Origin of the sequence: Komagataeibacter europaeus LMG 18890 (genome assembly GCF_000285295.1) — a bacterium.
Taxonomy (GTDB): Bacteria; Pseudomonadota; Alphaproteobacteria; order Acetobacterales; family Acetobacteraceae; genus Komagataeibacter; species Komagataeibacter europaeus.
In genome coordinates this window covers 263,398-311,632 of record NZ_CADP01000001.1, presented here as the reverse complement: position 1 = coordinate 311,632, position 48,235 = coordinate 263,398, and the positions used below count along the sequence as shown (strand labels likewise).

The following is a 48,235-nucleotide window of genomic DNA, read 5'->3' as shown; positions in this document are numbered from 1 at the left end:
TCTGCAACCTGCACGGCATGCAGCTCCATCTCGCGGAGATTTCACGCACGGTCGCGCAGGGCGCTCACGCCGTCCTCATTGTGGATCAGGCCGCATGGCATACCAGTCAGAAGCTGGATGTTCCCTACAATATCACCATTCTCCCGCTGCCTCCCCGGGCTCCTGAACTGAACCCGGTGGAAAATCTCTGGCAGTTCCTGCGCAATACATGGCTCTCAAACAGGATCTTCAGAACCTATGACGATATCGTTGATATCGCCTGCCATGCCTGGAACCAGCTCGTCAATCAACCATGGCGCATCATGTCAATCGGACTGCGCAATTGGGCTCATGGGTTATAGCAATCAACGGTTGGTATAAGCCGCGAGAAGACAGCCGAAAGCGCGAGAGGCTGTTCCGGCGCCACCATGGGATAATCCGCGCATTGCGTCAGCCGGACAGCGGCATGCCGCGCCAGCGCATGGTCGGGACGGCAGATGAAACCAAGCGGAAAGGACATGCGCCGCAGGATCGTGAGGTCGCGCATCTCTTCAGGGTCCAGCACAAGGGCAAGATCGCCCTCGCCAGATAGCAGGGCATGATGGATCCGCCGGTTATCGCGGATGTTCAGGTTCAGCACCACGCCGGGATGGCTGTGTTTCATGCGTGTGACCAGTTCGGGCAGGAAGGCGCGCGACAGCGCCTCGGGCGCCAGCAGGTCAACCTGACCGCGACGTATGCCCTTCAGGTCATCAATCTGGCGGCTCAGGTCATCAAGCTCCCTGACCCAGCGCCGCGCACAGCCATACAGCAGTTCGCCCGCCGCCGTCAGGCGCATGCCCGTGGGCAGGCGTTCGAACAGCGGGGTCTGCAGCTGTTTTTCACCCAGCAGGATGTGCCGGTTGATGGCGGACCCCGCAATGTGCAGTTCCTCGGCCGCCCTGCGGATGGACCGGTGGCGCGCGACAGCCAGGAAATAGACCAGAAAGCGGGAAAAAGGCTGCATGCGTTCTCATTTCGAGAATGGAAAATGATCAATTATGATATATCTGAGAGCGCATCACGTGTGAAATGATCTTTCTGAAAGCCGCCGGGCAGCCCCGGCCCGTTCAGGAGAACCGATCGTGACCACCGCCGCCAGCACCCGTCCCGCCACAACCCACAGCCTGCCCCGCACCATGACGTTTGACGTGGATGACTGGAACATCCTCGCCCGGTGCTGGTATCCCGTAGCGCTTGTGCGTGAACTGGGCGAACAGCCGCTGGGCGTGACCCTGCTGGATGCGCCGCTGGTGGTCTATCGGGCGGGTGCGGATATTGTCATTGCCGATGACCTGTGTCCCCATCGTGGTGTCCCGCTCAGCATGGGAAAGGGCGACGGGCAGACCGTGGCCTGCGCCTATCACGGGTTCCGTTTTGGCGGGCAGGGGAAGTGTGTCAGGGTGCCCGCCCATCCCGACAGCGGCATTCCGTCAAAGCTCAACCTGCGCACCTATCCGGCGGTGGAACGCTATGGCCTGATCTGGACCTGCCTGCGGCCGGAGGGAGATGCGGTCGCCATTCCCCCCATGCCACACTGGAATGACCCGGCCTTCCAGCAGATCAACTGCCCGTGGATCGATATCGCCGGTTTTGCAGGCAGGCAGGTCGAAGGGTTCATTGACGTGGCGCATTTCGCCTTCGTCCATACCGATACCTTTGCCGATCCTGAAAACCCTGTCGTGCCACCATACAAGACCCGCATCACGCCGGATGGGTTCGAAGCCGAATACCGCAGCAGCGTCGGCAACTACCCCATCGGCAAATCCGATCGCGGGCGGCCGGGTTTTGAATGGCTGCGGCATTTCCGGGTGCATGTACCCTTTACCGCGACGCTGGAAATCCATTTTCCCGATAACGGCCGTCTTGTCATCATGAATGCGGCGTCACCCGTATCGGCCCGCCAGACACGCATGTTCGCACCGATGTGCCGTAACTTCGACAGGGACCTGCCGCTGCAGGATGTGTACGATTTCAACCTGAAAGTGTTCGAGGAAGATCGCGCGCTGGTCGAAGCCCAGAAGCCGGAGAACCTGCCACTGGACCCGACGCTGGAGGCGCACGTGATGGCCGACCGCAGTTCGATCGCCTATCGCCGTGCCCTGCGCACGATGGGGCTGAGCCAGTTCTTTACGGCCTGAAGGAAACATGGCCCATGTCTTCCCTGTTTCCCGTTCTTGTTGATGATGTCGCGCCGGAAGGGGCCGGGTGCGTCCGCCTGCGTCTGGTTGCGCGCGCCGGTGATGACGCCCTGCCTGATTTTGAACCCGGCGCACATGTTGATGTCATGACGCCTTCGGGCCTGATCCGGCAGTATTCCCTGTGCGGATCGGCTGATGATCCCTCCGCCTATGAATTGTGCATCAAGCGCGAAGCGGATTCCCGTGGCGGGTCGGAATCACTGTGCACGCAGGTCCGGCAGGGTATGGAACTGCAGATATCCAGTCCCCGCAATGCCTTTCCCCTGCCACGGGCACGACGTTACATTCTTGTCGCAGGCGGAATTGGCGTGACCCCGCTGCTGTCCATGATGGCGCGGTTGCAGCGTAACGGCGCGGACTGGCAGCTTTATTATTACGCCCGCGCGCCCGAACACGCGCCGTTTGGGGACATGCTGCGCGCGCCCCCTTATGCAGCGCAGGTCCGCTTCAGTACCAGCCTGAAAGACGGGTATCCCGATGCGCTGGGTACGCCATGTGCCGATACGGCCATCATGCTGTGCGGGCCAGATGGATTCATGAATGCCGTTTATGCCCATGCCGTCGCGGCAGGATGGCGGACGGATCAGATCCATACCGAATATTTCCGGCCCACGGAAACGTCCGATGCCCGGTCGGATCAGCCGTTTGAGGTGGTTCTGGCGCAATCGGGACAGACCGTGGCCGTCCCGGCGGGGCAGAGCATCGCCTCCGCCCTGCTTGCGGCGGGGGTGGACGTGCCGCTGTCATGCGAACAGGGCATGTGCGGGGCCTGTGTCGTGCCGCTGTTGTCCGGTGAAGTGGACCACCGGGACATGGTCCTGACGGAAGACGAACAGGGTGGTCATATTGCCCTGTGCTGTTCACGCAGCCGCAGTCCGTCCCTGACGCTGGATATGTAAGGAATTGTAAAAAATAAAAGTTCCCGGGTGCCGCCTTTTTTCAAAAAAGCTTCACCAGAAACGCCTTCATGATTTGCTGGATGCTTTACGGGCGGGCTTTTCATTCAGCACGATCAGGGACGTTGCCTTGCCTGCCCCGCATGGCTGGCTGCATGATCGGTTTTTGACGTTACAGGATCCTTTCGTGCAGCCTTCTCCCACGGTGGCAACCGTTTCCGCCTATACGCCCGCGACCCGTATCCTTGTTTTCAGCGGCCTGATCCTGACCATGGTCATGGCGGCACTTGACCAGAGCATCGTCTCGACCGCGCTGCCCACCATTGTCACCGACCTTGGGGGGCTGGCGCATATGTCGTGGGTGGTTACGGCCTTTATGCTGACTTCCACCATCGCCACGCCCATGTATGGCAAGCTGTCCGACATGTTTGGCAGAAGGCCGCTGCTGGCGTTCAGCATCGGGGCCTTTCTTGCCGCGTCCCTGCTGTGCGGCATGGCGCAGGACATGTGGCAGCTGATCGTGTTCCGCGGGCTGCAGGGTATCGGGGCAGGCGGACTTATGACACTGTCACAGACGGTGATCGGCGACATGGTCACGCCACAGCAGCGCGGGCGTTATCAGGGCCTGTTTACCGGTGCGTTCGCGGTCAGCAGCGTGACCGGCCCCTTTCTGGGGGGCGTGCTGACCAGTGCGCTGTCGTGGCGGTGGGTGTTTCTTGTCAACCTGCCGGTCGGTGGCCTGGCCATGGCGCTGGTCATGCTGGGCCTGCCTGCGGCCCGGGCCGAGGCAAGGCCCCGGATTGATTATGCCGGGGCTGCCCTGCTGGGTGTGGCAACGGCGGGTTTCCTGCTGCTGTTCAATTCGGTCGGCACGACGCTTGCGTGGACATCTCCGCTGACATTCGCGCTGCTTGGCGCCAGCGTGGCGTTTTTCGTGCTGTTCATCCGTCAGGAACGGCGCGCGCCTGAACCCCTGGTCAGTCTGGGCCTGCTGCGCATTGCCAGTTTTTCCGTCTGTGTCGCGGCCACCGGCATTATGTCTTTCGCGATGATGGGGTCGCTGGTTTTCCTGCCGCTCTATTACCAGCTTGTCCTTGGGCAGACCCCGGAAATATCGGGATTGATGATGCTGCCGCAGGTCGGCACGATGATGGTCAGTTCGGTGGTGGGGGGATACGTCTCATCGCGGACGCAGCGTTACGCGCCGCTGCTTGCGCTGGGTGTCGGTATCGAATTTACGGCGCTGACCCTGATCGCGCTGTGCGCCCATCATGGCGCGCCCGCGCTGTTCTTCCTGCTCAGCCTTGGCGGGCTGGGCGTGGGCATGGGGATCAGCATGCCCAATGCAACGGTCATCATCCAGAATTCCGTGCCACCCGGCATGCTGGGAATCGCCACCGCCATGATGTCCTTCATCCGGTCACTTGGTGGATCCCTTGGCGTGGCGCTGTCGGGTGGCGTCATGGCGCTGACATTGCAGAACCGGCTGCATGCGTTGCCGGAAAAGATTGATGTGACCGCATTTCTGGAAAAGGGCATGGCGGCCGTCCATGGGCTGTCGCCTGAAATGCGCCTGCAGGTAAGGGAGGCCTACAAGACTGCGATCAGCGCCAGCCTGAGTGTCAGCAGCAGCTTCATGTTTCTGGCGTTCCTCATGATTGTCGGGCTTATGGTGCGGAACCGGCGGCCATCCGCCTGACAGAGGGGGGTGCTGATTCCGGCTTGCAGGATGATTGTGCGTGTTTTATTTCCATACGACTGGATTGAAACGGCAGAGGCACCGCATGGCGCGTCCCAGAACCATCGACCGCGAAAACGTCCTGGACTGTGTCGAACAGCTTGTCCACCGCGAGGGCGTGGCCGCCCTGACGCTGGACGCCGTGGCAAGGGAGGCAGGCATTACCAAGGGCGGCCTGCAGTACTGTTTCGGCAGCAAGGACGACCTGATGACCGCGCTGATCGACCGCTGGCTTTCGGCATTCGATGCCAGTGTCGCCCGGCATATCGGACCTGATGCCGGTATCATTGACCGCGCCCGCGCCTATGTCCTGACCATCAGCCAGATCGATGATACAACCCAGGCCAGAATGGCCGGCATGCTTGTCACCTTGCTTCAGTCGCCAAAATATTTACAGAAGATACGCGCATGGTACGCAGGATGGTTCAACGGGAGCGACCCTGACTGTCGGGAAGCGCGTCAGGCCCGCACCGCGATATTTGCTGCTGAAGGAGCGTTTTTTCTAAGAAGCCTAGGTTTTCTGGAAATGGATCAGGAATGGTGGAAAACCACCTTTGCCGATTTTCAGCGGCTGATCCTGTCCGACCCCTGCACGCCATAATTCAGGCCCGCAGGATTATTCAAATCCTCCATGACATTTCACACAGGTATGGAAAACATGACCAGGGAAAGTCGCCCGTTAACAAAGACAGCCACATCTTCTGACAACACCGTTTCCGGCACCACTTTTCCCGCTGCTGGCATTCAGTCCGTGAACGGGGGCGGAAAAGGCATGGCTGCGGCCGCAGGGCTGCGGGCGATGGATAACAGCCTGTCCCATGCCATCTCTTCTGCCTGTGACTGGCTGATCGGGCAGCAGAAGCCCGATGGCCACTGGGTTGGCCCGGTCGCGTCCAATGCCTCCATGGAGGCGGAATGGTGCCTGGCCCTGTGGTTCCTCGGCCTTGAAGATCACCCGCTGCGCCTCCGTCTGGGCAAGGCCCTGCTGGAAATGCAGCGCGAGGACGGGTCATGGGGCACCTATTATGGCGCCGGGAACGGTGACATCAACGCTACCGTCGAATCCTACGCCGCCCTGCGCTCCCTTGGTTATCCCGCCGATGATCCGGCGATAAGCCGGGCCGCCACATGGATTGCCAGCAAGGGCGGGCTGAAGAACATCCGTGTCTTCACGCGGTACTGGCTGGCCCTGATCGGGGAATGGCCGTGGGAAAAGACGCCAAACCTGCCGCCTGAAGTCATCTGGTTTCCCAACAACTTCGTCTTCTCCATCTACAACTTCGCGCAGTGGGCGCGTGCGACACTGGTGCCGCTGGCCATCCTGTCCGCCCGCAGGCCTGCCCGCCCGCTGCGCCCGCAGGACCGTCTGGATGCCCTGTTTCCGGGGGGGCGTGCAAATTTTGACTATGAACTGCCCGCCAGGGGTGAACGCGATCTGTGGGGCCGGTTCTTCCGCACCACGGACCGGGGCCTGCACTGGCTGCAGTCCAGATTCCTCAAGCGCAATACCCTGCGTGAAGCCGCGATCCGGCACATGCTGGAATGGATCATCCGCCATCAGGATGCCGATGGTGGATGGGGTGGCATCCAGCCGCCATGGGTGTATGGCCTGATGGCGCTGCATGGGGAGGATTACCAGTTCCACCACCCCGTGATGGCCAAGGCGCTGTCCGCCCTGAATGATCCCGGCTGGCGGCATGACCGGGGCGATGCAAGCTGGATCCAGGCCACGAACAGCCCGGTATGGGATACCATGCTGGCGATCATGGCCCTGCATGATGCCGATGGCGAAACCCGGTTCACGCCGGAAATGGAAAAGGCGCTGGGCTGGCTGCTGGACCGTCAGGTGCGTGTAAAGGGTGACTGGTCCATCAAGCTGCCGGACGTGGAACCCGGTGGCTGGGCGTTTGAATATGCCAATGACCGCTATCCCGATACGGATGACACCGCCGTTGCCCTGATCGCCCTTTCGTCGTGCCGCAACCGCGAGGAATGGAAGAAACGGGGAGTGGAGGAAGCCATCAGCCGTGGGGTGAACTGGCTGATCGGCATGCAGAGCGAATGCGGCGGATGGGGCGCGTTCGACAAGGACAATAATCGCAGTATCCTGTCAAAAATTCCGTTCTGTGATTTTGGCGAAGCCCTTGATCCCCCATCCGTAGATGTGACGGCGCATGTTCTGGAAGCCTTTGGTATTCTGGGCCTGCCGCGTCACATGCCCACCATCCAGCGCGCACTGGCCTATATCCGTGCTGAACAGGAACCCGATGGCCCGTGGTTTGGCCGCTGGGGCGTCAATTACCTGTACGGGACAGGCGCGGTCCTGCCCGCCCTGGCCGCCATTGGCGAGGACATGACCCAGCCCTATATCACCAAGGCCTGTGACTGGCTGGTGGCCCACCAGCAGGAAAATGGCGGGTGGGGTGAAAGCTGCGCATCCTATATGGAACTGTCCATGGTCGGGCGGGGGGTGACGACGCCATCGCAGACCGCATGGGCGCTGATGGGCCTGATCGCGGCCAATCGCCCGCAGGATTACGGGGCCATTGCCCGTGGCTGCCGGTACCTGATCGATCTGCAGCAGCCTGATGGAAGCTGGGATGAAAAGGAATTCACCGGCACCGGATTCCCCGGTTACGGGGTCGGGCAGACCATCAAACTGGATGATCCCGCATTGTCAAAGCGGTTGCAGCAGGGGGCGGAACTCTCACGTGCGTTCATGTTGCGTTATGACCTGTACCGGCAGTTTTTCCCGATCATGGCGCTCAGCCGTGCGTCACGCCTGATGAAACTGGAAAAATAGGTCTTCCGGCGGGTCGGGGCGTGTTCTCGACCTGTGGCCGGATCAGGGAACTGCGTTTTTTCTGGTTAACGGTCCGGGATGCGACCTGCTGCACTTTTCAGGCTGTCTTTGCGACAGCCTGATCCCTGTCGCGTCCCATAGCCATCATCCCGTCAGTCACGACACGAATACTGCAAACGCGACGATGTGTGCGCGTAATTGACTCGTTTACGCTATTGTGACACACATGTGCCATAACTGCATGCGTGTGTCATATGTTACGTGAAGAATATGTTGCCCTGACCCGACAGCGCATTATCGACAGCTTCATTGCCCTGCTTGAAGAACTGGATGATGTGACAGTCCCGACGTCCGCCATTGCAAAGAAGGCGGATGTGTCATTGCGGACTGTCTATCGGTATTTTCCCTCACGCGATGATCTGCTGCGCGCAACCGGTGACTGGCTGAATTCGGAAGTCTTCGGTCTGGTATCTGGCACGAATGAAAAGGAACTGGTGCAGGGCTTCCGTACGGCTGCGGAAAAATTCGACAGCCGTCCCAATCTTGCCCGCATCCTTGCCCTGACCCGTATCGGGCGTTCAATGCGTATCCGGTTCCGTAATGAACTGGCGCTTCGCCGGCGCAAGGCATTGTGGCGTGACACGCCCGATGTGCCGCCAGCGGCCCGGAGGCGGGCGGAAGCTGTCGTGGCCTGCCTGGATAACGTGCTGTCGTGGCTTACGCTCAAGGAAGAATTCGGCATGAACGGCAAGGATGCGGGCGCAGTCATTAGCTGGGCGATCGAACTTGTCCTGCGTGAAACCCGTGCTGAAGCCAGCCGGCATGATGATACGGGACAGCCATGAACGGGGATCGTCAGTCAGGTCGACCGGACTGGCGGCGTGTCGCGCTGGGGCTGGGTGTCCCGTTCGTGGCCATTGTTCCTGTCGCCGCGTTTCTGGGGTTCCTGTCATGGACGATTATGGGGATTCCGGTCATCCTGATCTGGATGTTCGCCTGGTTCCCGCTGACATCCCTATGCCTGTGGCTGTGTGAGCAACGATCATGATGGCAGGGATTGTGGCGTGCGTTGTTCTTCTGTCGCTTGGCGCGGCCTGCCTTGCCCGGTCGCGTTCGCAACACCTGTCGGTGGAAACGCTGCTGGTGGCGGACAGGGCGTTGCCCGCGCCCATGCTGTTCATCCTGACAGTGGGGGAAATCTACAGTATCGGGTCGATTGTCGCCTTTCCCGCCGGGCTTTACACCCATGGGATCAGTTATGGATACTGGTTCCTGGGTTATCTTCTGCTGGCATTTCCGGTCGGGTATTTTGTCGGTCCCGCCATATGGGAACGGGCCCGGCGATATGATGCCTGTACGGTGCCCGAAGTCTTTGGCAGGTATTTCGGAAGTGTCGTTTTCGAACGTCTGACGGCATGGGGCTGTATCGCCGCACTGGTGCCGTGGGGACAGTTCCAGTTTATCGGGTTGCGGGCGACACTGGGCATGATGGGCCTGCCTGGCGCGCCGGCGGCAGGGCTGGCGGCATGTGCCGTCATTGCCTTTGCATACGTGGCGCTGGGCGGCATGCGCGCATCGACCTATGTCGCGTTTCTCAAGGACAGCCTGATGCTGTTCGGGATTGCGGCTGTCGGTGTGGCGGCGATCTGCGCACAATATGGTGGGACAGGGACCTATGTCGCCCATCCTGTCGTGTTCCGGCAGCCTGCCGTGACGGATATGGTCTTTGCCGTCAGCACGATTGTCTATCAGGGTGTCGGGTTCTATTTCCAGCCATCCGTGACACCGTACCTGTTTACGGCGCGTTCGGCGCAGGCGGTGCGCAGGGCCATGGTGTTCATGCCGCTTTACATGCTGATGTATCCCTTTGCGGTGTTTGCAACGTATTTTGCCATCCGTTCATTGCCCCCGCTGCGTGATGTAAACGGGGTGTTTTTCCATGTGGCGGGCATGCTGCTGCCCCCATGGGTGGTGGCATTGGTCATGGCGGGCGCGGTACTGGCGGGGTTGCTGGTTCTGGCCGCGACATCACTGAACATTGCGGCGATGATGACACGCAGCATCATGCCCCGTCTGGCGCACGGGCATCCACGCCGGGCGATCAATCTGGGTGTTATCCTGTTTCTGGTCCTGGCGCTGGTGGCAACGACGCACGCCCCTGGCATCATGCTGACAGCGCTGAACGTCAGTGGTTATGTCGGCATCCAGTTTGCATCGTTATGGTTTGTTGTCCTGCTGGACCGGCCTGTTCCAGCGCGTGTCGCGGGGGGCGGGGTCGTGTGTGGGGCTGTCACTGCGATTGCCCTGTTCGCTAGTGGCCTGTCCGTTGGGGGCATCAATCCGGGTTTTATGGGGCTTCTTGTCAATTGTGCGGTTGTGTTCTGTCCGCTGTGGCGCAGGAAGCGCGTTACATGACGGTGCCCGGAAAGGATGATCGAGTGTGAATATGGATGCGATTATACGGAAGATTCCGAAAATTGATCTTCATTGCCATCTGGCGGGCGCGGTGCGGGCCACGACGGTCATGTCTCTGGCGGCAAGGAACGGTGTCACACTGCCCACCACCGATCCGGATGCGTTTTACCGTTTCGTGGATTTCTATGATTTCCTGTCCCGGCTTGAGATCATTGGAAAATGCATTGTCACGCGTGATGATTTCGCGCGCGTAGCCTATGAAGCGATGGAGGACGGATACCGTCAGGGCAACCTGCGTTATGCTGAGTTTTTTTTCAGCCCCGATTATCATTATCCCCATGGGGTCAGGTACACGACAATGGTGGATGGGCTGATTGATGGCCTGCGGGCGGCGCAAACGGAACTGGGTGTGGTTGGGCGACTGATCCCGGCCATCAACCGCGAACTGGGGCCAGATGCTGCGATGGCCATGGTCCGGGAAGTCGTGGCCAATCCACGCGCGGAGGTCATCGGCATCGGAATGGACTGCGCGGAATGCAAGGGACCGCCAGAACTGTTCCGTGATGCCTATGCGCTGGCGCGCGCGTCCGGACTGCGCTGCACGGCCCATGCGTGCGAAGATAACCAGACACTGCAACAGGCTCCTCCCCGGAACGTCATGACGTGCCTTGACGTGCTGGGCTGTGACCGGATCGACCATGGCTATAACCTGCTGGCCGATCCCGAACTGGTCTGTCGCTGCCGTGAACGTGGCGTGGCCTTTACGGTCTGTCCGCAGACCTGTGTGCCTGAACGTCTGGAACAGCGCTGGATGTCCCTGAAGGCCATGGCCCGGGCGGGCCTGTCCATGGTTCCCTGCACCGATGATCCTGCCATGTTCGCGACGGATATCGGGACGGCGTACGTTACGATGGCCCGTGTCCTGTCACTGGACGTGCATGCGGTGGCGGACCTGTCGTTGCAAACGATTGATGCGACATGGCTGTCGGATATGGAAAAAGACGCCATGCGGGACGATTTCAGGCGGCAGATCAGATCACTGACCGGATCACGCGATGACTGAGAGGCTGTTTTCAAACAGCTTCCAAGTGAACGTTGCGCTGCATTGATGGGGCCCTAAAAGGCCGCGGTAAAGCGCACCCCATAGGTTGCGGGCGCAGTCAGGATGTCCATTCCATCGGTCAGTGCATAATCCACGACGCGGTTGTTGAAGGCATTGTTGGCAAAGACCACAAGCTGGTTCTTTTTCCATGCCATGCCCAGTGTCAGGTCCAGGCGGTCAAGCGAATGCCACGGGACATTGGTGATATCCAGCACGCCGCCTGCCTCATGATGCCAGTTGGCATTGAATAGCAGGTTATAGGTGGGCGTGATGGGATACGCCATTTCGGATCGTATGTTTGTTGTCCATGTCCGTGTATCGGGCAGGGACTGCCCGGCAACGTAACTGCCATATGACTGTCCGCCAGCCATGCGGGCATGCAGCCAGCCAACATTGCCCGACAGTGACCACCATCGGGTCAGCATAAGCTGTGCCGACAGTTCCGCGCCGTATGTCCGCGCACTGCCGACATTGGCAAGGTAATAGAAACTGAATGCGGCCGGGGCGCGTGGATCGGCTTCATCCAGCAACAGGTGTTTCTGTGTCATGTAAAACAGGCTGGCATTGACGCCCAGACGGCCGCCAAGCCATTGCGTACGTCCGCCCAGTTCGTAATTGGTTGCCGTTTCTTCCCCATACGGTATCAGGGAAGGTGTCGTCGTAGTCGTGCTGAAACCGCCCGCGCGGAAGCCGTTGCTGTACAGGGCATAAAGGTTGACGTTGTGGAACGGGTGGTAATTCAGTTCGGCGCTGGGGCTCCAGTTGCCATAGGCTGCCGTGTCATTTAGCGACATGTCCGGGTAGACATCCCCGAACAGGGCGGCAATGGCCCGACCGCTGGCATTCACGGGATTATTGTACTGGTTGTAGGACAGCGTTTTCCGGTCATGTGTATAGCGTGCCGTCGCCGTCAGGCTGAGGGACGGGGTAATATGGAATGTGGAAGAAACAAACCCGGACCATGACTGTGTCCCAATACCCGATCCGGGCCCCGGGGCATATTCGCTTATCGCCTGCAGGCCGGTATTGGGAAAGCCGCCACCGGGAATGGCGGAACATGTCGGGTCACCCTGTAATGCATCACAGGCAATGTTGCCCCACATGCCCTGCAGCAGGCTCAGGTCGATTTTTGTATTGTATATCTGTTGAAATGAGAAATATTCGTGAAAATAGGATGCCCCCGCCATAAAGGTCAGGCGGCGGTTCCGGGGCGATGACCACAGCAGTTCGGTATAGTAATTGCGTGTATTTTCGTGGCGGACAAACTGGTTCTGTAACGTAAGGGGATAGGATGATGCCGACAGGTCCGTCCGGTCCCCGTCCTCCACGGAATCAAGATGATAATCCCGATAGGCGGATAGCCACTGGAACGTGCCCCAGCGTGACCTGTATGTCAGATCCTGTGACAGGTAGAGCTGGTGATTGTGGGAACGGTCGGGGGTGTCACGGTACACCACGCCAGGTGTCTCTGCCGCGCCGCCCTGGATCAGGTTGGCGACACCATTGGGTGCGTAACCGGCCAGGGACGGCCCGTGAACATCACCATATTCCGCCATCCATGTCAGGGACAGGTTGTCATTGGGTGTCCATTTCGCCCCCAGCCGCAGGCCCTGCTGGCGATAGCGGTCTTCATATTCATGTAATGTGGCGTTGTAGAGCGCACCCCGTGGCTGGTCGATGTACCACCCTGTCAGGCGCAGTGCAAAATGACGCGACAGCGGCACATTGATTGCACCCTGCAATTCACCCCGGCCATAATTGCCGTAGGATCCGGTCAGGTATCCCCCGGTTTTCTGTTCCGGCGTCGCGTATACCATGTTGACAGCCCCGCCCACGGCGTCACGTCCGTACAGGCCCGTTTGCGGGCCGGGATTGACCTCGACCCGTGCGACATCCACCTGCGGGCCGAGATTGGTGCGCAGGCCGCCATCGTAAATGCCATTGCGGTACATGCCGAAATTGGGATCAGCATTGTTATCCACCTGCCGGATGCCACGGATATTGATGTATGTATTGATATTCTGCGGATCAGTCGGCACCACGGCGTTCGGCACCATGTTCATGATGCTTTTCATATCAAGAATATCAAAATTATGCAGCGTCTGGCCGCTTATGGCAGTCGCGGGGGCCGGTACGTCAGACAGGCGCTGCGTGGTGCGCCGGGCCGTGACTTCCATCTGTTCGGCCTGTGGCGTGTCGTGTTCCAGATGGGCGACGGGAAGTTTCCGGTTCTTTTTGTGGGGCGACTGGGCTGTGGCTCTGGCAGGACATAATACGGAATGTAACGTAATAAAAAAAAGCAAATATGCAGGCCATGGGATCCTGCGGGCCAGTCGTTCCCTGTAATCAGGAAAGGAATATGCAGGTATCATTCTTTGACAGGCATCCGGATGATGTCAGCGTCCATGCAGGCGATGGCGGATCAGGGTATGCGCGCGCCGTCCAATAGGGAAACGGAAAATGATAGCCGTCGCGATCAGTTGGGGAATGCTGCACAGAACAGTGTAGCATGACAGCAGGCCGGTCAGTGGCAGGCCATGGTTCACCCGTCCGGCATGATAATGGACCCAGCCAAGGATGATGAACCCCGCGCCACCGCCTATGGCAAGGGTGGTCTTGGTGATGAGTGTATTGAGGGCATAAATGATACCGGACTTGTTGGTCCATGTTTTCCAGATATCATAGTCCACGACATCCCCCAGTATGGCGGCGGGCGCGAAATTCGTGGGGGCGGACAAGGCCCCGCCCAGGGCCGTCAGCAGCAGGATGACGGGCAGGTTCTGCATGCCTGGCGTCAGCAGTAACGCAAGGGGACGGGTTGCCGCGGTCAGAACGATGCTGATGGCCCATATGCCATGGCGTTCCAGCCTGCGTTCCGATCGTGCCCATAACGGGATGGCGACAATGGTGGACAGGAAAAACACGATCATTATGAACGGAAACGCGCTGCCGACCCGCAGGTAGTCATTCAGGAACAGGTATGTCGTGGACAGCCATATGCCCTGTCCCGTGGTCCATAGGCCGACGGCGAGGAAATAAAGGGCGAGGGGACGGTTCCGTTTCAGGGATTGCACCAGGTCGCGCCATGTTGGCGCGGTGGCGCGTCCGGGTGGTCCACCGGGAATGAAATGCATGATGCACAGCGCGGCAGGCACCATAAGCGCCATATATAACCAGACAATGATGGACAGTGTCTTCTGCGTGAAACCCGTCGTGCCATAGACCCGGAACAGGATGACGGGAACCAGCCAGAAAATCAGGCTGCCCGCAACGGTAGACAGGCCAACTGCCGCGTTGATGCGTGTGCGCATGGATGGACGGGAACCAAGTTCCGCACTCCATGCGTTACGGGGAATTTCAAACAGGGAATATCCCAGATACAGCACGAAGGCCCATGTTCCGTAATACAGGACCGTCGTGTGCGCGGATGGCTGGAACAGGAAATACAGGGCGATGCAGCAGATGATGGCGCTGGCCACGCCCCATATGCCCCGACCACCCCGCCGGTTATCAAGGCTGTCGGACATGAAGCCGATGGCCGGGTCCATCAGCGCATCAATGACCCTGCATAAGGATGTAACCGTACCGATCTGCACAAGGGTGACAGCCGTATGGCTGGCATAGAAGGCCGGTATGAAAATGTTCATCGGCAAAATGATGAAGGCCCCCGGCAGCGCCGGAAAGGCGAAAAGCCAGATCTGTAACCGGGTCAGTTCCGGTCGCGCGGCAGGGGCCTTGGGAGGAGCTGAAACCATGGCAGCCAGATCCTTCCCCTTCAATCGGTCCAACTTTCACAGGAATGATATGCGTGTGGGACGCGAAAAGTATCATCTATCCCGGATACAGGAAAGAGACGGACTGTTTCAGGGTTCCGCCCCAAGGATCTTGGGCAGGTCACCTTTGATAAAGGCATCCAGAATGCCGTTCAGGAACGCGACGATGCTTTCACGTGGATCGCTGGCGTTCGCGAACGGTCCCTCGCTGTCATTGGCGACAAACAGGTTCGACAGGCCGCATAGCATGGCGTACATCCCATAGCCGATCTGTACCTTGCTTCCCAGTACCGCCATGTCGTTGGGGCCGAAATCATCGCTGATGGTAAAGACCTTGTAGCCGTATATAAGTTCCATGAGGTCCTCGAACGCAGCGCCCGCTGTCAGACGGTACCGGGGATAGGTATAGGCATCGGGTATATAGCCAAACATCAGACGGTAGAGCTGCGGATGGCTGCGCGCGAAGTCAACGAAATAGAAAACAGTCCGCTTCAGCGCTTCCGTCCTGTTTGCGGACGTGCGACCGATATGGGCTGCCTGATCCCGGAAAACCTCGAAATAATCCGCGGCAATTTCCAGCAGGAGATTGTTCAGGCTGCCGTAATGGTTATAGAAATTCGCTGGCGCCACCTTGACTTCCCGCGCAAGACGACGCACCGACAGATCTTCCAGCCGTTCGGTTTTCAGTATCCTGACGGTGGCGATCCGCAAATCTTCGGCGACGTTTCCTTTATGGTAGGCTCTCGAAATGGGAAGTCATCCTTGTGGGCGTGAGCGGATCTGGCGAATCAATCCATATGAACGGGGCAGGCGGTCACCGGTCGACATGGCCGGGACAGGACCAGGGGGCTTATGACTGCAGAAATATGGCAGTAAAAAGGTATATCTGGGATACAAAATTTCATCTGATTGAATTCCCCGGTTGATTCATTCCTTAATTTATTACAGCCATGGCCCGTAATGCCAATTTTTTAGGTCAGCCCTGCTGGAAACCGGGGAATGGCTTCTGCCCGGGCCTTATGCTTCCTGCCCTGCCGGTCGGGTCAGGGCTTCATGCAATTCGTTGTGAATGAAGGCATCGACAATATCCTCGATCATTTGCTGCTGTTCCAGACCCTGTTCCCTGCCAAACGGCAACCGGCCATCCGACAGCATCATCGCCAGTCCATGACCCATTGCACACAGGCCATATCCGATCCGCGCACGCTTCCGGGTGCCTTCAATGTCATGAAGGTGGAGCATCTCCCGGCCATAGATAATCTCCAGCAATACCGCGAATGCCTGTATCGCGGCGTGATGGTAGATCTTGTGGGAAATGGCGTTGGGCACGAAGCCGAACATGATCCGGAATATCTGCGGATGGCGCTGGGCAAAGCTGGCATATTCCACCAGCGCAGCCTTCAGCGCATCCGCACGCGTTACGGTATTGCGCTGGAAATAGCGTAGCTGTCGGGTGCATTGCACGAATGAATCAGCGGCGATCCGCAACAGCAGGTCGTGAATACTGCTGAAGTGGTTGTAGAAATTGGCGGGTGTCACGCCAATTTCGCGCGTCAGGCGCCGCACCGAAACGCTTTCTGCCGTTTCCTGATCCAGCAGGTTCCGGGCCGTGCGCAGCAGGTCTTCCGCGACATGTCCCTTGTGATAGTTGCCGTTGCGCATGACGGGCCGGGTGGTTTTCATGACCATTCTTTTTGCATGCCGCTCCATGCGGGAAAATGGACAGGCCGCATCAGGCCTGTCCGGTCGGCATTCATGCTGGCATTCGTGGATATCTGGTGTTGATGACAATGAACAGTGTTCATATAAATTCCTGTCTTCGGGGCATCTGGCGGCCCCGGGCGCGTCCTGACGGGCGCGATGGGAACGGGTGCCTTGCCTATAGCACTGATAATGAAACAAAAATATCGATAAGTGTTACCTATGAAACAAAAATATAAATGCATCTTTCCATGTCCCGCACAATGATCCGGGCGCGTCCTGCTGATAGGTAAGGTGAAAAGCTGACTTTCGATCTCTGGTTTTTCTCTTGACAGAAGGTTAATGCAAAATTAACACCGTTCGCATTGTTCGGGTGCAAGGCCAGCGCAGCGCGTTGGCGGCATTGCAAATGCATTGTTTCAGTATTGCATGATAGGGGATTCGGGTCACCAGGATTCTCTCCTGGATCATAAATGAAGAGTATTTGTCCTTCAGGAAACGGCTGGTCGTATTCTGGGAAAAAGTATGCAGGTACCAGTCCCGTTGATACAACAACATGGCTGCGGGCGGCGAATTACCAGATATTCTCATGTATTAAGGCAGTGACATAGCAGGCGATGCATACAGGACAGGATTCATGACTGGCAGGATTGCCGGGCTGCTGGCACGTACGGGGCTGGACCGTGTTCCGGTCTGGGTGCCGGTCGTGCTGGGTGTGGCCATCATGGCTTTTGTTGGCTCGGTGGCGGTTGACCCTGCGATGCAGGGCTTTATCTCCATCGGTACGGTTACGGTCCTGCTGGTACTCAACCGTCGACCGGGGCGGGGAATCACCATTTTCCTCATGATGCTGTCCCTGCTGGTATCGCTGCGCTACATCGTGTGGCGGCTGACCACGACGGTGCAGTTCGGCAACTGGCTGTAGACGGGGCTGGCCATCCTGCTGCTGGCGGCGGAAACCTATGCCCTGGTGACGCTGTGCCTGAGTTATTTCCAGATGGCGTGGCTCTTGCGGCGCAAGGAACACCCATTGCCCGACGATCCGGCGCTATGGCCGAGCGTGGACGTGTTTGTCCCGTCCTATAACGAGGAACTCTCCCTTGTCCGCTCGACGGTGCTTGGCGCGCTTGACCTCGACTGGCCCGAGGACAAGCTCAATGTCTACATCCTTGATGACGGGCGGCGTAAGGCGTTCCGTGATTTCGCGATGGCGGCGGGGGCGGGCTATATCATCCGTTCCGAAAACAACCATGCCAAGGCCGGCAACCTCAACCACGCGCTGAAAGTGACGCACAGCCCCTACGCCGTCATTTTCGACTGCGATCACGTGCCGACGCGCGGGTTCCTCAAGCGCACCATCGGCTGGATGATCGCCGATCCCAACCTCGCCCTGCTGCAGACACCGCACCATTTCTACGCTCCCGACCCGTTTCAGCGTAACCTTGAAAGCGGGATGCATGTGCCACCCGAGGGCAACATGTTCTATGGGCTGGTGCAGGATGGCAATGATTTCTGGGACGCAACGTTCTTCTGCGGTTCCTGCGCCGTCATCCGGCGCGAGGCCGTGACGGGCATTGGCGGTTTCGCCACGGAAACCGTGACGGAGGATGCGCACACCGCGCTGAAGATGCAGCGTAAGGGATGGGGGACGGCCTATCTGCGCGAACCGCTGGCGGCCGGACTGTCCACCGAACGGCTGATCCTGCATATCGGTCAGCGCGTGCGCTGGGCACGTGGCATGATCCAGATCATGCGGGTGGACAATCCCATGCTGGGCGGCGGCCTGCGGTGGGAACAGCGGCTTTGCTACCTGTCGGCCATGTCGCATTTCCTGTTTGCCATACCACGGGTGACGTTCCTGGTGTCGCCGCTGGCGTTCCTGTTTCTTGGGCAGAACATCATTGCGGCGTCACCACTGGCCATCAGTGTCTATGCGCTGCCGCACATCTTCCATTCGGTCGTGACCCTGTCGCGGATCGAGGGGCGGTGGCGCTATTCCTTCTGGAGCGAGATCTACGAGACATCGCTCGCACTGTTCCTCATCCGCATCACCATCGTCACCCTGCTGCAGCCGTACAAGGGCAAGTTCAACGTGACGGACAAGGGCGGCCTGCTTGAACGCAGCTATTTCGACTGGGACGCGGTCTATCCCAACGTCATTCTTGCCCTGCTGCTGTCCGTCGCCTTCGTGCGCGGGATATTCGGCATCTTCTGGCAATTTCATGACCGGCTGGCATTGCAGTCCTTCGTGCTGAACACGGTATGGGTGGTCATAAGCATGATCATCGTGCTGGCGTCGATCGCGGTGGGGCGGGAAACGCGGCAGACACGCCACGCGCCACGCGTCACGGTCAGGCTGCCCGTTGCGGTGACCGATGCCCGGGGCCGCAGGTTTGACGCGCATACACGCGACATCTCCCTCGGTGGACTGGCCGTAGAGGGGGCATGGACCACGGCGGAAATGGAAGGGACCGAAGTTACGGTCCATTATGACAATGCGCGCGATGGTATCCATGTCAACGTTCCCGCGCGGGCGGTAGGGGCGGGGCGGGACATGCTGCGCCTGCAGTGGATCCGGCGCGACCTGCATGATGAGCGACAGATCGTCAACATGGTCTTTGGTCGCAATGACGCCTGGGCGAACTGGGCGGATTTTGCGCCCGACCGCCCGCTGCGCAGCCTTGCGATGGTGTTCCGCAGCATTGGCGGCCTGCTGAAGCGGCGCGGGCCCGAGGCGCCGCGCCCCATGCCAGACGGGGGGGAGGAAGACCTTCCCGCCACGGAAGAAAAACTGGAGAAACAAAGCCTCGTGCTGAAACCTGTTCCCCGTAGCGTTCGTGATGGCGCTACCGCATCTGCCGCGCTGTTTGTCGCCTTTACGGCCCTGGTGCCCGCCGCCATGGCGCAGGAGGGTGCGCCCCCGGCCATGACGCCCGTCGCGGACCAGACCGGTGTCACGGCGGAGGCCCCGTTCGGGGACAGCAATACCGGCAATGTCCCGGACGAGGCGCCGACGATCGATCCCCTCGCCGCCGACCGCATCAGTGATACGGAGGTGACACGCACCATCTCGTTCCGCAACCTGGGCGCCACGACCGGGCCACTGACACTGCGCGGGTATTCCCCGCTGCAGGGCCTGGACGTGGTCGTGCCGGCCAACCGGGTGGTGACGCATGCCCAGCTGACGCTGTCGGGCGCGCTGTCGCCCTCGCTGCTGCCCGAGGCGAGTGCGGTGACGGTCACGCTGAACGAACAGTACGTGGGCACCATCAAGGTTGATCCGCAGCATCCGCAGTTCGGGCCACTGACCTTTGATATCGACCCGCTGTATTTCACGGGCGACAACAAGCTCAATTTCCGTTTTGCCGGCGAATACCGGCGTGACTGCAACGATCTGTTCAACGAGATCCTGTGGGCGCGTATCTCCGACATGTCACGCATTACGCTGACAACGGTGCGCATCACGCCGGAACGCAAGCTTTCGCGGCTGCCCGCCCCCTTCTTTGATCCCAACCTGCGCTCCACGCTGCGCGTGCCTGTCGTGCTGCCCGCGACGGGGGACAAGGCGGCGCTCAAGGCGGCGGGGCTGATCGCGTCGTGGTTTGGCAAGGTTGCCGATTTCCGCCAGCTGTCCTTCCCTGTCTCCACCACCATTCCGGCTTCGGGCAATGCGGTGGAAGTGGGCGAAAACCTGGCTGTCGATGCCAACGGCGCGCGACCTTCCGGGCCGATGGTGGCGGAAATCGCCAACCCCAATGACCGCTGGGGCACGGTGCTGGTTGTGACGGGACGTAACGCGCAGGAAGTGGAAGTTGCGGCGCGCGCGGTGGTGTTCTCGCCCGATACGCTGGGTGGCGTGGCCTCGAAAGTGGTCAGTGATGTCAATCTCGAGACACGCCACCCCTATGATGCGCCAGCCTTCGTGCCGACGGACCGCCCGGTACGCTTTGGCGAACTGGTGGGCGCGGCTGACCTGCAGGGTGGCGGCTTCACGCCCGCGGGCATGACGCTGCCGTTCCACCTGCCGCCTGACCTGTATACGTGGCGCGGGCGGCCGTTCCTCATGAACATGTGGGTCCGCGCGCCTGGCGGCCCCGTGGTCGACCTTGAGACATCGCGCGTCGATGTCAGCGTCAATAACAACTACCTGCAGAGCTATACGCTCTCGCCGCCGGGCCTGTGGCAGAAATGGTCCGAACGCCTGGTCAACCAGCATGCAGGGGCGGTTGGCCATGTCACGGCGCTGCCGCCATGGCTTCTGTTCGGGCAGAACCAGTTGCAGTTCAACTTTGACGCCCGTCCCATCGACCGTGGTGCGTGCCGCCGCACGCCGGGCGATATCCGCATGAGCGTGGATTCGGATTCCACGCTGGACTTCCGGCGCGGCCACCATTTTGCCCGGCTGCCCAACCTGTCCTACTTTGCCGAAGCGGCCTTCCCGTTCTCGCGCATGGCCGACCTGTCGGAAACCACCATTGTCCTGCCCGCCCGTCCCGACATGGGCACGGCCGGCGCGTTCCTCGACCTCATGGGGTTCTTTGGCGCATCGACATGGTATCCGGCGGCGGGCGTGGAAATCATGAAGGCGGATGAGGTGGAACAGGCGCCGCCGAAGGGGGACATTGTCGTGCTGGGCACGGCGGCGCAGCTGGGTGCCGCAACCGGGCTGCTGGCCCGTTCGCCCTATGTGATCCAGGACCAGCACATTACGGTGGGCCAGCGCACGGGGCTGCAGGGGATCTGGTACCTGTTCCAGGACCGTGACCATACGGGGCTGAAGGATGGGGTGACGGCCAACCTGAACGCCCCGATCGTGGAAGCGGGCGTGCTGCTGGCCGCGCAGTCGCCCTATGACAGCCATCGCTCGGTCGTGGCCTTCATGGGGGATACGCCCGAACGCATCCATGACATGGTGCTCAGTCTGCGCGACAAGACGGACCTGCCCTCGCTGCAGGGCGACCTTGTGCTCAAGAATGGCGACCAGTTCACCAGTTACCGCACGGCGCCGCTTTATACCGTAGGTTCCCTGCCGCTGTGGATGCGCCTTGACTGGTATCTCGGCCGTCATCCCACGGTGCTTTACCTGACCGGACTGGCTGGCGCGGGGCTTGCCGCGCTCGGGGTCTGGGCGTGGCTGCGGGGCTGGTCGCGCAAGCGGGTTGAGCATGACGACCTGACGGGGGATTTGTGATAGGTCATATACAGTCTTCCCCATCATCTGCGATTGCACTCGGCGTGACGGCGGAAAGCCGGCTGCACATGCCGTACATGGCGGATGTGCCGACGTACAGCCAAAATAATTCTGGTATTGGAGAAAGAAATAGATGAATGCCCTTCTTGCAGGCCTGACCCTGCTGATTATTGGCGACAGTCATGTCACCTTCAAGGACTCGCTCCTGTCCGTGCTGCCCGATGAATTCACCAAGCAGGGGGCGAAGGTCGTGACTTATGGCGTTTGCTCGTCCACCGCTGCCGACTGGGTCGTGCCCAATCCCAACATGAAGCCCGCGTCTCCGCCGCCGATCAGTTCGCTGATCGAGAAATGGCACCCCAATGTGGTCATGGTGGTCCTGGGCGACACGATGGCGGCGTATGGCCAGAATGCGATGTCGAAGGACTGGGTGGACGAGCAGGTCAAGACCCTGACCTACGCCATTGGCAAGACGGCGTGCATCTGGGTCGGGCCGACATGGGGGCAGTTCAGCCCGCGTTACGGCAAGACCGACCAGCGGGCGACGGAAATGGCGACCTTCCTCAAGGGTGAGGTTGCGCCGTGTACTTATGTCGATGGCACCGCGCTGCTCAAGCAGGGGAGCGTGAACACGATTGACGGCATCCATGCCACCCCGGACAGCTACAAGGTCTGGGGCGATGCGATCGTGCAGGCGACGCTGCCCGAACTTGAGAAGCTGAAGGACGCGCCGCCAGCGGCCGCGCAGTAAGCCCATCCCGACGTGGTGGGTGACCCGGGATGCCGGGCGCCCGCCACTTTGCCCGAGACTGGCGCAAGCCATGGAAAATATTGATGCTGCAACTTACCCCCATTCAGCCCGCGCCCAGCCGCTGGCGCACCATTCTGGAAAACGACTTCTTTCCCAAGAACCGTCGGCGCGACATTGACGGCCTGCGGGGGCTGGCCATTGCCCTTGTGGTGCTGTTCCATGCAGGGTGGCTGCAGGGCGGGTTTATCGGCGTCGATATTTTCGTGGTGATTTCGGGTTATTTCATGGGGCGTTCGGCGCTCATGCAGCACCCGTTCCAGCCGGTGCGCTTCGTATGCCGCAGGCTGTACCGCCTGCTGCCGGCGTTGCTGTGCATGATCGCGGCGATCTCGGCAGGGATGCTGTGGTGGGTGCTGCAAAGTGATCGTGCCGATATCGCGCTCAATGGCGCGTATGCGCTGGTGTACCTGTCCAATATCTGGGCATCGGGCCATGTCGGGTATTTTCAGGGGCAGGCCATTGCCTACCCGTTCCTGCATACATGGTCGCTGTCGCTGGAAATGCAGTTTTACGCCATCATCTTCGTCATGGCGCTGCTGCTGCCGCTGACGCATCACCGCAGGCTGGTGCTTTCGGCCATCTTCACCGCGTCGGCGGCATACTGCGCCTATGCCTGGTACAAGGGCGACAGCCAGGCCTATTACAACATTTTCGACCGGCTGTGGCAGTTCTCGCTTGGCACGATGATCTGGATGCTGCCCCGCCTGCGGTTGTCGCGTGGCATGGCCAACCTTGTCTATGCCGCAGCCCTTGCGGTCATCGTGGGATCGGGACTGTTCTATCCGCTGCGCTTTGCCTGCCCGTCCTACATGACGGTGTTCCCGTGCATTGCGGTTGCGGTCATCATCATGCTGCCTGACACGAAAATGGGGCAGTGGTGTCTTGTGCCGCTTTCACCGCTGGGGGTGATTTCGTATTCCGTCTACCTGTGGCACTGGCCGGGTATTGTCGTGGCGAACTACCTGCTGTTCTTCCAGGTGCACGGGGCCGTGATGGCGGGCGTGCTGGCGCTGGTCATGGTGGTCAGCCTGCTGAGCTACGTCTTTGTCGAGCGGACCGGCCTTGATTATGAAGACCGGGTCAGCATCGCCGCGCGCAACCGTGGCGCGGGCCTGCTGGTGGGTGGCTGCCTGCTGCTTGCGGCAATCCTCGCCTATATTTCCCATGTGTCTCGTGTCCATTAATCATGACCTGACACGACCACGCGGGCGCAGCCTGCGTGAAGGCGTGGCGTGGCGGTGCGCGCCCGCTGCATGGGTGCTGGTGCGCGGCGACATGCTGGCGCATTCGTGCATACGTGAAGGCGGGATGCGCATGGCCTGCGCCGTGATGGCGGGCCTTATCCTGTCGGGCGGCCATGCCGCGGCGCAGGGCATGGCGGTGGCGGGCGATCCGGCCGCACCTGTAGCCGCCCCGGCGGATACGGTCACGATTGCGCCCGCTCAGCCTGAGGCCCCCGTCGGCCCGCAACCTACGCCCGCCATGACGGCGAACAGCGCGCATCTTGCGCATGCGGCGGCGGTGCTCGAACTGCTGCTCAACCAGGGGTATTACTGGCTGGGCCAGCATAATCTGCCCAAGGCGCATGAGACGATCCAGCGCGCGCTGTCCATTGAACCGGACAATAACGAGGCCCTGTTCCTGCAGGGGCGGCTGCAGATGGCCGAAGGCAGCACCGTCCAGGCCACGCGCACGCTGGAACGCCTGCAGCGCAAGGGCGATGCGCCCGGTCTGGTGGCCGACCTGAAGGCGCAGATCCAGGCCGGGCCGGTGGACCCGAAGGCCCTGGCCGAAGCCCGCGCGCTGGCGGCGTCGGGCAAGATGATGCCCGCGATGTTCAAGTACAAGGCGCTCTTCAAGAATGGTGATCCGCCACCCGACCTTGCGCTGGAATATTACCGCGTGCTGGGGGCGACCATCCTTGGTTATCAGGAAGCCCGCACCAAGCTTGCGGCATGGGTGGCGCGTAACCCGCGTGATATAGATGCGCGGCTGTGCCTTGACCGGATCCTGACCTATCGCGTCACCTCGCGGGAGGAAGGTCTGAACGGGCTGCGCATGCTTGCGAAATCCAACGTATCGGCCCAGATCCGCAATGATGCGGTCGCGGCATGGCGTGACGCGTTGCTGTGGGAACCGATAACCGGGCAGAGCATCCCGCTTTATAATGAATGGCTGGCCCTGCACCCTGATGATACGGAGTTCACCGTGCGTCTGAAAAAGGCGCAGGAGACGCAGAACGTCGTTGATGCCGCGAACTTCCACCAGCAGGGTTACGTGCAGCTGGCGCGTCACAACCTTGATGCGGCGGCGGCGGCATTCCATCGCGCCGTGGTGCTCAACCCTCATGATCCCGATGCGCTGGGCGGGCTGGGGCTGGTGGCGCAGGCCCGCCAGCAACCGGTGCTCGCGCGGCAGTATTTCATGCAGGCCATACAGGCCGACCCGGAAACCGCCCCGCACTGGCGCGCGGCGCTGAAGGCGCTGGAAGCCGGCGGCACGGGCATGGACCCGCTGGTGGCACGTATCGTGCATGCCATCAACACCGGGCATTACGATGCGGCGCGCACCGATCTCGCCACTCTTGGCGGCCGTCCGGGCAATACGCTGACTGTCCTGTCGCTGCAGGCGATGCTCGAGCGCAGGCTGGGAAACACGGACGAGGCCGAACGGCTGTATCGCGAAGTCGTGCGCCGTGCGCCGCGCAATGCCGAGGCCCTGTTCAATCTCGGCATGCTTGAGGTGCAGACGGGTAATGGTACGGAACTGGATGCGATCATTGCCCGCCTTGAGCCGCTGAACCCGGCGCTGGCGCGGCGGTTGACGGTTGCCGCGCTGTCCGCGCAGGCCGACCGGGCGACGGACAGTGACGGTCGCATTGCCCTGCTGCGTCGCGCGCATGCACTGGAACCGAATGATCCGTGGGTGCGGCTCAAGCTGGCGCATGCGCTTGATGACGCGGGTGACCATGCGGCGGCGCAAAGCCTGATGGACGACCTGACCGCACCGCGCAATGCCTCGGCCGAGGCGCTGCAGGCGGGCATCATCTACGCCATGGGCCGCCATGACACGGCTACCGCCAGTGCGCTGCTGGACCGCCTGCCCAGGACCGGCCGTACGCCGGGCATGGACAGCGTGGCCGAACTGCTTGCCCTTGACCGGCGCATAGCCGAACTCAACCATCCGCCCGCCGCGGACAACGCCGCCCTTGTGGCGCTGGCCGACCGGCCTGACCCGACGGGTGAACGCGGCATGCGCCACAGGAGGCGGGCCAGGCGCTGGCGCGTGAGGAAAGCCTGACGCAGCCACCCCATGCGGCCCAGATGCTGGCTTATGCGGGGATGTACCTGCGCATGCGCTCGTCCTTCGACACGACGCGTTGCCTCGACGCCTTTGACACCATGGCAAAGGCCCATCCCGCCGATATCACGTTCGAACAGACGCGTGCGCGTGACCAGATCGCCATTGGCCTTGCGGTCATGACCGCCGACAATTTCGACCGCTATGGCCAGACGGCGCAGGCGACGCAGGTGCTTGCCCCCGTGCTGCGCGCCCACCCGGATTCCGCCGAGGCCCACCTGGCCATGGGGCGTGTGTACCAGACCCGGAACATGGCCGCGCGCGCGCTGGAGGAGGACGAGATCGCGCTACGGCTGAAGCCCACCAACATCTATGCGCTGGCCGCCGCCGCGCGTGACGCCGGTGGCGCCCACCATCTGGCGCAGGCGAAGGGCTATGCCACACGGCTGGCCCAGGAAGATCCCGATGGCCCGATGAGCTGGGAAGTGCGATCCGACATCGAACGTATCGAGGGCAATTCACGCGCGCAGCTGGTGGATGTGGAACATGCCCGGCATACCCAGTGCAGTCTTGACGGGGAAGGCGAATGTGGCGGGCATGAAAGCTTCCTGCCCGATTACCGCTGGCCCTATATCGACAGCGAATACCTCGACCTGCATGGCGCGACCCTGCCCGCGAGCTACCATTACATCCCCGAGGATGACAGCCCCGAGGCGATGGACCGGCAGATCGTCTACCTGCGGGATTCCATTTCGCCGCAGTTCGACGCCAACACCTTCGTGCGCAGCCGAACGGGGATTGCGGGCCTGGGACAACTGACGGAATTCGCCATTCCCATCACCGCCACCCTGCCGTTTGAATCGTGGGAACACCGGCTGTCCTTTTCCGTGACGCCAACGCTGCTGTTTACGGGGGACCCGCTGGATAACGCCTATTCCGCCCACCAGTTCGGGACGGTCGCGGTCAATGGCGCGCAACCGTGGGGCTATCACCATTACTACACGCAGGGCGTGGGGCTGAGCCTGAATTACGTCAACCACTGGTTCTCGGCCGATGTAGGGTCTTCCCCGCTGGGCTTCCCCATCACCAATGTGGTGGGCGGGCTGGAATTCGCGCCACGCCTGACCCGTAACCTTGGCCTGCGCATAAGTGGCGGGCGACGCATGGTGACGGACAGCGAACTGTCCTATGCGGGTGAACGCGACCCGGGCACGGGCAAGCTGTGGGGCGGGGTGACGCGCCTGTTCGGCCATGGCGCGCTGGAATGGTCCGCGCCGGGGTGGAATGCATATGCGGGTGGCGGTTTCGCCTATCTCAGCGGGACCAACGTCATCGGCAATACCGAGACCGAGGCCGGTGCGGGCGGCAGCGCCACCGTATGGCAGTTCCATGACCGGCAGTGGCTGCGTGTCGGCCTTGACCTTATGTATTTCGGGTACAAGCGCAATGCCTACTTCTTTACATGGGGGCAGGGCGGATACTTCTCGCCCCGGCAGTATTACGGTGCCATGGTGCCGGTCGAATGGTCGGGACATGACAGGCGCTGGACATGGTTCCTGCGTGGGGAAGCGGGATACCAGTATTATCGCAGTAATGGCGAGCCATATTTCCCGACCAGCAATGTGTTGCAGGCAAAGGGCGATGAGAACCCGCCCAGCTATTATGGCGACGAGAGCGCAAGCGGCCTTGCGGGCAACGTGCGCGGGCGGCTTGTCTACCAGGTGGACCACCGGCTGCGTGTGGGGCTGGAAGGTGGTTACAGCCGTGCGGGCAGCTGGTCGGAGACCAGCGGCATGTGGATGGCGCACTATACCCTTGACGGCCAGTAACGCCATGATCCTTCAATGCCGGGACGCCAGCACGGTCCCATCACCTTTCGGGAACAGCATGACATGAAAACGCACAGACAGGTGGCAGTCTTCCTTGCGGCCATGACCGCGCCATCGCTTCTGGCGCAGGCGCAGGCGCAGGCGGCGGGATGCGGGCTGGCGGGGGGGGATACGGTGTGCATCCCCGCACCCGACCATGCGGGCGGGGGGCTGGACCGCGCACCCCGGCGTGATGACGACAGCCGCCGGGGTTATGGCGCAGGTGACCTGTGGCAGGCATCGGGCCGGGTATGGCGCGCGGTGTCGGTGGCGCCCGGTGATGCCCGGTGGGAAAATGTCGCGGTCCGCCTGCCGGGTGACGCATTCGGTTCCCACACCGTCTTTGCCGGCGGCCCGATGCGGCTGGTCAGTGGCTATGCCGGCCCTGCCCTTGATATCGAGACGGTGTCGGCTGGCCAGATGGTCACCACCACGCTGGCCATTGGTGGCGATGGCCGACTGGATACCGTGGCCCTGCAACGCGCGCTGTCCGCCCGCGATCCCGGTACGTTCGCAAATGTGGTGCGGGTGTATGACCAGTCCGGCCATGGCAACCACATTACGGCAACGCCGGACCATCATGTCGTCCATATCGGCGCGGTCAGGGTCGGGGGGATCGATACCCTGTCATGGGGTGAGGAAAACGGTGCTGGCGGCTTCGTGCTGCCGGAGGGGCTGAAGGTCGCGGCCGATGGCTTCTTCTTCGGGACCACCGGCACCTATGCCTCGTCCAATTCGGGCAATGCGGCCGTTCCCATGCCGGTCCTGCTGGGGCAGGCGGGCAGCGGGCGGGAATTCAAGGCCTTCATGGGCAGCTATACCCTTGACGGGTTTGTCCATGTTGCCGACACGCGCAGCCCCGACCTGCGTACCGACCTGGTCATTACCAGTTCGCCCGCGGCGACTGGCGTGGCGGCGGGACCCGGTGGCTACACGCTGCAGGCGGGCAATGCGCATGTCACCCTGCCGGGCATGTTGCCCGGTGGCACGCTGTCGGGCGGGTATATCGGCTATAATGCAGATGGCGGGCCATGGTTCGTGCAGGGGCGCAATACCGGGCAGTGGACCGGTATTGTCATAGCCGACCACGCCCCGACGACAGCGCAGACGCAGGACTTTGCCGCGTCTGCTGCGGTGGCAGGGGACTACATGCCGCAGTTGCGTGATGTCTTTGTCGCCATCGGTGACAGCCGGACCGAGGGATTCCGGGTGCATGATGGCCGGAACTGGCCGTACCTCATGCAGCGCTTCGCGCGTTACCAGAGTTATGATTTCGCGGTGTCGGGGGCTACGACGCGGCAGATGCTCGACATGCTGCCCGCTGCCGAGACCGTGGCTCGTGGCGCCGCGCGCAAGGTGGCCGTTGTCTTTGGCGGCTATAATGACCACCTGCCCGCCTACCATATCCCTGCTGCCGACACGGTGGGTAACCTGAAGCAGATTGTCAGTCGCCTGAAGGCGGCGGGTTATACCGTCGCCATCATTGACGAGGCCCAGACCGGCGGCTCCCCCCGTGCCGCCGTTCATGATGCGATCGCGAAGGGTACCATCGGTGCCGACATCACCATCGATCCCTTTGCCGCCGGGCAGCCCCTTGCCAACGTGCTTGACCATGAAACATGGGATCCCGATACGACGCATCCCAATCAGGCCGGGCATGAAGTAATGGCGAAGTATGTATGGGATCGCATCGGATCCCTGTTCAGTAAATAAATGCCGTCATGATGCGGGTATGGACGACGGACAGGCTGCGTCCATACCCGCCATGCCCGGAAACCGCGTGCTGGATGACCCTGTCCCGGGGCTTTTTGGAAAAAGCTTCACCAGAAAGTTCTGTTTTTCTGTCAGATGGCTGTCCAGATCAATAAAGCGCCCATGCCGGTACGGCATGGGCGGGGACACGGAGACAGGTCTGTTCAGAAAGGATGCGCCACGGCCTGCCGTGCAGGGGTCGTATCCATGGCCGGGGTCAGGTCCTGTGTTCGCGTGGCTGGCGCCTGCCGGTTGGCGGCCGGGGCCATTTTCGCGGCGCAGGCGGCATCGCCACGGGTCGCGACCTGAACGACGGGGGCGGCACGGCCATTGCTGGTGCTGGTCACGGTCTGGCTGCACGGGGCGCCATTGCTGTCCCATGATATGGTCGTGACACTCTGGTACATGCTGGCCTGTCCGTGACCGTCACGGGTATCAAGGGCAGGGGTGGGCAGGGCGGCCGCCGGGTTGGGCATGGCCTGGTCAATCAGGCGCATCATCCGCTGCTGCCGTGCTTCCATCTCGGCCAATTCGCGGTCCATCATCTGGTCGATCGCATCAAGCATTGGCGGGGCTTCCACCTGTCGGGGAACGATCACGCCCACCGGGTGCCCGCTGGCATCAATGACCGTAAGCGTTTGGGCCTGTGCCGGGCGTGTGGCAAGGCCACCACCCATCAGCATGGCGGCCAGCGCGCAGAACGCGCCTGTTCTGGCAGGTTTACAGATAGGCATTTTCCCAATCCTCCATCAGGAAAAACTCATGGGTACGGTTTTGCACGACCATGAAGGGTCCATGGCTGCATCACGATACGCGAAAGGCACAGGCCCTTCACCACCACGGGATGCATCCATGCATCAAAATATAGGGTCGGGAATGCGCCGCGACAATTACCTTCGTCATGTTGTATGGATCTTGTGGTGGATCAGAACCAGCTTCGAATGCCAAAGGTAAAACGTAATGCCCCCGTCTCCCCGTGCTGGTCATGCACGATCCGGCGGGCCTGCGTCAGATAGCCGGCATAGGATACCGCGACATAAGGCGCGAATTTGCGCCAGATTTCATAGCGCAGGCGCAATCCCGCATCGACATCCGACAGGCCCGCGCCAACCTGGCGTGCGGGATCGGATTTGGTATAGAGGTTGAATTCCGCCTGCGGCTGCAGGATCAGCCGGTTGGTCAGCAGGAAATCATAAGATCCTTCGATGCGGGTGGCGAACCGCCCCCGGTCGCTGACATAGGCGGTTGCCTGGAATTCGAATTCATACAGCGCCAGTCCCTGCACCCCCAGCGCGCCCCATGTACGTGTCGGCCCGTCGTCAATATCCGCGCGCACGCCACCCTGCACATTGAAATAGGGCGAGACCGCGCGGCTGTACAGCAGTTCATGGTCGCCATCATGCAGGCGGCCATGTTCCAGCGTCCCTTCGGTCTTGAGCCAGACCCGGTTGTAATCCGTGCCGTACCATGCCTCACCATCCCAGCGAAAATCCGAGCCGCCGGGGGCGTAACGCCCCTCGAACTCATCCAGAATGCCATGGAAATAACTGGCATGATCCATGACCGGCTTCATGTTGCCCAGATAAACGACCGGTGTCGACGACGGGGCGTCGGCCGCGCGGTAGGTCGGTTTCGTCGCCTGCGTTGTCGTGGCCGTGGTGGTGGAGGGAACCTGTGCCAGCGCAGGCATGTTCATGATGGTCACGATGGGGACCACCAGCAGAAGCGCGCGCCTCATGCCACGATCACCGTGCGGAACATGCCCAGTTCCATATGCAGCATCAGGTGACAGTGATAGGCCCACATGCCCGGCGCATCGACCGTGACAAGGTAGCTCAGCCGCGATCCCGGCTGGGAAATGATGGTGTGCTTGTAGGGACGGTGGTCACCCTGTCCGTTTTCCAGTTCGCTCCACATGCCATGCAGGTGAATGGGGTGTTCCATCATCGTGTCGTTGATGAGGGTGAAGCGCACCCGTTCGCCCAGTTTCAGACGGATCGGCCCGGATTCTGAAAACTTCCGGCCATTGAACCCCCATATGTAGCGTTCCATGTTGCCGGTCAGGTGCAGGATGATTTCACGCGATGGCGGGCGGGGGTCGGTACCGGGGCGGGTGGCGCGTAGCTGCCGGTAATCCAGCACGCGGCGGCCATTGTGTTCCAGCCCGTCACCGGGGCTGCCCAGACGGTCCACCGGCATTTTCGCGACATTCTGGTTTTCGACATTGATGGGTGGCGGACCCGGATCATCCACTTCCATGACCGGCGTCGCGGGCATGGCATGGTCCATGTGGTCCATGTCCATCTGTCCCATGTCCCCATGGTCCATGTCAGGCATGTGCATGCCACCCGTCCGGTCGTCTTTTTTCGTCATGCCGGGCATATCCATGCCCTTCATGTCCTCACCGGGTTTCATGTCACCCATTCCCATGTCGATCATGGTGCGCACCGGGCGTGGGTCCATGGGGGGGACGGGACCGGCCATGCCGGGCTGCGGGGCCAGCGTGCCACGGGCATAGCCGGTGCGGTCCTCGCTCTGGGCAAAAATCGTATAGGCCTGGCTGTCGCGTGGCTGGACGATCACGTCATAGGTTTCGGCCACGCCGATGCGGAATTCATCCACCGGCACGGGTTCGACATCATTGCCGTCAGCCTGGACCACCAGCATTTCCAGACCGGGTATGCGGATATCGAAAAACGTCATGGACGCGGCGTTGACAAACCGCAGCCGCACCCGCTCGCCGGGGCGGAACAGGCCGCTCCAGTTCATGTCGGGGGCATGGCCATTCAGCAGGTAGGTGTAGATGATGCCCGTGACATCGGAAATATCGGTCGCGGCCATGCGCATGCGCGACCATTGCAGCCGGTCCTTCAGCGCCGCGCCGATACTGCCCGCCGCACGCGCCTCACGCGGCAGGGACGCCAGCGTGCGCTGGCGGAAAACGTAGTAATCATCCTGCATCTTGAGGTTGCTGATCATGTCCATGGGCGACACGTCGGTCCATTCGGACAGTACGATGACATAATCCCGCGCGCATGCATGCGGGTCAGGACTGCGCGGGTCGATGACGATGGCACCGTACAGCCCCTGCGCTTCCTGCATGCCGGAATGGCTGTGGTACCAGTAGGTTCCGCCCTGCTGGACGGGAAAGCGATAGGTGAAGGTCTCACCAGGCGGGATGCCGGTAAAGCTCAGCCCCGGCACGCCATCCATATTGGCGGGCAGGCGGATGCCATGCCAGTGGATGGAGGTATCCTCGTCCCGCAGCGTGTTGGTGACGTTCAGGGTCACGGTATCCCCCTCCCGCCAGCGCAGGATGGGGCCGGGTACATTCCCCCCGATACAGGGAGCGTGCAGGACCTTGCGGTCGAGTTCGATACGTTGGCGGCCGACACGCAGGTTCCATGTCGCACTGGATGCGGCAGGGACCATGCCTGATGTGACGGGACTGGCGGAAGCGGGCAGGGGCATGGCGGCAAGCAGCCCGCCAGCCCCCAGACCCGTGACGAAACGGCGACGTGTCAGGCCGTCCCGTGTGCGAGAGGCATTGAACATGGGAAAAATTCCGGAAACAGGGCAGTCACATCCCGCCATCCCGATGGGATGGCGGGTACATCATACGCCTGATGGCGCGTGCATGTTCCGGGATTTGGGTGGCCGCATGGGGCGCAGCCAGTCACCGCCCGCCAGGCGGGCCTGCGGCGGTGACAGGTAGGATTGCGTGCCAGCCCCGGGTTGCGGGGGCAGCAGGGTGGCCGGTGGGGCCGGCATGTCGGTTGAACTGACATGGACATGGCAGCACTGGCCTTCCTTATGGTGCATGTGCGCCATGTGGGTCAGTTGTGCCGGTGTCATGCAATGGGGGGCGGTGGCGGCGGTGCAGGGCACCATCGCATCATGCGCCTGTGCGGTAGCGGGAAAGGATGCGACCAGCAGCCCGGTCTGCATCAGCAGCCAGGCCAGCAGGCCAATCCAGATCCGGCCATGTGTCCTGATCATTCAGGGCTCCCACGCACAGGCAAATCGCATAACAGAACGTGTCTGCATAATACCCACGGGGGGCATAAAGAAAAGTGTTTTTCCGCGTAATGGCGCAGGCATTACAGGACAGATGCCTGTTTTGCGCATGCAGGCATCAGGGGGTGTTCCAGAAACCCGCCCCTGCGCCATCATGCACATCATAAGGCAGTTTCTGGTGAAGCTTTTTTCAAAAAGCTTCGGGGTAACGCCGCCTTTTTGGAAAAGGGCGACACCGGGAAACTTTTATTTTCATCTGTCAGTCTTTTGTCAGCGGATCAGCTTGCGCACGATGCCCAGCATTTCCTCGATCGCTTCGTCCCCGCCATCATCCATGACCGACTGGCGCACGCAGCCTTTGGCGTGGGTGGACAGGATCTGGATGGCGACACCATCAAGCGCCGATTTCACCGCTGAAATCTGGGTCAGGATATCGACACAGTAACGGTCATCCTCGATCATGTTCAGCACGCCGCCCACCTGTCCTTCAATCCGGCGGACACGGTTGATCAGGGCCTTCTTGTGCGGCTGTTCCACTTTTTTGTCAGTGGGCGGGGCGCAATGCGCGCAGCCTGCCGGTTGTGTCGCCAGTTCTTCGTGCTTTGCCATGCGTGCCTTCGCCGTTTTTGTCCTGTCGCGTCCATATGGCTATCACAAGCCATTCCATGTGCCTACGCTGTGGCACTGCTCATATCCGTCCGCCGGGCTTCCAGCGGTTGAGCAGCAGGGAATTGCTGACAACCGATACCGAACTCATGGCCATGGCGGCCCCCGCCACGATCGGGTTGAGCAGCCCGAAGGCCGCCAGCGGCAGGCCAAGGATATTGTAGATGAAAGCGAAAAACAGGTTCTGCCGGATCTTGGACAGCGTGGCGCGCGACAGGGAAATGGCGTCCAGCACACTGGTCAGTTCGCTTTTCATCAACACGATATCCGCCGTGTCCAGCGCAATGGCCGCCCCCGCGCCAATGGCGAAGCCGACATCGGCAGCGGCCAGCGCCGGGGCATCATTGATCCCGTCCCCCACCATGCCGACCACGCCGCCCTGATCGTGGCAGGCCCTGACGGCCTGTGCCTTGTCACCAGGCAGGACGCCCGCCATGAAATCATCCACGCCAGCCTGTTTCGCCACGATGGCCGCGCTGCGCGGGTTGTCGCCCGTCAGCATCATGACGCGGATGCCTGCCGCCTTCAGTGCGCTTACGGTGCGTATGGCGTCGGGCCGCAGGCGGTCCGTCAGGGCGATATGGCCGACAGGATGGCCGCCTGCGGCAACTGCGATGACAGTCCGGCCTTCGTGTTCCAGCCTGGCCGTTACGGCATCATCGGGCGCCATGCCATGATCCGCCATGAAACGGGGGGAACCAAGGCATGCAGGCACGCCGTCAACCGTGGCCGTTACCCCCATGCCGGGCATGGCGCGAAAATCGCTTGCAGGCAGTGGTGACAGGCCCGCCGCCGTGGCGTGATCGACAATGGCGCGGGCCAGCGGGTGTTCGGAATCCTGCTCCAGTGCGCAGGCGATGCTGAGCAGCCTGCTGGCATCCACGCCCGGTGCGGGTACCACGTCACTGACGGTTGGCTGGCCTTCGGTCAGGGTGCCGGTCTTGTCCATGATGATGGTGGTCAGCTTCTGTGCGCGTTCCAGTGCATCCGCATTGCGGAACAGGATGCCGCAGCGCGCGCCCAGTCCCGTGCCCACCATGATGGCCGTGGGCGTTGCAAGCCCGAGAGAGCACGGGCAGGCGATGACCAGTACCGACACGGCGGAAACCAGGCTCCACGTCGCATTGCCCGTCACCAGCCAGCCGACCACGAACGTAACCAGTGCGATGGTGATGACCGTGGGCACGAAGATATTCGATATCCGGTCCACCAGTCGCTGTACGTGCGCCTTTGACCCCTGCGCCTGTTCAACCATTTTCACGATATGCGCCAGCGCCGTGTCATGCCCCACGCCGGTGGCGGTGGCGGTGGCCCGCAGCACGCCATTGGTATTGATGGTGCCGCCAAAGACTCGGGCCCCCGCCTGTTTCAGCACTGGCAGGCTTTCCCCCGTCAGCATGGCTTCGTTGACTTCGGATGTGCCTTCGCTCACCTGTCCATCAACCGGGATGCTTTCGCCGGGGCGCACCACGAATATATCCCCCAGCCGTACATCCGCCACGGGGCGGTCCACCATCGCGCCATTGACCAGAACATGCGCAAGCGACGGCTGCAGTTTCAGCAGGCTTTCCAGCCCCGCGCTGGTCCGGTCACGCGCACGGGCCTCCATAAGCCTGCCGAGCGAGATCAGGGTGATGATCGCGACACTGGCCTCGAAATACAGCGGCTGGTGCAGGTGGGCGATCACGACAGTTGCGCTGAAGACGTACGCGATGCTGGTCCCCATCACCACCAGCACGTCCATGTTCGCGCCACCACCCCGCACGGCATTCCACGCGCGCTGGTACAGATGCCGCGCGCCATAGAACTGCACCACGCCCGCCAGTACAAGCTGCAGCCAGCCGGGCATCATGTACATGGCGCCAAATGGCATCAGCACCATCTGCGCGAAAAACGGCAGCGACAGGGCCAGCAGCAGCAGGAAATGGGCGCGTTCCGCCCGCCATGCGGCAAGACGCCGGGCGTGCGTGTCATCCGGCGCGCTGTCATTTACCAGTGATGCGCCAAAACCGGCTTTTTCAATGCGGGCGATGAAGGTGTCCGCATCCGCAATGCCGGGTACGAATACGATATGCGCCCGTTCGGTGGCCAGGTTCACGCTGGCCTGTGTCAGGGGCAGGCGGTTGAGGATTTTTTCAATACGCGCGGCACACGCCGCGCAGGACATGCCGGTGATCGACAGGTCCACGCTGCTTTCATCCACCGTGAAACCGGCCTTGCGGATGGCGGCGACAACCGCATTGATCGTGGCGGCGGGCGTGTCCAGCACCACCTGCACGCGCCCGGTGGCGAAGTTGACGGATGCCTGCACGCCGTCCTGACGGTTGAGGATCTTTTCAATACGCGCGGCGCATGCGGCACATGACATGCCGCCCACGGGGAAACTCAGGGTCTGGGACACGGCGGTACTCCTTCGCGTACAGATCCTGATTTATACCCCCCTATGGTATTTTCAAGTCATGTGTGGCCGTGATCAGGCATGCAGTCCCGGTGCTTCCTGCCCGGTGCGCGCGACATATTCACTGTAGCCGCCATCATACTGGTGGATCCCGTCAGGGGTCAGTTCCAGCACCCGGTTGGACAGCGCGGACAGGAAATGCCGGTCGTGCGATACGAACAGCATCGTGCCCTCGTATTGGGCCAGCGCGTTGATGAGCATTTCCTTGGTTGCGATGTCCAGATGGTTGGTCGGTTCATCCAGCACCAGGAAATTGGGCGGGTCAAACAGCATCAGCGCCATCACCAGCCGCGCCTTTTCACCGCCCGACAGCACGCGGCAGCTTTTGTCCACCTCATCGCCCGAAAAGCCGAAGCTGCCCGCAAGTGCGCGCAGTGATCCCTGACTGGCCAGTGGAAAGGCGTCATCCAGCGTTTCGAACACCGTGCGGCTTTCATCCAGCAGGTCCATGGCGTGCTGGGCGAAATACCCCATCTTCACGCTGCCCCCCAGTGTTACCGTGCCGGCGTCGGGCTGTGTCGTGCCCGTCACCAGCTTGAGCAGCGTGGACTTGCCCGCGCCGTTGACGCCAAGGATGCAGCACCGCTCCCTGCGCCGCACCAGCAGGTCAAGGTTGTGGTAGATGATGCGTTCGCCATACCGCTTGTCCACGCCGCGCAACTTGACCACGTCCTCGCCCGATCGCGGGGCGGGCGGGAAATCGAAACTCAGCGCCTGCCGCCGCTTGGGTGGTTCGACACGGTCGATCTTTTCCAGCTTCTTTACACGGCTCTGCACCTGTGCCGCGTGGGAGGCTCGGGCCTTGAAGCGTTCGATGAAACTGATTTCCTTGGCCAGCGCCGCCTGCTGGCGGTCGAACTGCGCCTGCTGCTGCTTTTCGTTCTGGGCGCGCTGCTGTTCATAAAACTCGTAATCACCCGAAAAGCTGGTCAGGCTGCCGCCATCAATCTCGATCACCTTGTTGATGACACGGTTCATGAAAGCCCGGTCATGTGATGTCATGAGCAGCGCGCCATCATAACCCGCCAGGAACTGTTCCAGCCAGATCAGGCTTTCAAGGTCGAGATGGTTGCTCGGTTCATCCAGCAGCATGACATCGGGCCGCATGAGCAGGATGCGCGCCAGGGCCACGCGCATTTTCCACCCGCCCGAAAGCCGCCCCACATCGCCATCCATCATCTCCTGGCTGAAGCCAAGGCCGTGCAGCACCTCGCGCGCCCTGCTGTCCAGTGCGTAACCGCCCAGTTCCTCGAAACGGGCCTGTACCTCGCCAAAGCGTTCAAGGATGCTGTCAAGCTGGTCCATCTGCCCGGGATCGGCCATGGCGGCTTCCAGCGCAGACAGTTCGGCCGCGACCTCGGACACCGCGCCCGCGCCGTCCATGACTTCGGCCACGGCGCTGCGTCCGGCCATCTCGCCTACGTCCTGACTGAAAAAGCCGATGGTGGCCCCGCGATCGATCAGGATATTGCCCTCGTCAGGTTCGTCCTGTCCCGTGATCATGCGGAACAGGGTTGTCTTGCCCGCCCCGTTGGGTCCGACCAGACCGATCTTTTCCCCCTTCTGCAGGGCGGCCGAGGCTTCGATAAAGACCAGCCGCTGGCCATTATGCTTGGTGATGTTGTCTAGGCGAATCATGGAACCTCGGGCGGATGGGAATGCCCGCGCACTTAATACGAACGCGCACCGAGCGTAAACCATCACCCGGGCCATGCCGCCCTGTCCGCCTGTCACGACGCGGGCGGGCTTCCGGCATTGGCATAGGCATATTTCCCGCCCCGCAGCAGGGCGCGCTGATAGGCGGGACGGTCATGGATGCGGCGCAGGAATGCCGCCACGTGGGGCCGTCTGTCGGTGGCCCCGGCGCGTGCGGCGGCGGTCTCGAGGGGGAAGCTCATCTGGACGTCGGCCGCGGTAAAGTCCTGGCCCGCAAACCATTCATTTTCCGACAGGCTGCGTTCCCAGTAATCCATATGCAGCCTGACCTGCGGGTTGATGAGCCGTGACTGCGCCCCGCAGGCGATCAGGAAGGCGAAGGGGCGCAGCAGCATGGGCGCGCGCCTGGGCAGCAGCCCGAATATCAGCTTGAGCAGCAGCGGCGGCATGGCGGACCCTTCCGCATAATGCAGCCAGTATATGAACCGGATGTATTCGGGCGTGTCCCGCGCGGGCGCCAGTCGGCCATTGCCATATTTATCAATGATGTATTCGATGATCGCCCCGCTTTCGGCCAGCGTCACGTTGCCATCCGTATCCGTTATGACCGGGGCCTTGCCCAGCGGGTGAATGGTGCGCAGGGATTTGGGGGCCATCATGGTCCTGGGGTCGCGTTTGTAAAACCGGATGTCGTAGGGAATTTCCAGCTCCTCCAGCAGCCACAGGATCCGTTGGGAACGTGAATTGTCCAGATGATGCACGGTAATCATGATACGCGGTCCTTCCATTTGGCAGGCGGCCCCGCCCGGCAGGCCCGTTGTTACGGACAGCCAGCGGCACTGGAATAACGTGCCGGTCAGGGCGATGCCTATGTTCTGCTAAGCAGCGCCCATGGCTTTGGTTCCCCTGCCATTGCACACGAAAAAAGGCATGTCCCCGCGACCGGTCGGGGCGGGAGGCATGCCTTCTGTCACGATGACACAGGAAATGGCGGGATCGTTCAGGCTGCGTGGTCAAGCAGACGATGCAGGCAGGCGGCCAGCACGACCGCCTCGTTATGCTGCGTGTCACGCGCGCCATACAGCAGGGTCACGGGACCGGCGCGCGCCATGTCCAGTAACTGCCGCACCGGCTGGGGATTTGCCTGCAGTTCCGCGATATAGCGTTCCCGGAACCCGTCCCACCGGGCCGGATCATGGCCGAACCACTGCCGCAGGGCGGTGCTGGGGGCGATGTCCTTCAGCCATATGGTCAGGTCGGCGCATTGCCTGCTGACCCCGCGGGGCCACAGCCTGTCCACCAGCACGCGGCTGCCATCATCGGGCTCGGGCGGGTCATAGACCCGCCTGACGTGAATGGTGTGCGCCATGCCTATCCGACCAGTGTCGCATCGGCCGCCGAACCGAAGAATTCGAAACGGATCTGGCTTTCGGGCACGCCACCGGCCTTCAGCGTGGCTATGGCATCACGCATGAAGCCGTCGGGGCCGCAGATATAATATGTCGCGGTCCGGTCGATTTCCCGTGCAAGCCATGTCGGTGTCATGCGGCCTGCATGGGTGGTGACGCCCGTGGCGTCCTGTGCCGCCTGCGGTGTCGCGCGGCTGTAGAACAGGTCGGCGCGCAGCATGCCCCTTGCCGCAAGATCGCGGATATAGGGGCCAAAGGCTTCCGTTGCGGGCGTGCGGGTTGTGTGGATGTAACGCACGCCCCTGGCCGCACCCGCACCCAGCGCGCCCAGCATGGATATGAAGGGCGTCAGGCCAGACCCTGCGCTGAGGAATACGATGGGTGCGGCAACCGGGTTGCCCAGCGTGAAATCACCCGCCGGGGCGGAAACCTGCAGTACCGTACCTTCGTGCACGCTGTCATGCAGCCAGTCGGATACCACGCCATTGTCGATGCGACGGACGCTGATGCGGTAGGACTGTGAACCGGGTGCGGAAGAAATGCTGTAATTCCGCCGTTCCGAGCCATATCCCGGCACGTCGAGGCGAAAGCTGAGATACTGCCCCGGCACATGGCGCATGACGGGCCTGCCATTTTCGGGCGTCAGTTCAAACGACGTGACGGTTTCGCTTTCCGCCACGCGGCGGCTGACGCGGAAGGGACGCCAGCCGACCCAGCCACCCGGTGCTGCGGCATGGGCCACGTAAATCTGTTCTTCCCGTCCGATCAGGATTTCAGCCAGGAACCAGTAGGCCTTGCCCCATGCCTCCATGATTTCGGGGGTTGCCGCATCCCCCAGAACATGGGCGATGGCACCCAGCAGGGCATCGGCAACATAGGGATAATGTTCAGGCAGGATGTTCAGCCCGACATGCTTTTCCGCAATGCGTTCGACCGCACCGGCCATGGCGCCAAGGTTGTCGATGTTGCGGGCATAGGCCAGCACCGCAAGCGCCAGCGCCCTTGGCTGTTCCCCATCCTTCTGGTGCGAAATGTTGAACAGGTCGCGGATGTCCGGATTGGCCAGCAGGCGGCGATACATTTCCGTCGTGATCGCCAGGCCGTGCGCTTCCAGCGCGGGTACGCAGGCCTTGATGATGCTGCGGGTCTTGTCATCCAGGGGCGATGCCATGTTCGGGTCCTTTAAGATGTATAATAAAAACATCTTTAATGCCTGTTAAAAAGATGTCAACGATGCATATCTTTATTGGCGCACATATCCCTCATGCACGATCCGTATTGCTGGCGCGCACGGGGTCGCGTTCGGGTGCTGGTGTAATTGACAGTGATAATAAATCGCATAACATGCGCGCGTTATTGGAGTGTGCCGTATGCGTTACCTAACCGTTCTGTCATGTGTCGGGCTTGCGGCACTCCTGCCTGCACCGGCGGCAAGGGCGATGGATCCCGTACACCTGGAGGTAAAGGATCACCATTTCACCCCCGACCACATCACGGTTCCGGCGGGCCAGCGTTTCCTGATCGTGCTGGACAACCATGACGACACGACGGATGAATTCGAAAGCTACGACCTGAAATTTGAGAAGATCGTGGTCTCCGGCGGCACGATCACCGTTCATGCGGGACCGCTGCATCACGGCACCTACAAATTCTTTGACGACTATCACCCCGATCAGGCGACGGGCACCGTCACCGTGACACAGGAGCCCTGAGAATGCTGGGAAGTCTGCTGATCGTCTTTCGTGAGGTCATGGAAGCGGGTCTGATTGTCGGGATCGTGCTGGCGGCGACACAGGGCATTCCGGGGCGCGGGCGCTGGGTTGCCGGTGGCATTGCGGCGGGTGTTGCGGGGGCTGCGATCGTGGCCGTATTCGCGGGCAGCCTGTCCGCGGCCCTGTCGGGCAACGGGCAGGACGTATTTTCTGCCACGATCCTGTGCATCGCGGTGCTGATGCTGGGCTGGCATACGGTGTGGATGACCCGTCACGGGCGCGAAATGGCGGGTGAGATGAAGACGCTGGGGGCGGAGGTCGTATCCGGTGAACGCTCGCTGGCCGCCATGTCCGTCGTCGTCGCCGTGGCGGTGCTGCGCGAAGGGGTGGAGGTCGTGCTGTTCCTGTATGGCATCGCGGTCTCGACCCATTCCGGACCAGCGGCCATGCTGACGGGGGGCGCGCTGGGCATTGCGGCGGGGGCGGCGCTGTCGTGGCTGCTGTACCGGGGGCTGATCGTCATTCCGCTCAGCCGCCTGTTCAGCGTGACGGGACTGCTGATCGCCTTTCTGGCGGCGGGCATGGCCAGCCAGGCGGCGGGCCTGCTGGCGGGGGACGACCTGATCCCCGCCCTTGGCTATGAGGTATGGGATACATCGTGGCTGCTGTCCGATGGCAGCATGGTGGGGCGTGCGGCCAAGGCGCTGCTGGGCTATTCCGACCGGCCCATGGGGGTGCAGGTCATCACATGGGCGGTGACGCTGGCGACCATGATCATCGCGACCCGCCTTGTGCGCAGGCGGCCTGCCGCCCGTGCCTGATGGGGCGCCGCCTAGCCGCGCAGGGCAAGGCGGCCGATGGCGGGATCATCGGTAAAGAAGCCATCCAGCCCCATATCCAGATAATGCCGGATTTCCGCGATTGATCCCTGCGGGTTGCGCGCATTGTCCCCCGCGCCATTGCGCAGGTGGACGGGCAGGAAGTGGTTTTCGGGCCGGAAGGTATAGGAATGCACCAGCAGGCCGGCACGGTGCGCATCATCGATCAGCGATGTCGGCGCAAGCCATGCGCCGGTTGCGTCACGCGGTATGATGTCCGCATTGGACGGGCCGATCACGTCCGCATAATCCCGCACGTGGCGCAGGCCCTCAGCCGTCATGAGATCACCAAAGGTGAGCGGTGTGGCGGTGCCCGCCGTGTCGGGAACATGTTCCGTGCGTTCGCCCATCAGCAGCATCAGGCGCGCCTGTGTGTTGATGGCCTGCACCCGGCCGTGCAGCAGGCGCAGGGGGCTGATTTCAAAGGACTGGACCTCCAGCGGGCAGTAGCGGGTGTATTCGTGCGCTGCGATGGTGCGCACGAACGTCTCTTCCGGTGCAAAGCCAAGCTGGTGGAAATGCGTGGCGTTCTTGATTTCCGGGATCAGGCCGATCATGCGCCCGCGGGTTGCGGCTTCGGCGGCAACGAAATCGATGATTTCCTCGAAGGTCGGAATGTCAAAATGCCCGTCATAACGCGTGTTGGCCGCGCGTATGTCGGGCAGGCGTTCGCGCGCACGCAGGGTCTTGAGTTCGGCCAGCGTGAAATCCGTGGTGAACCATCCGGTTTCGCTTGCGCCGTCAATGGTCTGCGTGCGGCGGCGCGTGGCGAATTCCGGGCGGCTGGCGACATCCGTGGTGCCGGTAATATGGCTTTCATGACGGGCGACCAGCACGCCATCTTTTGTGGGTACAAGGTCGGGTTCGATATAATCCGCGCCATCCGCGATCGCCCTGGCATAGGCGGCCAGCGTGTGTTCGGGCCGCAGGGCAGACGCGCCACGATGCGCCATGACGCAGGGCAGGGGGGCAAGTGAGGGGGCGGCGAAAGCCCGGCGTGCCGTCATGGTCGCCATGCCTGACAGGGCGCCTGTCATAATCAGTCTGCGTGTCAGCATGAATCCTGTTCCGGCCTGTTGCGGGGACAACAGTCAGGGAAGATCACGCGCGGTGCAATGGGATTTGCAATGCCACCGGGCCGGGGCCCATCTGGGTATCCGGTCGGGAATTTCCGCGTCGCCAGTATCAGGGTAGGGGAGTATTGTTCCGGCAGATGGATTCCGGTTGCCTGCAAGGCTTCGCGTATTTCCGGTTCCTGAATGAATAAATGATACCGGCACGGCAATACATGGAAATGCGTATTGCGGGAATGCAGTTCTCTTGTCATGGGAAAGTAATTATGCACGGCATGTGCATGTTTGTCATGTGCTGCCCGGTATTGTTCCCGCCCCGGTGGCATCCTGCGTGGGATGGCATAAATGATATGTGATCGACTTTGCAGTGCGTGACGTATTTAACGGGGGCAGATGTCTTTACAAAACATGTCTGTATAGCGGTTTCGCCGCTTTTACTCGCTGAACGTGAATCTGCTATACGTTAATATGGGAGTATAAAAGGTTGCAGACCCGGCGTGAGTGGCGGTATCGGTGATGGCATTATTGCATCCCGCACGGTCATGCCTGTTTTCCGGCATTCCTGCTGGACCAACATGCATGAGAGGCGACGCCAGATGGCTGCAGACCAGCCCAGTTTTCCCACCAGTATCCACCTGTCCACCCCCAATGCCATACGGATGAACCGCGCATTGCGCATGTCGCGTCGCGATGTGCTGCTGGGTGCGATGGGGGCCGCCGCCGTGGTGCTTGGCGCGGGCCGGGGCATTGCCGCCACCCCTGATGCAGGGGCGCAGGATGAAGTCGCGCCGCTGTTCCTTGCGCTCTCGCGCCGTCTGACCGACCGTGACGTGCTGGATGAACGTATCAGCAGCGCGCTGTACGCCCGCATCATTAAGGCAACGCCCGAACGCCGTGACCAGATGCAGAAGCTGCATGACCTGATGGCGGGCGGTAAATTCGACAGCGCCCGCGAACTGGCCAGGGCCGCGGAACACAGCGATGTCGCGTTCAAGGATGTCATTCATGACATCATGACGGCATGGTACCGTGGTGTCGCCGATGAAAAGGTGGTTGTGTACCGATCCGCGCTGATGTTCGACATCACCAAGGATGCCATCTATCCCAAGACCTATGCTGCGGGCGGGCCGTTCTACTGGACCCAGACCCCACCGGAAGTGGCCGTTCCAACTGGCGAGCCTGCCCTTTCGCCTTCGAAATTCGTTGTAGAACCCACCTGATATCCGGAGCATCCCCCATGCCTTCCGAACAAGACCTTTCCGCAGACGTCGTGATCGTCGGATCCGGCGTCGCTGGCAGTTCCATTGCCAATGAACTGGCGCGCGCGGGTATTTCCGTCATCGTGCTGGAAGCCGGCCCCCGTGTCGACCGCCAGCATTTTGTCGATAATTTCCGCAACCTGGAAAACAAGCCCTCCTATCAGGGGCCCTTTCCCTGCGTGCCCTGGGCCGAACATCCGCCCAACCAGATAACGCCCAACAAGTACCTGCACACGACCGGGCCGGATGCCGAAGCCTACCAGCAGGTCTACCTGCGCATGATGGGTGGCACGACATGGCACTGGGCCGGGTGCGCATGGCGTTACCTGCCGTCGGACTTTGAACTGAAGACCCGTTATGGACAGGGCCGTGACTGGGCGCTGAAATATGACGATCTCGAACCGTTCTATTACCAGGCCGAGGTCATGATGGGCGTCTGTGGCCCGGACCCGGCGGTGGAAGACCTCGGTTCGCCACGCAGGCAGCCCTATCCGATGGATGCGCTGCCCATTTCCTATGCCGCGGAGCAGTTTCGCAACCTGATCCGTGAAAAGACCCCGTATCGCGTCGTGCATGAACCGCAGGCCCGCAACACGCGGCCCTATGACAACCGCCCGACCTGCGAGGGACATAACAACTGCATGCCGATCTGCCCCATCGGGGCGATGTATAACGGCAGCTATTCCGTCTATCATGCCGAGGCGGCGGGTGCGAAGTTCGTCCCCAACGCGGTGGTGTACCGGATTGAACGTGACAGCGCGAACAAGCGTGTCACCGCCGTGCATTATTACGATCCCGAGAAGGGATCGCACCGTGTGACCGGCAAGTATTTCGTCATTGCGGCGCACTGCATCGAAACCGCGAAGCTCATGCTGTACTCGGCCGATGAACAGAGCCCCGACGGCATCGCCAACAGTTCCGGCCATGTCGGTCGCAACATGATGGACCATACCGGCGTGCAGGTCACGTTCATCAGTGGTGACAAGGCGCTGTGGCCCGGCCGTGGCCCGCTTGAAACCAACGTGATCGACAATTTCCGTGATGGGAACTGGCGCAATGAACGCGGCGCGTACCTGGTGCATATGGTTGATGACAACCAGGTGGACCTTGCAACCGCGCTTGCCATTTCCAAGGGGTATGTCGGCAGGGAACTGGAGGAGCAGATCCGCTATCTTGCTTCCCATACCGTGCGGCTGTTCAGCCATAACGAAGGGCTGGCCGATCCCGACAACCGGCTGACCCTGAGTGCCACATACAAGGACGCGCTGGGCATTCCCCACCCGGAAGTCTATTACAAGCTGCCTGAATATACGGTGAAAAGCTGCGAACATACCCGTGGCCTGTTCAAGGACCTGATCGGTCTCATGCATGGCACGGATGAACAGTGGACACCGGGTTACTTCCCGCAGGATCATCCCGCCGGCAGTACCATCATGGGCACCGACCCCAAGGATTCCGTGGTTGACGGCTTCTGTCGCACACACGACCACGAAAACCTGTTCATCGCGAGTTCGTCCGTTTTCTCATCGGTCGGAACCGGCAACATCACCCTGACGGTCGCAGCACTTGCCTTGCGTGTTGCCGATACACTTAAAAAAGAACTGACCCATGCCTGACGTTAAACGCAAGATCCTGTGGTCGGTTCTGGTCACGGGTACTGCCCTTGCTTCCCTGTCCGCAATGCCTGCGCGGGCGGATGACCCTGCGGGGACTCCGCCGGCGGCTCCAGCGGCCCCGGCAGCCGCCGCACCGGCCGCCCCTTCGGCGGACCTTCTGGCGCGTGGCGAATATATCGCGACGGCCGGTGACTGTGTCGCCTGTCATACCGCGCCGGGTGGCAAGGCCTTTGCCGGGGGGCTGCGCATTACCACGCCCATGGGTGATGTCGTTTCGACCAACATTACGCCCGACCCCGACCATGGCATCGGAAAATATACCGAAGATGATTTTGAAAAGGCCGTGCGCCATGGCATCCGCCGCGATGGCAGCCGCCTTTATCCCGCAATGCCGTACGTGTCCTATTCCGGCATGACGGATGATGATGTGAAGGCCATGTATGTCTGGTTCATGCATGGGGTGAAGCCGGTTGCCGTAACGCCGCCGGTGACGGAATTGAACTTCCCCGCCAATCTGCGCATCACCATGGCGGTGTGGAACCTTGTCGCGGGCAGTGTCTCGCCCGAAACCGGGGATTCCGCCACGTATGACAAGATGCGTCGTGGCAGGTACCTGGCCAATGCGCTTGAACATTGTGGCACCTGCCATACGCCGCGCAACATGATGCTGAGCGAGGAGCAGGACAGCTACCTTGCCGGTGCGCCGCTTCTGGGCTGGTATGCGCCCAACATCACGTCGAGCAAGACAAGCGGCATCGGTACCTGGAGCGAGGATAATCTCGTCACCTATCTCAAGACCGGTCATGTCGCGGGTCTGAGCCAGGCCGCAGGGCCGATGGGTGAGGCGGTTGAACACAGCACCAGCCACCTGACCGATGATGACCTGCATGCCCTTGCCGCCTACATCCTTCAGGTCCCGGCCAAGGAAGATGAGGCGGAACATAGTCCCCGTGCGCAGTTCGGGCAGGCGCTTGATGTGCCGGATATCCGTTCGGGCGAACTGACACGGATCGACAAGCTTGATGAAATGACCGGCCCGCATATTTATGATGCGAACTGTGCCGCCTGTCATGGTGGTGACGGGGCGGGCACCAGTGACCATTACGCGCCGTCGCTGTTCCATAATTCGGTTGTGGGGTCCGCGCATCCGGATGACCTGATCATGACGGTCCTGAACGGTGTGGACCGGACAGCCGGCGGCCTGCATGCCTACATGCCCGGCTTTGACCATGGTTCCGACGTGCAGCGGCTGAGCAATACCGAGATCGCGGCCCTGGTCAATTACGTGACCTCCACGTTTGGCAGCGGCGACCATGGGGTGACGCCGGACCAGGTTGAAAAGATGCGCAAGCAGCTTCCCAAGACGCCGTAACATGATACGAAATCCCGACAGGCCTAACGCCGCATGATATGGCGCAAGGGCTGTCGGGATTTTTTGTTCGGTTATGCCCGTCATCAGGCACGGTTATTTATAATGTTTCCCGATCTGATCGAGAGGCTGTTTCAAAAGCTTCCCATCATGATATCCGGCAGATCATAAAGAAGCTTTTGGCGCAGCTTTTTTCAGGAAGCTTCAGGAAACGTCGCCTTTTCCTGAAAATCCAAAAGGCAGGTTCCTGTTATCTGCCGTAAAAAAACATTGCCCTGACCCACACATCGCGCGATCCACGCGGAAATCATACGGCAATACAGGACTGCCCCTGACAGTCTGATTGCGGGTTGTTGCTTTGTACATGATGCATGGCGCCACCCCAGGATGCGCATGAACCATGTATTTCATGGGTCTGGAGGTGTCCGTTTTTTATGTAACTGGATAAGTTTTACATAAAATGGAAATGGATGGTTATTCTGTATTGTAAATCAACAGGGAAATTAAGATGTCTGGCAAAAGGAAGCCAGACAGGCCACCGGCTGCCTTGCGG

General features: G+C 61.2%; 36 protein-coding genes and 1 pseudogene. 21 read left to right on the top strand and 16 right to left on the bottom strand.

Annotated features, from left to right (window positions below; translation table 11 throughout):
• The coding region (locus GEU01_RS01500; RefSeq protein ID WP_019084659.1) for a transposase at nucleotides 1–341 on the top strand (341 nt) is incomplete at its 5' end.
• Here the strand turns inward: GEU01_RS01500 and GEU01_RS22195 are convergent.
• Nucleotides 329–985: a LysR family transcriptional regulator gene (locus tag GEU01_RS22195; protein ID WP_019084658.1), complete on the bottom strand. Its 657-nt coding sequence runs from the start codon at nucleotides 983–985 to the stop codon at nucleotides 329–331. The two genes, GEU01_RS01500 and GEU01_RS22195, sit on opposite strands and share 13 nt — an antisense overlap.
• A gap of 172 nt (nucleotides 986–1,157) precedes the next feature.
• On the opposite strand from GEU01_RS22195, the gene GEU01_RS01490 reads away from it, so the two are divergent.
• The 9 genes from GEU01_RS01490 (at nucleotide 1,158) to add (ending at nucleotide 11,134) form a co-directional block, all read left to right on the top strand.
• Nucleotides 1,158–2,159 carry an aromatic ring-hydroxylating dioxygenase subunit alpha gene (locus tag GEU01_RS01490; protein ID WP_182356322.1) on the top strand — a complete coding sequence of 334 codons (1,002 nt, stop codon included), beginning with the start codon at nucleotides 1,158–1,160 and terminating at the stop codon, nucleotides 2,157–2,159.
• Between the two features lie 14 nt (nucleotides 2,160–2,173).
• Nucleotides 2,174–3,118: a PDR/VanB family oxidoreductase gene (locus GEU01_RS01485; protein ID WP_019084656.1), complete on the top strand. Its 945-nt coding sequence runs from the start codon at nucleotides 2,174–2,176 to the stop codon at nucleotides 3,116–3,118.
• Between the two features lie 184 nt (nucleotides 3,119–3,302).
• Nucleotides 3,303–4,814, top strand: coding sequence for an MDR family MFS transporter (locus GEU01_RS01480; RefSeq protein ID WP_026018398.1), 1,512 nt, complete (start codon nucleotides 3,303–3,305; stop codon nucleotides 4,812–4,814).
• Nucleotides 4,815–4,899: 85 nt separating this feature from the next.
• On the top strand, nucleotides 4,900–5,454 hold the full coding sequence (locus GEU01_RS01475; protein WP_019084654.1) for a TetR/AcrR family transcriptional regulator: 555 nt from the start codon (nucleotides 4,900–4,902) through the stop codon (nucleotides 5,452–5,454).
• 171 nt (nucleotides 5,455–5,625) lie between these two features.
• Complete coding sequence (shc, locus tag GEU01_RS01470; RefSeq protein WP_232272379.1) at nucleotides 5,626–7,656, top strand: squalene--hopene cyclase; 2,031 nt, start codon at nucleotides 5,626–5,628, stop codon at nucleotides 7,654–7,656.
• Between the two features lie 254 nt (nucleotides 7,657–7,910).
• Nucleotides 7,911–8,501, top strand: a complete 591-nt coding sequence (locus GEU01_RS01465) for a TetR/AcrR family transcriptional regulator (protein ID WP_019084652.1) — start codon at nucleotides 7,911–7,913, stop codon at nucleotides 8,499–8,501.
• Nucleotides 8,498–8,704, top strand: coding sequence for a hypothetical protein (locus GEU01_RS01460; RefSeq protein WP_019084651.1), 207 nt, complete (start codon nucleotides 8,498–8,500; stop codon nucleotides 8,702–8,704). The genes GEU01_RS01465 and GEU01_RS01460 overlap by 4 nt, the downstream gene beginning before the upstream one ends.
• A complete protein-coding gene (locus tag GEU01_RS01455) occupies nucleotides 8,701–10,071 on the top strand; it encodes a sodium:solute symporter family protein (protein WP_019084650.1) in 1,371 nt (456 codons plus the stop codon). The genes GEU01_RS01460 and GEU01_RS01455 overlap by 4 nt, the downstream gene beginning before the upstream one ends.
• A 31-nt stretch (nucleotides 10,072–10,102) precedes the next feature.
• A complete protein-coding gene (gene add / locus GEU01_RS01450; protein WP_019084649.1) occupies nucleotides 10,103–11,134 on the top strand; it encodes an adenosine deaminase in 1,032 nt (343 codons plus the stop codon).
• 53 nt (nucleotides 11,135–11,187) lie between these two features.
• Here the strand turns inward: add and GEU01_RS01445 are convergent, their stop codons facing one another.
• The 4 genes from GEU01_RS01445 to GEU01_RS01430 form a co-directional block, all read right to left on the bottom strand.
• Nucleotides 11,188–13,350: a TonB-dependent receptor gene (locus GEU01_RS01445; RefSeq protein ID WP_019084648.1), complete on the bottom strand. Its 2,163-nt coding sequence runs from the start codon at nucleotides 13,348–13,350 to the stop codon at nucleotides 11,188–11,190.
• A gap of 219 nt (nucleotides 13,351–13,569) precedes the next feature.
• A complete protein-coding gene (locus tag GEU01_RS01440) occupies nucleotides 13,570–14,928 on the bottom strand; it encodes an MFS transporter (RefSeq protein WP_019084647.1) in 1,359 nt (452 codons plus the stop codon).
• A gap of 108 nt (nucleotides 14,929–15,036) precedes the next feature.
• Nucleotides 15,037–15,657 (bottom strand): TetR/AcrR family transcriptional regulator, encoded by a 621-nt coding sequence (locus tag GEU01_RS01435; RefSeq protein ID WP_019084646.1) that lies wholly within the window; start codon nucleotides 15,655–15,657, stop codon nucleotides 15,037–15,039.
• A 306-nt stretch (nucleotides 15,658–15,963) separates the two neighbouring features.
• Nucleotides 15,964–16,629 carry a TetR/AcrR family transcriptional regulator gene (locus GEU01_RS01430; RefSeq protein WP_231290062.1) on the bottom strand — a complete coding sequence of 222 codons (666 nt, stop codon included), beginning with the start codon at nucleotides 16,627–16,629 and terminating at the stop codon, nucleotides 15,964–15,966.
• A gap of 655 nt (nucleotides 16,630–17,284) precedes the next feature.
• Here GEU01_RS01430 and bcsA point away from each other — a divergent pair.
• The 6 genes and pseudogenes from bcsA to GEU01_RS01395 all read left to right on the top strand — a co-directional run bounded on the left by bcsA (nucleotide 17,285) and on the right by GEU01_RS01395 (nucleotide 29,530).
• Nucleotides 17,285–21,838, top strand: a pseudogene (bcsA, locus tag GEU01_RS22190) (UDP-forming cellulose synthase catalytic subunit).
• Between the two features lie 133 nt (nucleotides 21,839–21,971).
• Nucleotides 21,972–22,589, top strand: a complete 618-nt coding sequence (locus tag GEU01_RS01410; RefSeq protein ID WP_019084640.1) for an SGNH/GDSL hydrolase family protein — start codon at nucleotides 21,972–21,974, stop codon at nucleotides 22,587–22,589.
• Nucleotides 22,590–22,672: 83 nt separating this feature from the next.
• Nucleotides 22,673–23,833, top strand: coding sequence for an acyltransferase family protein (locus GEU01_RS01405; protein ID WP_019084639.1), 1,161 nt, complete (start codon nucleotides 22,673–22,675; stop codon nucleotides 23,831–23,833).
• Nucleotides 23,823–25,949, top strand: coding sequence for a tetratricopeptide repeat protein (locus tag GEU01_RS26645; RefSeq protein WP_232272378.1), 2,127 nt, complete (start codon nucleotides 23,823–23,825; stop codon nucleotides 25,947–25,949). Before GEU01_RS01405 ends, GEU01_RS26645 begins: the two co-directional genes overlap by 11 nt.
• A gap of 23 nt (nucleotides 25,950–25,972) precedes the next feature.
• Entirely contained in the window at nucleotides 25,973–27,778 is a 1,806-nt protein-coding gene (locus tag GEU01_RS26640) for a cellulose synthase subunit BcsC-related outer membrane protein (protein WP_232272377.1), read from the top strand.
• A 15-nt stretch (nucleotides 27,779–27,793) separates the two neighbouring features.
• Entirely contained in the window at nucleotides 27,794–29,530 is a 1,737-nt protein-coding gene (locus tag GEU01_RS01395) for an SGNH/GDSL hydrolase family protein (RefSeq protein WP_019084638.1), read from the top strand.
• Between the two features lie 203 nt (nucleotides 29,531–29,733).
• On the opposite strand, the gene GEU01_RS01390 is transcribed toward GEU01_RS01395, so the two are convergent.
• From GEU01_RS01390 to hmpA, 10 genes are all read right to left on the bottom strand, one after another.
• On the bottom strand, nucleotides 29,734–30,303 hold the full coding sequence (locus GEU01_RS01390; protein ID WP_232272375.1) for a hypothetical protein: 570 nt from the start codon (nucleotides 30,301–30,303) through the stop codon (nucleotides 29,734–29,736).
• A gap of 191 nt (nucleotides 30,304–30,494) precedes the next feature.
• Complete coding sequence (locus tag GEU01_RS01385) at nucleotides 30,495–31,307, bottom strand: copper resistance protein B (protein ID WP_019084636.1); 813 nt, start codon at nucleotides 31,305–31,307, stop codon at nucleotides 30,495–30,497.
• Nucleotides 31,304–33,124, bottom strand: a complete 1,821-nt coding sequence (locus tag GEU01_RS01380) for a copper resistance system multicopper oxidase (protein WP_019084635.1) — start codon at nucleotides 33,122–33,124, stop codon at nucleotides 31,304–31,306. The genes GEU01_RS01385 and GEU01_RS01380 overlap by 4 nt, the downstream gene beginning before the upstream one ends.
• Nucleotides 33,125–33,184: 60 nt before the next feature.
• On the bottom strand, nucleotides 33,185–33,568 hold the full coding sequence (locus GEU01_RS01375; protein ID WP_019084634.1) for a hypothetical protein: 384 nt from the start codon (nucleotides 33,566–33,568) through the stop codon (nucleotides 33,185–33,187).
• 288 nt (nucleotides 33,569–33,856) lie between these two features.
• Nucleotides 33,857–34,195 (bottom strand): metal-sensitive transcriptional regulator, encoded by a 339-nt coding sequence (locus GEU01_RS01370; protein WP_010506923.1) that lies wholly within the window; start codon nucleotides 34,193–34,195, stop codon nucleotides 33,857–33,859.
• Nucleotides 34,196–34,274: 79 nt separating this feature from the next.
• The gene (locus GEU01_RS01365; RefSeq protein WP_019084633.1) at nucleotides 34,275–36,653 is read right to left on the bottom strand and encodes a heavy metal translocating P-type ATPase; all 2,379 of its coding nucleotides are present in this window, start codon (nucleotides 36,651–36,653) and stop codon (nucleotides 34,275–34,277) included.
• Nucleotides 36,654–36,725: 72 nt separating this feature from the next.
• Nucleotides 36,726–38,348: an ABC-F family ATP-binding cassette domain-containing protein gene (locus GEU01_RS01360; RefSeq protein WP_010506919.1), complete on the bottom strand. Its 1,623-nt coding sequence runs from the start codon at nucleotides 38,346–38,348 to the stop codon at nucleotides 36,726–36,728.
• A 92-nt stretch (nucleotides 38,349–38,440) separates the two neighbouring features.
• Nucleotides 38,441–39,136, bottom strand: coding sequence for a glutathione S-transferase family protein (locus tag GEU01_RS01355; protein ID WP_026018397.1), 696 nt, complete (start codon nucleotides 39,134–39,136; stop codon nucleotides 38,441–38,443).
• A gap of 230 nt (nucleotides 39,137–39,366) precedes the next feature.
• The gene (locus tag GEU01_RS01350) at nucleotides 39,367–39,735 is read right to left on the bottom strand and encodes a DUF488 domain-containing protein (RefSeq protein WP_019084631.1); all 369 of its coding nucleotides are present in this window, start codon (nucleotides 39,733–39,735) and stop codon (nucleotides 39,367–39,369) included.
• A 2-nt stretch (nucleotides 39,736–39,737) separates the two neighbouring features.
• A complete protein-coding gene (gene hmpA / locus GEU01_RS01345; RefSeq protein WP_019084630.1) occupies nucleotides 39,738–40,946 on the bottom strand; it encodes an NO-inducible flavohemoprotein in 1,209 nt (402 codons plus the stop codon).
• Nucleotides 40,947–41,145: 199 nt separating this feature from the next.
• Between hmpA and GEU01_RS22180 the strand changes: the two genes are divergently transcribed.
• Both GEU01_RS22180 and GEU01_RS01335 read left to right on the top strand, forming a co-directional pair.
• Nucleotides 41,146–41,487 (top strand): cupredoxin domain-containing protein, encoded by a 342-nt coding sequence (locus GEU01_RS22180; RefSeq protein WP_026018396.1) that lies wholly within the window; start codon nucleotides 41,146–41,148, stop codon nucleotides 41,485–41,487.
• 2 nt (nucleotides 41,488–41,489) lie between these two features.
• On the top strand, nucleotides 41,490–42,308 hold the full coding sequence (locus GEU01_RS01335) for an FTR1 family iron permease (protein ID WP_019084628.1): 819 nt from the start codon (nucleotides 41,490–41,492) through the stop codon (nucleotides 42,306–42,308).
• Between the two features lie 11 nt (nucleotides 42,309–42,319).
• On the opposite strand, the gene GEU01_RS01330 is transcribed toward GEU01_RS01335, so the two are convergent.
• A complete protein-coding gene (locus GEU01_RS01330) occupies nucleotides 42,320–43,423 on the bottom strand; it encodes a glycerophosphodiester phosphodiesterase family protein (RefSeq protein ID WP_019084627.1) in 1,104 nt (367 codons plus the stop codon).
• Nucleotides 43,424–43,935: 512 nt separating this feature from the next.
• Between GEU01_RS01330 and GEU01_RS01320 the strand changes: the two genes are divergently transcribed.
• Genes GEU01_RS01320 through GEU01_RS01310 form a run of 3 tightly spaced genes read left to right on the top strand, consistent with a single transcriptional unit; the run spans nucleotide 43,936 to nucleotide 47,685 of the window.
• A complete protein-coding gene (locus GEU01_RS01320) occupies nucleotides 43,936–44,658 on the top strand; it encodes a sorbitol dehydrogenase family protein (protein ID WP_019084626.1) in 723 nt (240 codons plus the stop codon).
• A 17-nt stretch (nucleotides 44,659–44,675) separates the two neighbouring features.
• Nucleotides 44,676–46,313: a GMC family oxidoreductase gene (locus GEU01_RS01315; protein ID WP_010506903.1), complete on the top strand. Its 1,638-nt coding sequence runs from the start codon at nucleotides 44,676–44,678 to the stop codon at nucleotides 46,311–46,313.
• Nucleotides 46,306–47,685 carry a c-type cytochrome gene (locus tag GEU01_RS01310; RefSeq protein WP_019084625.1) on the top strand — a complete coding sequence of 460 codons (1,380 nt, stop codon included), beginning with the start codon at nucleotides 46,306–46,308 and terminating at the stop codon, nucleotides 47,683–47,685. Before GEU01_RS01315 ends, GEU01_RS01310 begins: the two co-directional genes overlap by 8 nt.
• Nucleotides 47,686–48,235: the final 550 nt, after the last annotated feature.

Coding starts and splice junctions, on each gene's coding strand:
- add (WP_019084649.1), top strand. CDS start 10,103: ATGGATGCGATTATACGGAAGATTCCGAAAATTGATCTTCATTGCCAT.
- GEU01_RS26640 (WP_232272377.1), top strand. CDS start 25,973: ATGCTGGCTTATGCGGGGATGTACCTGCGCATGCGCTCGTCCTTCGAC.
- shc (WP_232272379.1), top strand. CDS start 5,626: ATGGCTGCGGCCGCAGGGCTGCGGGCGATGGATAACAGCCTGTCCCAT.
- GEU01_RS01410 (WP_019084640.1), top strand. CDS start 21,972: ATGAATGCCCTTCTTGCAGGCCTGACCCTGCTGATTATTGGCGACAGT.
- GEU01_RS22195 (WP_019084658.1), bottom strand. CDS start 985: ATGCAGCCTTTTTCCCGCTTTCTGGTCTATTTCCTGGCTGTCGCGCGC.
- GEU01_RS01330 (WP_019084627.1), bottom strand. CDS start 43,423: ATGCTGACACGCAGACTGATTATGACAGGCGCCCTGTCAGGCATGGCG.
- GEU01_RS01335 (WP_019084628.1), top strand. CDS start 41,490: ATGCTGGGAAGTCTGCTGATCGTCTTTCGTGAGGTCATGGAAGCGGGT.
- GEU01_RS22180 (WP_026018396.1), top strand. CDS start 41,146: ATGCGTTACCTAACCGTTCTGTCATGTGTCGGGCTTGCGGCACTCCTG.
- GEU01_RS01405 (WP_019084639.1), top strand. CDS start 22,673: ATGCTGCAACTTACCCCCATTCAGCCCGCGCCCAGCCGCTGGCGCACC.
- GEU01_RS01460 (WP_019084651.1), top strand. CDS start 8,498: ATGAACGGGGATCGTCAGTCAGGTCGACCGGACTGGCGGCGTGTCGCG.
- GEU01_RS01355 (WP_026018397.1), bottom strand. CDS start 39,136: ATGATTACCGTGCATCATCTGGACAATTCACGTTCCCAACGGATCCTG.
- GEU01_RS01360 (WP_010506919.1), bottom strand. CDS start 38,348: ATGATTCGCCTAGACAACATCACCAAGCATAATGGCCAGCGGCTGGTC.
- GEU01_RS01445 (WP_019084648.1), bottom strand. CDS start 13,350: ATGGAAGTCACGGCCCGGCGCACCACGCAGCGCCTGTCTGACGTACCG.
- GEU01_RS01395 (WP_019084638.1), top strand. CDS start 27,794: ATGCCGGGACGCCAGCACGGTCCCATCACCTTTCGGGAACAGCATGAC.
- GEU01_RS01310 (WP_019084625.1), top strand. CDS start 46,306: ATGCCTGACGTTAAACGCAAGATCCTGTGGTCGGTTCTGGTCACGGGT.
- GEU01_RS01315 (WP_010506903.1), top strand. CDS start 44,676: ATGCCTTCCGAACAAGACCTTTCCGCAGACGTCGTGATCGTCGGATCC.
- GEU01_RS01370 (WP_010506923.1), bottom strand. CDS start 34,195: ATGGCAAAGCACGAAGAACTGGCGACACAACCGGCAGGCTGCGCGCAT.
- GEU01_RS01350 (WP_019084631.1), bottom strand. CDS start 39,735: ATGGCGCACACCATTCACGTCAGGCGGGTCTATGACCCGCCCGAGCCC.
- GEU01_RS01465 (WP_019084652.1), top strand. CDS start 7,911: ATGTTACGTGAAGAATATGTTGCCCTGACCCGACAGCGCATTATCGAC.
- GEU01_RS01490 (WP_182356322.1), top strand. CDS start 1,158: ATGACGTTTGACGTGGATGACTGGAACATCCTCGCCCGGTGCTGGTAT.
- hmpA (WP_019084630.1), bottom strand. CDS start 40,946: ATGGCATCGCCCCTGGATGACAAGACCCGCAGCATCATCAAGGCCTGC.
- GEU01_RS01485 (WP_019084656.1), top strand. CDS start 2,174: ATGTCTTCCCTGTTTCCCGTTCTTGTTGATGATGTCGCGCCGGAAGGG.
- GEU01_RS01390 (WP_232272375.1), bottom strand. CDS start 30,303: ATGCCTATCTGTAAACCTGCCAGAACAGGCGCGTTCTGCGCGCTGGCC.
- GEU01_RS01380 (WP_019084635.1), bottom strand. CDS start 33,124: ATGTTCAATGCCTCTCGCACACGGGACGGCCTGACACGTCGCCGTTTC.
- GEU01_RS01475 (WP_019084654.1), top strand. CDS start 4,900: ATGGCGCGTCCCAGAACCATCGACCGCGAAAACGTCCTGGACTGTGTC.
- GEU01_RS01375 (WP_019084634.1), bottom strand. CDS start 33,568: ATGATCAGGACACATGGCCGGATCTGGATTGGCCTGCTGGCCTGGCTG.
- GEU01_RS01430 (WP_231290062.1), bottom strand. CDS start 16,629: ATGAAAACCACCCGGCCCGTCATGCGCAACGGCAACTATCACAAGGGA.
- GEU01_RS01455 (WP_019084650.1), top strand. CDS start 8,701: ATGATGGCAGGGATTGTGGCGTGCGTTGTTCTTCTGTCGCTTGGCGCG.
- GEU01_RS01385 (WP_019084636.1), bottom strand. CDS start 31,307: ATGAGGCGCGCGCTTCTGCTGGTGGTCCCCATCGTGACCATCATGAAC.
- GEU01_RS01440 (WP_019084647.1), bottom strand. CDS start 14,928: ATGGTTTCAGCTCCTCCCAAGGCCCCTGCCGCGCGACCGGAACTGACC.